This window comes from Allosphingosinicella sp. (assembly GCF_059502505.1).
The window spans coordinates 764,651-822,321 of sequence record NZ_JCACEU010000014.1 but is presented as its reverse complement, the minus strand read 5'-3'; the positions used below and the strand labels follow the sequence as shown (position 1 = coordinate 822,321).

At 67.7% G+C, this 57,671-nt stretch carries 42 protein-coding genes (2 of these 42 running past the window's edge); 20 read left to right on the top strand and 22 right to left on the bottom strand.

The annotated features are described in order from the left end of the window. Both AC5JBD_RS06320 and typA read right to left on the bottom strand, forming a co-directional pair. Positions 1-534, bottom strand: the 5' portion of a protein-coding gene (locus tag AC5JBD_RS06320) for a hypothetical protein (protein WP_495720912.1). Its footprint begins 24 nt before the window's first position; 534 of the gene's 558 nt are visible here — the first part of the coding sequence; the start codon lies at positions 532-534; the stop codon falls past the left edge of the window. Positions 535-631: 97 nt separating this feature from the next. Further along, positions 632-2,464, bottom strand: coding sequence for a translational GTPase TypA (typA, locus tag AC5JBD_RS06315; RefSeq protein WP_495720911.1), 1,833 nt, complete (start codon positions 2,462-2,464; stop codon positions 632-634). Between the two features lie 180 nt (positions 2,465-2,644). Here typA and AC5JBD_RS06310 point away from each other — a divergent pair, with 180 nt between their 5' ends. Further along, positions 2,645-2,845 (top strand): hypothetical protein, encoded by a 201-nt coding sequence (locus AC5JBD_RS06310; RefSeq protein WP_495720910.1) that lies wholly within the window; start codon positions 2,645-2,647, stop codon positions 2,843-2,845. Then, the gene (locus tag AC5JBD_RS06305; RefSeq protein ID WP_495720909.1) at positions 2,842-3,111 is read left to right on the top strand and encodes a hypothetical protein; all 270 of its coding nucleotides are present in this window, start codon (positions 2,842-2,844) and stop codon (positions 3,109-3,111) included. The genes AC5JBD_RS06310 and AC5JBD_RS06305 overlap by 4 nt, the downstream gene beginning before the upstream one ends. Positions 3,112-3,115: 4 nt before the next feature. Here AC5JBD_RS06305 and AC5JBD_RS06300 read toward each other — a convergent pair whose 3' ends face one another. Next, entirely contained in the window at positions 3,116-4,123 is a 1,008-nt protein-coding gene (locus tag AC5JBD_RS06300; RefSeq protein WP_495720908.1) for a fumarylacetoacetate hydrolase family protein, read from the bottom strand. Positions 4,124-4,226: 103 nt separating this feature from the next. On the opposite strand from AC5JBD_RS06300, the gene AC5JBD_RS06295 reads away from it, so the two are divergent. The 7 genes from AC5JBD_RS06295 (at position 4,227) to AC5JBD_RS06265 (ending at position 12,891) form a co-directional block, all read left to right on the top strand. Further along, positions 4,227-5,723, top strand: coding sequence for a CoA-acylating methylmalonate-semialdehyde dehydrogenase (locus AC5JBD_RS06295; protein WP_495720907.1), 1,497 nt, complete (start codon positions 4,227-4,229; stop codon positions 5,721-5,723). A gap of 2 nt (positions 5,724-5,725) precedes the next feature. After that, positions 5,726-6,673, top strand: coding sequence for a polysaccharide deacetylase family protein (locus AC5JBD_RS06290; protein WP_495720906.1), 948 nt, complete (start codon positions 5,726-5,728; stop codon positions 6,671-6,673). After that, on the top strand, positions 6,670-7,815 hold the full coding sequence (locus AC5JBD_RS06285; protein WP_495720905.1) for an acyl-CoA dehydrogenase family protein: 1,146 nt from the start codon (positions 6,670-6,672) through the stop codon (positions 7,813-7,815). The genes AC5JBD_RS06290 and AC5JBD_RS06285 overlap by 4 nt, the downstream gene beginning before the upstream one ends. After that, positions 7,812-8,873: an enoyl-CoA hydratase/isomerase family protein gene (locus AC5JBD_RS06280; RefSeq protein ID WP_495720904.1), complete on the top strand. Its 1,062-nt coding sequence runs from the start codon at positions 7,812-7,814 to the stop codon at positions 8,871-8,873. Before AC5JBD_RS06285 ends, AC5JBD_RS06280 begins: the two co-directional genes overlap by 4 nt. Continuing rightward, complete coding sequence (locus AC5JBD_RS06275) at positions 8,870-9,646, top strand: enoyl-CoA hydratase-related protein (RefSeq protein WP_495720903.1); 777 nt, start codon at positions 8,870-8,872, stop codon at positions 9,644-9,646. The genes AC5JBD_RS06280 and AC5JBD_RS06275 overlap by 4 nt, the downstream gene beginning before the upstream one ends. A 134-nt stretch (positions 9,647-9,780) precedes the next feature. Next, positions 9,781-10,689 carry a 3-hydroxyisobutyrate dehydrogenase gene (gene mmsB, locus AC5JBD_RS06270; RefSeq protein ID WP_495720902.1) on the top strand — a complete coding sequence of 303 codons (909 nt, stop codon included), beginning with the start codon at positions 9,781-9,783 and terminating at the stop codon, positions 10,687-10,689. 81 nt (positions 10,690-10,770) lie between these two features. Further along, positions 10,771-12,891, top strand: coding sequence for a M13 family metallopeptidase (locus tag AC5JBD_RS06265; RefSeq protein WP_495720901.1), 2,121 nt, complete (start codon positions 10,771-10,773; stop codon positions 12,889-12,891). Position 12,892: 1 nt separating this feature from the next. Here the strand turns inward: AC5JBD_RS06265 and wecB are convergent, their stop codons facing one another. Together wecB and glpK are read right to left on the bottom strand one after the other, a co-directional pair. Beyond that, a complete protein-coding gene (gene wecB / locus AC5JBD_RS06260) occupies positions 12,893-13,981 on the bottom strand; it encodes a non-hydrolyzing UDP-N-acetylglucosamine 2-epimerase (protein WP_495720900.1) in 1,089 nt (362 codons plus the stop codon). Positions 13,982-14,016: 35 nt separating this feature from the next. Next, positions 14,017-15,483, bottom strand: coding sequence for a glycerol kinase GlpK (gene glpK / locus AC5JBD_RS06255; protein ID WP_495720899.1), 1,467 nt, complete (start codon positions 15,481-15,483; stop codon positions 14,017-14,019). 38 nt (positions 15,484-15,521) lie between these two features. On the opposite strand from glpK, the gene glpD reads away from it, so the two are divergent. Next, complete coding sequence (gene glpD, locus AC5JBD_RS06250; protein WP_495720898.1) at positions 15,522-16,976, top strand: glycerol-3-phosphate dehydrogenase; 1,455 nt, start codon at positions 15,522-15,524, stop codon at positions 16,974-16,976. Here glpD and AC5JBD_RS06245 read toward each other — a convergent pair. Then, a complete protein-coding gene (locus AC5JBD_RS06245) occupies positions 16,961-17,095 on the bottom strand; it encodes a hypothetical protein (RefSeq protein WP_495720897.1) in 135 nt (44 codons plus the stop codon). The two genes, glpD and AC5JBD_RS06245, sit on opposite strands and share 16 nt — an antisense overlap. A gap of 72 nt (positions 17,096-17,167) precedes the next feature. Between AC5JBD_RS06245 and AC5JBD_RS06240 the strand changes: the two genes are divergently transcribed. Together AC5JBD_RS06240 and AC5JBD_RS06235 are read left to right on the top strand one after the other, a co-directional pair. Beyond that, a complete protein-coding gene (locus tag AC5JBD_RS06240; protein WP_495720896.1) occupies positions 17,168-17,587 on the top strand; it encodes a hypothetical protein in 420 nt (139 codons plus the stop codon). Next, positions 17,584-18,072, top strand: a complete 489-nt coding sequence (locus tag AC5JBD_RS06235; protein ID WP_495720895.1) for a hypothetical protein — start codon at positions 17,584-17,586, stop codon at positions 18,070-18,072. The genes AC5JBD_RS06240 and AC5JBD_RS06235 overlap by 4 nt, the downstream gene beginning before the upstream one ends. 62 nt (positions 18,073-18,134) lie before the next feature. Here AC5JBD_RS06235 and AC5JBD_RS06230 read toward each other — a convergent pair whose 3' ends face one another. Then, the gene (locus AC5JBD_RS06230) at positions 18,135-18,890 is read right to left on the bottom strand and encodes an OmpA family protein (protein WP_495720894.1); all 756 of its coding nucleotides are present in this window, start codon (positions 18,888-18,890) and stop codon (positions 18,135-18,137) included. 290 nt (positions 18,891-19,180) lie between these two features. Here AC5JBD_RS06230 and tagH point away from each other — a divergent pair, with 290 nt between their 5' ends. Together tagH and AC5JBD_RS06220 are read left to right on the top strand one after the other, a co-directional pair. Continuing rightward, on the top strand, positions 19,181-20,497 hold the full coding sequence (gene tagH, locus AC5JBD_RS06225; protein ID WP_495720893.1) for a type VI secretion system-associated FHA domain protein TagH: 1,317 nt from the start codon (positions 19,181-19,183) through the stop codon (positions 20,495-20,497). Between the two features lie 41 nt (positions 20,498-20,538). After that, entirely contained in the window at positions 20,539-20,877 is a 339-nt protein-coding gene (locus tag AC5JBD_RS06220; RefSeq protein WP_495720892.1) for a hypothetical protein, read from the top strand. A gap of 72 nt (positions 20,878-20,949) precedes the next feature. Here AC5JBD_RS06220 and AC5JBD_RS06215 read toward each other — a convergent pair whose 3' ends face one another. From AC5JBD_RS06215 to AC5JBD_RS06190, 6 genes are all read right to left on the bottom strand, one after another. Continuing rightward, entirely contained in the window at positions 20,950-22,890 is a 1,941-nt protein-coding gene (locus tag AC5JBD_RS06215) for a serine/threonine-protein kinase (protein WP_495720891.1), read from the bottom strand. Continuing rightward, positions 22,887-23,648, bottom strand: coding sequence for a PP2C family protein-serine/threonine phosphatase (locus AC5JBD_RS06210; protein WP_495720890.1), 762 nt, complete (start codon positions 23,646-23,648; stop codon positions 22,887-22,889). Before AC5JBD_RS06210 ends, AC5JBD_RS06215 begins: the two co-directional genes overlap by 4 nt. A gap of 194 nt (positions 23,649-23,842) precedes the next feature. Further along, entirely contained in the window at positions 23,843-24,712 is an 870-nt protein-coding gene (locus AC5JBD_RS06205; RefSeq protein ID WP_495720889.1) for a CPBP family intramembrane glutamic endopeptidase, read from the bottom strand. A 73-nt stretch (positions 24,713-24,785) separates the two neighbouring features. Then, a complete protein-coding gene (locus tag AC5JBD_RS06200) occupies positions 24,786-27,920 on the bottom strand; it encodes a CHAT domain-containing protein (RefSeq protein ID WP_495720888.1) in 3,135 nt (1,044 codons plus the stop codon). Next, complete coding sequence (locus tag AC5JBD_RS06195; RefSeq protein ID WP_495720887.1) at positions 27,917-43,969, bottom strand: filamentous hemagglutinin N-terminal domain-containing protein; 16,053 nt, start codon at positions 43,967-43,969, stop codon at positions 27,917-27,919. The genes AC5JBD_RS06200 and AC5JBD_RS06195 overlap by 4 nt, the downstream gene beginning before the upstream one ends. A 23-nt stretch (positions 43,970-43,992) precedes the next feature. After that, positions 43,993-45,750, bottom strand: coding sequence for a ShlB/FhaC/HecB family hemolysin secretion/activation protein (locus tag AC5JBD_RS06190; protein ID WP_495720886.1), 1,758 nt, complete (start codon positions 45,748-45,750; stop codon positions 43,993-43,995). A gap of 387 nt (positions 45,751-46,137) precedes the next feature. On the opposite strand from AC5JBD_RS06190, the gene AC5JBD_RS06185 reads away from it, so the two are divergent. Then, positions 46,138-47,148, top strand: a complete 1,011-nt coding sequence (locus tag AC5JBD_RS06185) for an FHA domain-containing protein (protein WP_495720885.1) — start codon at positions 46,138-46,140, stop codon at positions 47,146-47,148. Here AC5JBD_RS06185 and AC5JBD_RS06180 read toward each other — a convergent pair. The 4 genes from AC5JBD_RS06180 to AC5JBD_RS06165 all read right to left on the bottom strand — a co-directional run bounded on the left by AC5JBD_RS06180 (position 47,145) and on the right by AC5JBD_RS06165 (position 50,953). Beyond that, the gene (locus AC5JBD_RS06180) at positions 47,145-48,509 is read right to left on the bottom strand and encodes a sensor histidine kinase (RefSeq protein ID WP_495720884.1); all 1,365 of its coding nucleotides are present in this window, start codon (positions 48,507-48,509) and stop codon (positions 47,145-47,147) included. The genes AC5JBD_RS06185 and AC5JBD_RS06180 overlap by 4 nt on opposite strands. Beyond that, positions 48,506-49,225 (bottom strand): response regulator, encoded by a 720-nt coding sequence (locus tag AC5JBD_RS06175; protein ID WP_495720883.1) that lies wholly within the window; start codon positions 49,223-49,225, stop codon positions 48,506-48,508. The genes AC5JBD_RS06180 and AC5JBD_RS06175 overlap by 4 nt, the downstream gene beginning before the upstream one ends. A gap of 91 nt (positions 49,226-49,316) precedes the next feature. Continuing rightward, positions 49,317-49,940, bottom strand: coding sequence for an EF-hand domain-containing protein (locus AC5JBD_RS06170; RefSeq protein WP_495720882.1), 624 nt, complete (start codon positions 49,938-49,940; stop codon positions 49,317-49,319). A gap of 110 nt (positions 49,941-50,050) precedes the next feature. Beyond that, positions 50,051-50,953, bottom strand: coding sequence for a DUF1349 domain-containing protein (locus AC5JBD_RS06165; RefSeq protein ID WP_495720881.1), 903 nt, complete (start codon positions 50,951-50,953; stop codon positions 50,051-50,053). 186 nt (positions 50,954-51,139) lie between these two features. Between AC5JBD_RS06165 and AC5JBD_RS06160 the strand changes: the two genes are divergently transcribed. Beyond that, entirely contained in the window at positions 51,140-52,234 is a 1,095-nt protein-coding gene (locus AC5JBD_RS06160; protein WP_495720880.1) for a sensor histidine kinase, read from the top strand. After that, positions 52,231-53,064, top strand: coding sequence for a LytR/AlgR family response regulator transcription factor (locus AC5JBD_RS06155; RefSeq protein ID WP_495720879.1), 834 nt, complete (start codon positions 52,231-52,233; stop codon positions 53,062-53,064). The genes AC5JBD_RS06160 and AC5JBD_RS06155 overlap by 4 nt, the downstream gene beginning before the upstream one ends. Positions 53,065-53,067: 3 nt before the next feature. On the opposite strand, the gene AC5JBD_RS06150 is transcribed toward AC5JBD_RS06155, so the two are convergent. Then, positions 53,068-53,232 carry a hypothetical protein gene (locus AC5JBD_RS06150; protein WP_495720878.1) on the bottom strand — a complete coding sequence of 55 codons (165 nt, stop codon included), beginning with the start codon at positions 53,230-53,232 and terminating at the stop codon, positions 53,068-53,070. Between the two features lie 85 nt (positions 53,233-53,317). On the opposite strand from AC5JBD_RS06150, the gene AC5JBD_RS06145 reads away from it, so the two are divergent. Further along, positions 53,318-53,854, top strand: coding sequence for a hypothetical protein (locus tag AC5JBD_RS06145; RefSeq protein WP_495720877.1), 537 nt, complete (start codon positions 53,318-53,320; stop codon positions 53,852-53,854). A gap of 1 nt (position 53,855) precedes the next feature. Here AC5JBD_RS06145 and AC5JBD_RS06140 read toward each other — a convergent pair whose 3' ends face one another. From AC5JBD_RS06140 to AC5JBD_RS06125, 4 genes are all read right to left on the bottom strand, one after another. Beyond that, positions 53,856-54,233, bottom strand: coding sequence for a VOC family protein (locus AC5JBD_RS06140; RefSeq protein ID WP_495720876.1), 378 nt, complete (start codon positions 54,231-54,233; stop codon positions 53,856-53,858). Between the two features lie 14 nt (positions 54,234-54,247). Next, positions 54,248-55,069: an alpha/beta hydrolase gene (locus AC5JBD_RS06135; RefSeq protein WP_495720875.1), complete on the bottom strand. Its 822-nt coding sequence runs from the start codon at positions 55,067-55,069 to the stop codon at positions 54,248-54,250. 315 nt (positions 55,070-55,384) lie between these two features. Next, on the bottom strand, positions 55,385-56,149 hold the full coding sequence (locus AC5JBD_RS06130; protein ID WP_495720874.1) for a hypothetical protein: 765 nt from the start codon (positions 56,147-56,149) through the stop codon (positions 55,385-55,387). 68 nt (positions 56,150-56,217) lie between these two features. Next, on the bottom strand, positions 56,218-56,916 hold the full coding sequence (locus AC5JBD_RS06125) for an SOS response-associated peptidase family protein (RefSeq protein WP_495720873.1): 699 nt from the start codon (positions 56,914-56,916) through the stop codon (positions 56,218-56,220). A gap of 298 nt (positions 56,917-57,214) precedes the next feature. Between AC5JBD_RS06125 and AC5JBD_RS06120 the strand changes: the two genes are divergently transcribed. Together AC5JBD_RS06120 and AC5JBD_RS06115 are read left to right on the top strand one after the other, a co-directional pair. Beyond that, entirely contained in the window at positions 57,215-57,475 is a 261-nt protein-coding gene (locus AC5JBD_RS06120; RefSeq protein WP_495720872.1) for a hypothetical protein, read from the top strand. A 126-nt stretch (positions 57,476-57,601) separates the two neighbouring features. Next, a protein-coding gene (locus AC5JBD_RS06115) for a TMEM175 family protein (RefSeq protein ID WP_495720871.1) crosses the window boundary here: on the top strand, positions 57,602-57,671 show its 5' portion. 764 nt of this gene lie beyond the right edge of the window; the window shows 70 of its 834 coding nt (coding positions 1-70); the start codon lies at positions 57,602-57,604; its stop codon lies beyond the right edge, outside the window.

The window sequence follows — 57,671 nt, the reverse complement described above, 5'->3', positions numbered from 1 at the left end:
CTGCGCTCCCTTCCTGAAAAGGACGGCGGATAGCAGCCAGAGGCCGCCGAAAACGGCGCTCAGGGCCGCGCCGCGCGGGTCGGCAACGTAGCCGCCAAGGGCGATGGCGATCTGCGCAACACCCGCGATCGCCATGGTGAGCGCCATTCCCGCCGGTCGGAACCGGGCGATCGCGGCGCCTACCAGTGCGACCGCGATCACGCCGAGGAAGTAGAGATTGTAGGGATTGTCGTCATTCCCGATCATGCCGACGGCGCCGTTCGCCCCGACGATCAGGAAAGCGGCCGCGAAGGCCAGACCCGCGGCAAAGCGGCAGCTCCAGTTCCGAGCCACCGTCATCGTCCCTTCAAAAGCGAGGCCGAAAATGCCGATCAGAAGCGCAACAAAGGCGAAATCGCTCCCATCCCAGCGCAATCCGTCATTGAACTGCACAACGATAAACGGCGCGAGCAGCAGCAGCGCGGCCGCGCTCCAGAACGCGCCGCGCAGCAGCTTGTCGATCCTAGCGCCCTTGTCTCCCACCAACTCGACCATTGCCCGTCTCCGTCATTCATGAGGCTTCAGCCTCGCCTCTGACAGAGAAGGTTGCAGCCTTGATCCGGCGGATGTGCAGAAATCGTGAAGGGAGGAGTTAGGCCGCCTCGCCCTTCCGCGACTGGCGCTTGCGCTCGTGGGGATCGAGGTGCCGCTTGCGGATGCGGATCACCTTGGGCGTGACCTCAACCAGCTCGTCGTCCTGGATGTAGGCGATCGCCTGCTCCAAAGTCATGCGCTTGGGCGGCGTCAGGCGGATAGCATCGTCCTTGCCGCCCGATGCGCGGAAGTTGGTGAGCTGCTTGGACTTCAAGGGGTTGACCTCGAGATCCTGCGGCTTGGCGTTTTCACCAATCACCATGCCCTCGTAGAGCTTGTCGCCCGGCGCGATGAAGAGGATGCCGCGCTCCTCCAGCATGTTGAGGGCATAGGCGACCGCCTCGCCCTGCTCCATCGAGATAAGGACGCCGTTCTGGCGGCCCTGGATCGGGCCCTTATAGGGGCCGTATTTGTCGAATAGCCGGTTCATGATACCGGTGCCGCGCGTGTCCGACAGGAACTCGCCATGATAGCCGATCAGGCCCCGCGAGGGGGCAACGAAGGTGAGGCGCGTCTTGCCGCCACCCGATGGGCGCATGTCGGTCATCTCGCCTTTGCGCTGCGCCATCTTCTCGACGACAGTGCCGCTATGCTCGTCGTCGACGTCGACGACGACGGTCTCATAGGGCTCCTCGCGGCCGTTGGGGCCGTCGCGGAACAGCACGCGCGGGCGGCTGATCGACAGCTCGAAGCCCTCGCGGCGCATCGTTTCGATCAGCACGCCGAGCTGGAGTTCGCCGCGGCCGGCGACTTCGAAAGCATCCTTGTCGTGGCTTTCGGTGATGCGGATCGCGACATTACCTTCGGCTTCGCGGGCAAGCCGGTCGCGGATGACCCGGCTCTGCACCTTGTCGCCGTCGCGGCCGGCATAGGGGCTGTCGTTGACGGCAAAGCTCATCGCGAGCGTCGGCGGGTCGATCGGCCGCGCCCGCAGCGGCTGCGAGGCCGACGGATCGGCGATCGTGTTCGAGACGGTTGCCTTGGTGAGGCCTGCGATGGCGACGATGTCGCCCGCCTGGGCGGTCTCGACCGGCACCCGCTCGAGCCCCCGGAAGGCGAACACCTTGGTGGCGCGCCCGTCCTCGACCGGCTTGCCGTCGACGTCGATCGCCTTGATCGGCATGTTGACGTTGAGGCGCCCGCGCTCGATGCGGCCGGTCAGGATGCGGCCGAGGAAAGGATCGCGGTCGAGCAGGGTGGCGAGCATCTTGAACTCGCCTTCGGTGTCGAGGCCCGGCGCGGGCACATGGCTGACGATCGTCTCGAACATCGGCGTGAGATCGCCGGAGCGCACGTCATCGCTCAGGCCGGCATAGCCGTTGCGGCCCGATGCATAGAGAACCGGGAAGTCGAGCTGCTCGTCATTGGCGTCGAGGCTCAGGAACAGCTCGAAGCATTCGTCGAGGACCTCCGCCGGACGCGCATCGGGACGGTCGATCTTGTTGACGACGACGATCGGCTTCAGGCCGAGCGCGAGCGCCTTGCCGGTGACGAACTTCGTCTGCGGCATCGGACCCTCGGCCGCATCGACCAGCAGGATGACACCGTCCACCATCGACAGGATGCGCTCGACCTCGGCGCCGAAATCGGCGTGGCCTGGCGTGTCGACGATGTTGATGTGCGTCGTCGTCCCGTCATGTTCCCATTCGACCGAGGTGCATTTGGCGAGGATGGTGATCCCGCGCTCCTTCTCCAGGTCGTTGGAATCCATCGCGCGCTCTTCCACGCGCTGATTGTCGCGGAAGGTGCCGGACTGGCGGAACAGCTGGTCGACAAGCGTCGTCTTGCCGTGATCGACGTGCGCGATGATCGCCACGTTGCGGAGGCTCATTTCAATTTCCCGGGATGAAGAATTTCGCCGCGCCTATACGCATCATATTGCGGCGCAACAAGGGCAGGCGCGCGCACGCTCCTGTTGGAGCGGCGGCACAGCGAACCGTCTCGTGCGTTCCACAATCAAGTCCCTGCCGGGATACTCGAATTGAATTGGTGCCGCGTGTCGGAATTTCGATTGCTGTACCTCCGGGCCAATCGCTTGGAGCGCTGGGAGATCATTCAGGCGGAGAGCGCTCTCGCCGCTGTCCACGAAGCTGCGGCGCGGCCGAGCGACGACGTAACCGAATTGTGGTCCGACCAGGGGAAGATCGCCATTTTCCGACCGGTCGGGACCCAGGCCGGGTTCTGGCCCGCCGGCCACAGGGATATCGAATGAACGAAACGGATGCCGAAGCCGTCAAAGCGGAGGTGGTGGCGCTGCAGGCGGTGCTGATCGCCGTCTTCCGGCGCATGGCGGCGGATCGGCCCGAGCTGGCGCCGACCTTCTGCCGGGCGTTTGACGAAGCTGAGTCCATCCTCACCGGCGTCGCGATCAAGATGGGCCTGGCGGCGCCGCGCGAATCCACCGTCGGCGCGCTCAAGATCATCGAGGAAATGCGGTCCGCCGTCATCCGTGACGAGCAGGCGTGCGCCGACGGCTAGGGCGTCAGCCCTGCACCACCGTCTGCTCGATCGTGCCGAAGATCGGATGGTGATGATCATCCTCCATCCAGATCCGAACCGTGTCGCCGTGCTTCAGGAACGGGGTCGCGGCCTTGCCGTCCAGGATGGTCTCGACGGTGCGAACTTCGGCCAGGCAGGAATAGCCGCGGCCGCCGCGGGCGATCGGCGTGCCGGGGCCGCCGTCCTCGCCACGGTTTGAAACCGTTCCGGAGCCGACGATCGAGCCGGCGGCGAGGTTTCGCGTCTTGGCGAGATGGGCGATTAGGGTGCCGAAGTCGAAAGTCATGTCCTCGCCAGCATCGGCGCGGCCGAAGGGCTGCCCGTTGAGGTCCACCTTGAGCTCGCCGTGGAGCTTGCCGTCGCGCCAGCGGTCGCCGAGCTCGTCGGGCGTGATGAAGACCGGCGAGAGCGCCGAGGCGGGCTTCGACTGGAGGAAGCCGAAGCCCTTGGCGAGCTCGGCGGGAATCAGGTTGCGCAAGCTCACGTCGTTGACGAGGCCGACGAGGAGGATGTGCTCGCGGGCCTGCTCCGGCGTGACGCCGCGGGAAACATCGCCGGTCACCACCACCACTTCGGCTTCGAGGTCGCAACCCCAGCTCTCGTCCGCGAGCGGGATCGGGTCGCGGGGACCCAGCATCTCGTCGGAAGCGCCCTGATACATGAGCGGATCGGTCCAGAAGCTCTCCGGCACCTCGGCGCCGCGCGCCTGCCGGACGAGCTTGACGTGGTTCACATAGGCTGAGCCGTCCGCCCATTGATAGGCGCGCGGCAGCGGCGCCGCGGCCTGGCGCTCATGGAAGCGCATCATGGGGATCGCCTCGTGGGCGAGGTCGGTGGCAAGAAGCTGGAGCTGCGGCGCGACATTCGCCCAGTCGTCGAGCGCGGCCTGAAGAGTCGGCGCGATGTGGGTCGCGTCCGCGCACCAGGCGAGGTCGTGGCTGACGACGGCGAGCCGGCCGTCGCGGCCGCCTTTCAATGATCCGAGCTTCATTCTCTCTCCTCGCGCCCCACGTTCCTACGAGCAACTGGCATTTGCGGTGCGGCTTGGCTAGTGGCCTCCACCATCAGCTTCATTGCAGTCCCGAAGGACCATCATGCGGAAAATCGATCATTTCATCGGCGGCGCTTCCTATGCGTCGGGCGAGCGGCAGGGCGCCGTGTTCGACCCTAACCAGGGCGAGGTGCAGGCGCAGGTCGCCTTCGGCACCGCTTCCGATCTTGCGAAAGCGATGGACAATGCCCGCGCGGCGCAGCCGGCCTGGGCAGCGACCAATCCGCAGCGCCGAGCGCGCGTGATGTTCAAGTATAAGGAGCTGGTCGAGGCGAACATGGAAGAGCTGGCGCGCCTGCTCTCCTCCGAACATGGCAAGGTGATCGCGGACGCGAAGGGCGACGTGCAGCGCGGCCTGGAGGTGATCGAGTTCGCCTGCGGCATCCCCCATGCACTGAAGGGCGAATATACGCAGGGCGCCGGGCCCGGCATCGACGTCTATTCGATGCGCCAGCCGCTCGGCATCGTCGCCGGCATCACGCCGTTCAACTTCCCGGCGATGATTCCGATGTGGATGTTCGGCGTCGCGATCGCCTGCGGCAACGCGTTCATCCTGAAGCCCTCCGAGCGGGATCCTTCGGTGCCGGTGCGCCTCGCCGAGCTGATGAAGGAGGCGGGCCTGCCTGACGGCATCCTCCAGGTCGTGCATGGCGACAAGGAGATGGTCGACGCGATCCTCGACGAGCCGGACATCAGCGCGATCAGCTTCGTCGGTTCCTCCGACATCGCGCAATATATCTACAGCCGCGGCACCGCGAACGGGAAGCGCGTCCAGGCGTTCGGCGGCGCCAAGAATCACGGCATCGTCATGCCGGACGCCGATCTCGACATGGTGGTGAACGACCTTGCCGGCGCCGCATTCGGCTCGGCCGGCGAGCGCTGTATGGCGCTGCCCGTGGTGGTGCCGGTTGGCGAGAAAACGGCCAACGAGCTGCGCGAGGCGCTTATTCCAGCCATTCGCAAGCTGCGCGTTGGCGTCTCAACCGATGCCGAGGCCCATTACGGCCCGGTGGTGACCTCGGTCCACAAGGCGCGGATCGAGCAGTATATCCAGATGTGCGCCGACGAGGGCGGCGAGCTGGTGATCGACGGCCGCGGCTTCTCGCTTCAGGGGCACGAGAAGGGCTTCTTCATCGGCCCGACCTTCTTCGATCACGTGAAGCCGAATTTCCGCTCCTACAAGGAGGAGATTTTCGGCCCCGTGCTGCAGATGGTCCGCGCCGAGAGTTTCGAGGAGGCGCTGCGCCTCCCCTCCGAGCACGAATATGGCAACGGCGTCGCCATTTTCACCCGCAACGGCCATGCGGCGCGCGAATTCGCGGCGCGGGTCAACGTCGGCATGGTCGGCATCAACGTGCCGATCCCGGTGCCTGTCGCCTATCACACGTTCGGCGGCTGGAAGCGCTCGGGCTTCGGGGACATCGACCAGCACGGCCCGGAAGGCGTGCGCTTCTGGACCAAGAACAAGAAGGTCACCCAGCGCTGGCCCGACGGCTCGGTCACCGGCGAGAACGCCTTCGTTATCCCGACCATGGGCTGAGCGTGGCCGCACGCCTCCTCCTCGTCCTGCTGAGCCTCCTCCTCGGCCTGACCACTCCGGCTGCGGCGGAGAAACGGATCGCGCTGAGCTTCGACGACGTGCCGCGCCATGCCGGCGGCTTCTTCACGCCCGACGAGCGCACGAAGGAACTGATCGTTGCGCTGAAGCGAGGCGGCGTGCCGCAGGCTGGGTTTTTCGTCACGACGGGGCATCTGAGCAAGCCGCAGGGCGCCGACGGTGATAAGCGCATCGACGCCTATGTCGCCGCCGGCCATGTGATCGCCAACCACTCGGTCACCCATCCCTGGCTCTCGCGGACCTCGGTCGAGGATTATGTTGCCGAGATCGATCAGGCGGAGGCCTGGCTCGCATCGCGTCCCGGCCGCCGGCCCTGGTATCGGTATCCCTTCCTCGACGAAGCCGGCCGCGACACGGCCAAGCGCGATGCTGTGCGGTCGGCGCTCAAGCAGCGCGGCCTGCGCAACGCCTATGTGACGATCGACAATTTCGACTGGCACCTGGACGCGCTCGCCTCGAAGGCGAAGCGGGAAGGCACCCCGATCGACATGGATGGGCTGCGCGATCTCTATGTCGAGACGCTGGTGATGACGGCCAACTTCTACGACCGCATGGCCATCGAGACGCTCGGCCGATCGCCCGCGCACGTGCTCCTGCTCCATGAGACGGACCTCAACGCGATGTTCATCGACGATCTCGCCGCGGGCTTGCGGAAGGCGGGATGGGAGATCATCCCGATCGACGAGGCGTATCGAGATCCGATCGCCGCCACCGAGCCAGACACCTGGTTCCTCGGCGAGGGACGCGTATCTGCTCTGGCGCAGATGAAGGGGCGGCAGCCTCGCGAGCTTGTGCACGAGCGCACCGACGAAGAGGTGCTTACCAGGCTTTTCAACGAACATGTCCTGAAGCAGGCAGCGGAAACCAGATGACCAACCAGTTCGACCTCACCGACGAGCAGCGCCAGATCCAGGAGATGGCACAGCAATTCACCGCCGATGCGCTCACGCCGCATGCGGGCGAGTGGGACGAGAAGCACATCTTCCCGCGCGACACGATCAAGGCGGCGGCGGAGCTTGGGTTCGGGGCGATCTACGTCAGCGAGGAGAGCGGCGGGATCGGGCTCGGGCGGCTCGAGGCGGCGTTGATCATGGAGGCGATGGCCTATGGCGATCCGTCCACCTCCGCCTTCATCTCGATCCATAACATGGCCGCCTGGATGATCGACCGCTTCGGCGCGGCGGCGGTGAAGGAGAAGTATCTGCCGTCGATGGTGACGATGGACCGGCTCGGCTCCTATGCGCTGACCGAGCCGGGTTCCGGCTCCGATGCGGCTGCGCTGAAGACGCGGGCGATGAAGGACGGCGACCATTATGTCGTCTCCGGCTCCAAGGCCTTCATATCGGGCGGCGGCGAGAACGAGATCTATGTGACGATGGTCCGCACCGGCCAGGAAGGCCCGAAGGGGATCAGCGCGCTCGTCATCGAGAAGGACATGCCGGGCGTCAGCTTCGGCGCGCAGGAAAAGAAGCTCGGCTGGCACTCGCAGCCGACCTGCCAGGTCAATTTCGACGAAGTGCGGGTGCCGGCCGAGAACCTGGTCGGCGCCGGGGGCGAAGGCTTCCGCATCGCGATGATGGGCCTCGACGGCGGTCGCCTGAACATCGGCGCCTGCTCATTGGGCGGGGCCCAGCGCTGCCTCGACGAGGCGCTGCGCTACACCAAGGAGCGCAAGGCCTTTGGGCAGCAGATTGCCGATTTCCAGAATACCCAGTTCACGCTTGCCGACATGGAGACCGAGTTGCAGGCGGCGCGCGTCCTGCTTTACGCCGCCGCCGTGAAGGTAACCGAGAATGCGCCCGACAAGACCCGCTTTGCCGCGATGGCGAAGCGGCTGGCGACCGACACCGGCTCCTCCGTGGTCGACCGGGCGCTGCAGCTGCACGGCGGCTACGGTTACCTCCAGGACTATCCGATCGAGCGCTTTTGGCGCGACCTTCGCGTCCACTCCATCCTCGAAGGCACCAACCAGATCATGCGCCACGTCATCGCCCGGGACATGCTCCGCCAGTGAACGACGTCCTGACGGAGATTGACGGCAAGGCAGGACGCATTCGGCTGAACCGGCCGCAGGCGATCCATGCCCTGACGAGAAGCATGTGCAGCGCGATGATCGCTGCGCTGGTGGAATGGCGGCAGGATGCGGAGATCGGCGCCGTGATGATCGATCACGCCCAGGGACGCGGTTTCTGCGCCGGCGGCGACGTCCGCATGCTGGCGGAGAGCGGCGCCGGCGACGGGCGGGAAGCGCGCGCTTTCTTCCATGAGGAATATCGGCTGAACCACCTGCTGTTCACCTATGTGAAGCCGACGATTTCATTCATGGACGGGATCACGATGGGCGGGGGCGTCGGCATCTCGCAGCCCTGCCGCTTCCGGGTCGCGACCGAGAATACCCGTTTCGCGATGCCGGAAACGACGATCGGGCTGTTCCCGGACGTCGGCGGGGGCTGGTATCTGTCGCGGCTTCCGGGCCGGACCGGACAGTTCCTCGCGCTGACCGGCGCCAGGCTGGACGGCGCCGAATGCCATGCGCTCGGCCTCGCCACCCACTACGTGCCGCAGGAGGCGCTGGCGGGCGTGAAGGCGGCGATCGCCGCCAAGCCGGATCAGGTCGAGAGCATCCTCGACCGCGCAAGCGCCCCGCCGCCTGCCGCCCGGATCGTCGCCAATCGCGAGCGGATCGACCGGCTGTTCGCCTCCGACCGATATGAGGAGATACTGGCAGCCCTGGAGGCGGACGGCAGCGACTGGGCGCAGACCGAACTCGAGACGCTGCGGGGCAAGAGCCCTCAGGCCTGCAAGGTCTCGCTGCGGCTCCTCTCCGACGGCGCGAAGATGCACGACTTCGCCGATGAGATGCGCCAGGAATATGGCGTCGCCGCCCATGTCGTGCAGCGCCACGATTTCGTAGAGGGCGTGCGCGCCCTGCTGGTCGACAAGGACAATGAGCCGCGCTGGGATCCGGAGACGCCGGAGCGGGTCACGGACCACATGATCGATACGATTTTCGCGCCGTTGCTCGAAGACGAGCAGTGGACGCCGCTCTCCACCGATGGAGCCATGCCATGACGGACTATGAGAATATCCTCGTCGAGCAGCGGGGGGCGGTCACGCTCATCACGCTCAACCGGCCGAAGGCACTGAACGCGTTAAACACTGACGTGCTGCGGGAGCTGATCGCCGCCTTCGCCACCTATGATGCGGATCCGAGCCAGCGCTGTGCGGTGCTGACCGGCAGCGAGCGTGCTTTCGCGGCCGGTGCCGACATCAAGGAGATGGAGAGCCAAGGCTTTGCGTCCATGTATTCGTCCAACTTCTTCCAGGGCTGGGAGAAGGTGACGGCAACCCGCAAGCCGTGGATCGCGGCGGTGGCGGGCTATGCGCTCGGGGGCGGCTGCGAGGTGGCGATGATGGCGGACGTCATCATCGCCGCGGACACCGCTCAGTTCGGCCAGCCCGAGATCAAGCTCGGCGTTACCCCGGGCATGGGCGGGTCGCAGCGGCTCACCCATGCGGTCGGCAAGGCCAAGGCAATGGAAATGTGCCTCACCGGCCGCAACATGGGCGCGGAGGAAGCCGAGCGCGCGGGGCTGGTGGCGAAGGTGGTCCCGGCGGCGGACCTGCTCGACGAGGCGCTGAAGACGGCGGAGCTGATCGCAGGCATGGCGCCGTTGGCCGCGATCGCCACTAAGGAGCAGGTCAACGCCGCGTTCGAGATGAGCCTGGCGCAGGGCATCAACTTCGAGCGGCGGCTGTTCCACGGCCTGTTCGGCAGCGAGGATCAGAAGGAAGGGATGAGCGCCTTCGTCGCCAAGCGTAAGGCGGAGTGGACAGGAAGATGAATTCCCTCTCCCCTTCTGGGGAGAGGGTGGCTGAGCATAGCGAAGCCGGGAGAGGGGCAGTCGGATTGCCCCCTCTCCCTGCTGCTTCGCAGCGTCCCTCTCCCCTGAAGGGGAGAGGGTTGTAGGAGGATGGAATGGCACGGGTAGCATTTATCGGGCTCGGCAACATGGGCGGCGGGATGGCCGCGAACCTGGCCAAGGCGGGGCATGAGGTGCGGGCGTTCGACCTCAGCGAGGCGGCGCTGACCAAGGCGAAGGAGCGCGGCTGCAGGCGCGCCGGGTCGGCGGCTGAAGCCGTCGCCGACGCCGATGCTGTGGTGACGATGCTGCCGGCGGGCGAGCATGTGCGCGAGGTCTATGAGAGCAGCGTCATCGGCACCGCGCCGAAGAACGCGATCCTGATCGACTGCTCCACGATCGACGTGGCCACCGCGCGCGAGGAGATCGAGAAGGCGGCAGCACAAGGCTATCGGATGGTTGACGCGCCAGTCTCCGGCGGCATCGCCGCGGCGGAAGGCGGCACCCTCACCTTCATGGTCGGCGGCAGCGACGAGGCGTTCGGCCGCGCGCGCGAGTTCCTCGAGCTGATGGGCAAGGCCGTGATCCATGCCGGCGGCCCCGGCTCCGGCCAGGCGGCGAAGATTTGCAACAACATGCTGCTCGGCGCCTCGATGGTCGCGACCTGCGAGACGTTCGTCCTGGCGCAGAAGCTCGGGCTCGATCCGCAGACCTTCTTCGACATTTCCAGCCAGGCGTCGGGCCAGTGCTGGTCGATGACGAGCTATTGCCCCCTCCCTGGCGTCGGACCGGCCACCCCCGCCGATCGCGACTATGAGGGCGGCTTCGCGGCCGCCTTGATGCTGAAGGATCTGCGGCTGGCGATGGAGGCGGCGCAGAGCGTCGATTCCTACACGCCGATGGGCAGCCATGCGGAAGAGCTCTACACGCGCTTCGCCGAGAAGCTCGGCGGGGCAGGCAAGGATTTTTCCGGCATTATCAAGATGATCGACGACAGCTGGGTCGCGCCGCCACCGCCCTCATGAGTTGATTTTTCCAGCTAATTCCGTTACTTGTGACCTATTGCCCGATCCGGGTGGGCGGGCTCCCCTAAATCGAGGAAATCCATGAAATCTCTGCGCTTCACCGCATCCGTGCTCGCACTCGCCTTCGCCGCGCCCGCCGTGGCGCATGAGGATCATCAGTGCGTCGACACGCAGTGCACGATGCTGTCGCTGTTCGCGCAGCCCGCCTCCTCAGGCAGCTCGACGGTGCAGAGCATCGAGGCGCCGCGCATGGGCAGCTGGGGCATCGACACCGCCGGCATGGACAAAACGGTGAAGCCGGGCGACGACTTCTTTGGCTACGTCAACGGCACCTGGGCCAAGACCACCCAGATCCCCGCCGACCGCTCCTCTTATGGCGGTTTCGCGATTCTCCGTGATCTCTCCGAGGCGCGGGTGCGGCAGCTCGTCGAGGGCTACAAGGCCGGCAATCCGGCGACGGACGGCGACCAGGCCAAGGTCGCAGCCATCTATCGCGGCTTCATGGACGAAGCGGCAATCGAGGCGCTCGACGCCAAGCCGCTCCAGCCCAAGCTGGCGGCGATCCGCGCGGTCAAGACCAAGGACGACATGGCGCGGCTGATGGGCCAGTCCTTCGCCGGCGTCGGCCGCTCCTTCTTCAGCGCCTTCGTCAATGACGACAGCAAGAATCCGGACTTCTACACCCTCTATATGGGCCAGTCCGGCCTCGGTCTCTCCGACCGCGAGCTCTACCTCCAGGAGAAGTTCGCGCCGCAGAAGGCGCGCTATCAGCAATATGTCGCGCAGATGCTTGGCATGGCCGGCTGGGCCAATGCCGAGAAGGCGGCAGCCGACATCGTCGCGCTGGAGACCGAGATCGCCACTGCGCACTGGACCCGCGCCGAGAGCCGCAACCGCGACAAGACCTACAACCCGATGACGCTGGCACAGCTCCAGGCCAACGCGCCGGGCTTCCCCTGGGCGACCTTCATGGCGGCCGCGGGCGTCGAGAAGTCGGACAAGGCGGTCGTCTCGCAGAACACCGCCTTCCCCAAGCTTGCGCAGATCTTCGCCAAAACCGATCTGGAGACGCTGAAGGCCTGGCAGGCCTTCCACACCACCGACGAGGCCGCGCCGCTTCTTTCGAAGCGCTTCGTCGATGCGAATTTCGAGTTCCGGCAGAAGTTCCTGAACGGCCAGCCCGAGCAGCGCGAGCGCTGGAAGCGCGGCGTCGCCCTGGCCGAGGACGCGATGGGCGAGGCGATCGGCCGCGACTACGTCAAGCTCTACTATCCGCCCGAAGCCAAGGCGAAGATGGACAAACTGGTCGCCGACCTGCGCGTCGCGATGCGCAACCGCATCGAGGGCCTCCAGTGGATGGGCCCCGAGAGCAAGCAGGAGGCGCTCGCCAAGCTCGCCAATTTCGGCCTGAAGATCGGCCATCCGGACGAGTGGCGCGATTATTCGGGCCTGACGATCCGCAACGGCGATCTGTTCGGCAATGTCGAGCGGGCGGCGAAGTTCGAATGGGATTATCGCCGCAACCGGCTCGGCCAGCGCGTGGACGAGAAAGAGTGGGGCATGACCCCGCAGACGGTGAACGCTTATTATTCGCCGGTAAAGAACGAGATCGTCTTCCCGGCCGCGATCCTGCAGCCGCCCTTCTTCGATCCCAACGCCGATCCGGCCGTCAATTACGGCGCGATCGGCGGCGTGATCGGGCACGAGATCAGCCACGGCTTCGACGATCAAGGCCGCAAGTCCGACGGCAAGGGCGTGCTGCGCGACTGGTGGACCGCCGAAGATGCTGCAAAGTTCGAGGCGCAGGCGACCACGCTCGGCGGCCAGTATGAGGCCTATGCCTTCCCCACCCTGCCCGGCATGCACATCAACGGCCGCGTCGCGATGGGCGAGAATATCGGCGACCTCGGCGGCGTGCTGCTGGGCCTCGAGGCCTATCGCAACTCGCTGGGCGGCAAGCCGGCGCCGGTGATCGACGGCTTCACCGGCGAGCAAAGGCTGTTCATGGGCTGGGCGCAGGTGTGGCGCACCCTGTGGCGCGACGATGCGCTCAGGCAGCAGATCGTCAACGGCCCGCACTCACCGGGCCAGATCCGCGCCTACGCGCCGCTCAGGAACGTCGACGCCTGGTATGAGGCGTTCAACGTCCAGCCGGGCGACAAGCTCTACGTCGCCCCGGAGAACCGGGTCCGCATCTGGTAAGTTAGAGACGCGCGCGCAGGTCGGCCACACAGCGGGCGGCGGTGTTGCCGTCCCACAGTTCCGGCCTGCGCTTCGCCGCCACGCCATTGGCGAGCGCCTGCTCCAGCTCCGCCACCAGACTGTCTGCGCGGACGAGGCGGTTCGTGCCCTGGCTGATGGTGATCGGACGCTCGGTATTCTCTCGCAAAGTCAGGCAGGGGATGCCGAGATAGGTGGTCTCCTCCTGGATGCCCCCGCTGTCGGTGATGGCGGCGGCGGCCGACGTGACCAGGCTCATGAAGCGGACATAAGGCTGCGGATCGATCAGCTTGACGCCGGAGAGCCGCAGCACCTCGTGCAGGCCAGTCGCCTGCAGGCGCTGCGCGGTTCGGGGGTGGAGCGGGAAAACCAGAGGCAGGCGCTTCTGCACCGCGACGAGCGCTTCGACGAGGCGGGCGAACTGAGCCGGTTCGTCGACGTTCGAAGGGCGGTGGAGCGTGACGACGCCGTAGCCGCCGCGCTCCAGGCCGAGTTCGGCGGCGACGTTAGCGGCCTCGATTCCAGGGCGGACGAGCTCGAAGCTGTCGAGCATGATGTTGCCGACGCGGCTGATCCGTTCCGCCCCTATGCCTTCGGAAGCGAGGTTCTCGTCCGCGTCGGGCGAGGGAGTCCAGAGGACGTCCGACAGGGCGTCGGTGACGAGGCGGTTGATCTCCTCGGGCATATCGCGGTCGCGGCTGCGCAGGCCCGCCTCGAGGTGGACGACGGGGAAGCGGAGCTTGGCGCCGACCATTGCACAGGCAGCGGTGGAGTTGACGTCCCCAACGACAACCAGCCAGTCCGGCCGGTCCGCCGCTGCCACTTTCTCATAGGCGATCATCACGCCGCCGGTCTGTTCGGCATGGCTGCCCGAGCCAACGCCCAAATGATGGTCGGGCTGAGGAAGCTTCAGGTCGGCGAAGATCGCGTCCGACATGTTCGCGTCGTAATGCTGGCCGGTGTGGATCAGCACCGGATCGAAATCGTCGGCGGCGCTCAGCGCGTGCCAAAGCGGCGCCACCTTCATGAAGTTCGGGCGCGCCGCGGCGATGAGATGGATGCGCTGGGACATGGCCGGCTAAATAGCTGCCAAGATTTAAGAAGCCGCTAGCGCAACACTGCTTCTAGCGCTCTGCGCCAGCCCGCAAGGCGTGCCTCCCGGACCTCGTGCGGCATCGCTGGTTCGAAGCGCTGCACCTCGCCCCGCATGCACGCGGCCTCTTCGAGCGACGAGAACAAGCCGCAGCCGATACCCGCCAGCATCGCGGCGCCGAGCGCGGTGGTTTCGACGAAGGCGGGCCGCTCGACCGGGAGCCCGAGCATGTCGGCCAGATCCTGCGTGAGCCAGTCATTGGCGGCCATCCCGCCGTCCACCTTGAGGCATTGCCAGCGCGCGCCGTCGGAGGCGAAAGCGGTCATCAGGTCACTCGTCTGGTGCGCCATGGCTTCCAGCGCGGCCCGGGCGATATGGGCGCGTCCCGTCGCAAAGCTGAGGCCGGTGATCGAGCCGCGAGCGGAAGGCTGCCAGTGGGGCGCGCCCAAGCCGGAAAGCGCGGGCACGAGCTGAACGCCGCCGCTGTCCTCGACTGAGCGGGCAAGCTCCTCGGTCTCGACAGCGCTCTTCAGCAGGCCGAGATCGTCGCGGAGCCACTTGATCAGGCTGCCGGCGACGAACACCGAACCTTCAAGGGCATAGCTCCTCCGGCCGCCGAGCTGCCACGCGATGGTGGAGAGCAGGCGGTGCTGCGAATGCTGCAGCGTGTCGCCGGTGTTCGTGAGCACGAAGGCGCCGGTGCCGTAGGTCGCCTTGGTCTCGCCCGGTGCGAAGCAGGCCTGGCCGATCGACGCCGCCTGCTGGTCGCCAGCCATTCCGGTGATGGGGATGGAGGCACCGAACAGAGTGGTCTTCGCAAGGCGCCCGGCGCAGTCCACAATCTCAGGAAGCGCAGCGCGGGGAACGTCCCAGAGGCCGAGCAGCTCCTCATCCCAGTCGCCGGAGGAGATGTCCATCAGTGCGGTGCGGGAGGCGTTGGTGGCGTCGGTGATGTGGAGGCCGCCGGTCAGGCGGTAGACCAGCCAGCTTTCAACCGTTCCGACCATGAGATCATCGCCAGCCGCCTTGACCTCCGGCCAATGCTCCAGCGCCCAGCCGATCTTGCTGGCGCTGAAATAGGGGTCGAGGAGAAGGCCCGTGCGCTGCTGGACGAGCGGCTCATGCCGAGCCTCGCGCAGCCGCTCGCACAGGCTCTCGGTGCGCCGGTCCTGCCAGACAATGGCCGGGGCGAGCGCCCTCCCCGTCCGCCGGGACCAGAAGACGATCGTCTCGCGCTGGTTGGTGATGCCGATCGCCATGACGCGCTCGGCTCCGCCGGCCTTGGCCACCATCGCCTCGGCGCAGGCGAGGCTGAGGGTCCAGATCTCCTCCGCATCGTGCTCGACCCAGCCCGGCCGCGGATAATGCTGGGTGAGGTCGCGCTGCTCGGAGCCGAGGCAGCGTCCGTCGGATGCGAACAGCATCGCACGGGTGCTGGTCGTGCCTTCGTCGATGACGAGGATTGCGCGCTCCGTTTGCATGGCTGAACATTGCCGCCCGACCGGCTAAGCATCAAGTGATGGACAGTTACGACCTCCTCATCGTCGGCGGCGGGATCAACGGCACGGCCATCGCGCGCGACGCGGCAATGCGGGGGATGAAGCTGCTGCTCGTCGAGAAGGACGATCTGGCCCAGCATACCAGCTCGGCGTCGTCCAAGCTGATCCATGGGGGCCTCCGATATCTGGAATATCACGAGTTCCGGCTGGTCCGCGAGGCACTGAGGGAGCGGGAGATCCTGCTCGAAATGGCACCCCATATCGTCAGGCCGCTCGAATTCGTGCTGCCGCACGGCCCCGGCATGAGACCATGGTGGATGGTCCGTGCGGGCCTCAAGCTCTACGATCTGCTCGCCTGGGGAAGCCGCTTGCCGAAAGCGCGCACAACGGGTGAAATCCAGTATGCCGAGCCCCTGCGCCAAGCGGACGGCCTGCGCCTCGCCGTCTATAGCGATGCCTGGGTGGACGATGCCCGGCTGGTGGTGCTGAACGCAGTCGATGCCGCCGAGCATGGCGCCGAAATCGCCACGCGGACCGAGCTGCTCTCCGCTCGCCGTGACGCCGAAGCCTGGCAGGCGAGCCTATCCGACGGCCGCACCGTTCGAACGTCCGCGATCGTCAATGCCGCCGGCCCGTGGGTGGCGGAGGTGCTCGGCGGCAGGCTGCGGGAGAACAGCGCTAGCAAGGTGCGCCTGATCAAGGGCAGCCACATCGTCGTTCCGCGGCTTTACCAAGGCGAACACGCCTATATCCTGCAGCAGCCGGACGGCCGGGTCGTATTCGCCCTCCCCTATGGCGAGTTCAGCCTGGTCGGCACCACCGACATTCCTGTCGAGCGGCCCGACGACGCAGTGATCAGCCAGGAAGAGACCGAGTATCTCTGCGCAGCCGTGAACCCCTACTTCCGCAAGCAGACCCGGCCGGAGGATCTGGTCTGGAGCTATTCCGGCGTTCGGTCCCTCCATGACGACGGCGCAAGCAGCGCGCAGGCGGTCACACGCGACTATCATCTCGAGTTGGACGACGATCCCGGCGCCAGGCTGCTGTCGGTGTTCGGCGGTAAGATCACCACCGCGCGGGCACTGGCCGAGGAGGCGGTCGGCCTGCTCGGCATGCGGGGGAAAAGCAGCACGCGGGCCCAGTGGCTTCCGGGCGGCGAGATGAACGACATGAGGGACGACAGATACGAGGATTTGCTCAGGCGGCTCGAAGGCTGGATGCCGCGGGACCTGATCAGCCGTCTCGCAGGCCAGTATGGCGCACGCCTGGCACAGGTGGTCGGCGACGCTCGTTCACTTGACGATTTGGGGCATCATTTCGGCGCCGGCCTCTACGAAGCCGAGGTGCGCTACCTTCGACACAAGGAGTTCGCCCGCACCGCAGAAGACATTGTGTGGCGGCGCACGAAGCTCGGCCTCAGGATGGGCGAGGCTGAAATCGCGGCCTTAGCGACGGCGCTTCAGGGTCCCTCGTGAAGCGGATCGGTGCCGTGCTCGGGCACGGCGTCCATCTCCTTGCGGTTCCTCTCGCCCTCCTTGGCGATCTCCTCCCTGTCGGAAGGCAGATGCTCCTCGGTCTGCTCTTTGTGGTTCATGCCGGATCTCCTTTCGCTGGCCCAACGCGTGCACAGCCGGAACGGCTCCGCGCGTCTCGGGTTTGAACCGCCATGGGACTGACGCCGCAGCAAGCCTATGATCGCGCCCGCAAAGGCGGAGAGACTGTGCTCGGCTGGGAGGTGGACCGGGCGCAGCGCCAGGAGCTGCTGCTCCAATTCCCGCCCAGCTTCGACAACGTGGTTGCGGACCACGTTACTCTTGCGGCGAAGGTGAAGAAGGACTCCGAGCTGCCGGGCGACGTCACCGGCGAGATCGTTGGGCGCGCCGACGACGGCAAGGGCGTCGAGGCGATGGTGGTGAGCATCGAGGGCACGACCGACCGGCCGGACGGCAGCACCTATCACATCACCTGGTCGCTCGGCCCCGGCCGCCGGGCCAAAGAAAGCAACGACGTCATCAGGCAGCATGGCTGGGAGAAGCTGGAGCTGCCCATGCCGGTCAAGCTCAGTCCGAAAAGGTGGCCGCGGTGAGGCAGCTCTATCTCGATTGCGACGGCGTCCTCGCAGACTTCGACGCGGGTGCGGAGACGGTGCTTGGCCTGAAGCCGCGCGCCTTCGAGCAGCGCCACAATATCGGCAAGATGTGGGGCCGGCTCGCCTCGGCCCCAGATTTCTACGGCACGCTGCCGATAATGCCGGGCGCGCAGGAGCTGTTCGAGGCGGTGCGGCACCTCGATCCGATCATCCTCACCGGCCTGCCGCGGGGTAATTGGGCGGCGCCGCAGAAGGTGCGGTGGGCGGCGGAGCATTTCCCGGGCACGCGCATCATCACCTGTATGGCCCGGGACAAGCGCGACCATGCTAGGGAAGGTGACGTGCTGGTCGACGACACCCTGAAGCACCGGCACCTGTGGGAGGAAGCGGGCGGCATCTTCGTCCACCACCGTAATGCGGCGGAGACGCTGGAGGAACTAAGCCGCTACTTTTCGCTCAACGTCTCCCAAGCTGCGAGGTAACCGCACAAACGAAAACGCCCGGAGGCAAGCCCCGGGCGCTTCGCAATGCCGTCACGACCGGCTCAGGAGGTGAGCACGGCCTCGACGCGGCGATTGTCGCTAGCCGAGCCGGACCGCGGGCGATCGGGGCCGAAGCCCTTGACCTCGATGCGGTCGGACGAGACGCCGAGTTCGGTCAGATAGTCGGCGACGGCCTGGGCGCGGCGCTTGGACAGCTCGACGTTGAACTCGCGATTGCCCTGGGCGTCGGTATGACCCTCGATCATGACCCGCTTAGAGACGAGCTCGGGGCTCATCAGCGCCTCGGCGAATGCCTTGGCATTCTCCCGTGCGGAAGCCGTAAGCGTATCCGAGCCGAGTTCGAAGCTGAGGTTGAGATCGCCGCGCTGCTCGACAGTCTTCATCGCAGTGGCGACCTTGGCAGGCTTCCTTGCGACGGACTTGCTGGCGACCTGCTTGGCCGGCTTGCTGGCGCGGGCCGGAGCGACCTTGGCAGGGCTGTCGACCGGCTTGCTGAGGGTGAAACCCCGGCTCGCCTTCGACGTCCTGCTTGGCGCCGCCGCCGCGGGCGCATCGGCCGGCTTGGTCAGGCTGAAGCCCTTGGTGTCCGGAGCAGCCTTGGTGGCGCCGGGCCGAGTGAGGCTGAAGCCCTTGGTGTCCGGAGCGTCCTTGGTGACTTCCGCCTCCGCCGAGTCGCCGCCGCACTTGCCGGCAAAGGTGCAGAGATAATCGTCGACGCTCTTGGCCTCCTGCGCGAACGCAGCGGACGGAATCGCCACCGCAGCGGAGAGGAAAGAAGCCAATAGAATGTTGCGCATAGTGGTTCCTTTAACGAACGAATCTTGAGTCGGTCGATTTCGGAAGACCCCGTATTTAACTCAAACTTTACTTTTCGGCAAGCCGCCTCGACTTGTTCTCCCAATATTGCACATAGTTCGGGCCAATTGTATGCTTCCCAAGGGTCGCGATGGGCGGCTCAGTTGCCGCCGGGGGGACGGTGCATGGACTGGGCTTGTACTCACTCGCCTTCTGAGGCGTCCGGCGCTATTCAGTTACTTGGCGAAATGACCAGCAGCATCGGGGGTGGGCGCCGAGCCCGTGCACAGCCATGATATTGACACTCAGCATCCGCAATCCCGAGACCCTTCAGGGTGCCGGCCAGCCCGAATTCAAGCTGGCGCGACGGGACGCAATGATCGGCCGCTCCAAGACCTGCGACTGGAGCCTGCCCGACGACAAGAATTTCATCTCGACGCGGCACTGCCAGATCAGCTTCCGCGACGACGCTTATTATCTGAAGGACATCAGCACCAACGGAACGATCCTGAACGGCGCCGGCGGCCGCATGACCGAGGAACGCAGGATCGAGAATGGCGACCTGTTCACGATCGGCCAGTACGAGGTTGTGGCCTCGGTCGGCGGTGACACGGCCGAGACGACCTTGCTGGAACCGGCGAGCGCGACCCCGGCCGTAGCCGACCACGAAAATGTGACGGTGTTCGGCGGCAGCATTGCCTCTACCTGGAGCCGCGGCTCGGACGGTGCCGTGGTCGCCTCGGAGATCGCCGCCCCTGCGCCGTCGCCTCCTCCACCCCCTCCTCCTCCTCCTCCTCCGCCACCGCCGCCTCCACTTCCTGCCGCCGCGGCAGCGCCGGCTGCCCCGGCAGAGCCCGAACGCCCGCGTGCGCCCGCCGCAGCCGACGAGGACGAGCCGTCGGAAGCTTTCACCCGCTTCATCAGCCAGAACGACATCGACTGGATGCGCGGCGGCTTCGGCGGCGCTGCGCCGGCGGCGCCTGCTAGGACCGGGGAGGCCGCAGCTCCGGAGGAGCTGGTTCAGGCTTTCGTCGAGGGTGCGGGCCTCAAACGAGAGGACATCAACGCCGCCTCGCTGGACCTGATGTCGAAGGCCGGCGGGCTGTTCAGGCGCCTCGTCTCCGGCATGGTGGTTATGGTCGAGGCGCGCGCCCGCGCCAAGTCGCAAATGGGCGCGGAATCAACCAGCCTTCAGGTCGAGGGCAACAACCCGATCAAGTTCGCCCGCACGCCGGACCAGGCGATCAAGCAGCTGCTCAACCCCAAGGCGCGCGGCTTCATGGAAGCCGAAAATGCGATCGAGGATGGCTTCGTCGATCTCCAGTCGCACCAGGCGGCAACGCTCTCGGCGATCCCTGGTTCGCTCAAGATGACGCTGGAGCGCTTCTCGCCCGGATCGATCAAGCGGCGGGCGGAGAATATGGGCATTCTCTCGCGGATCATCCCGGCGGCCCGCGACGCGGCGCTGTGGAACAATTACGAGCGCGAGTTTGCCAAGGTCGCCGCGGAATCGGACGAAGCCTTTCTCGAGGTCTTCGCCAAGGAATTCCGCAAGGCGTACGACAAGCAGCTCCGCAAGATGCAGGAGCAGCAGCAGGCGAAGAAGTAATCGCGGGCGCGGGAGACGGCGCAATTCGGTCGGGGGGCACCATGCTGATTGATGCTGCGGTACGGGCGAACCGGTGGCTGGCAGCGCACCAGCGGCTCGTCAGCTTCATCACCTGGACCTCTTTCGGCATCGTCTGCGCCGATTACGCCCGGTTCATCGACCTTCCGACGATCATCGTCGTCCCCTTCTGGATCGGCGTCATTCTCAACATGCTGCGCTGGACGCTCTGGCAGAGCTGGATCAAGCCGATCGTGGACGCACGAACGGCGGAGCCAGGTGACATCTCCAAAGCTACGGGTGAGACGCCGCCGAGCCAAGCACCACATCGAAGCTCGTCTCCGCTGGCATCGAGCAAAGCCGAGACATCCAGTCGAGCCTAGCCGAAGCTCCCGACCTGCTCGGGACGAGCGGACACCTTGTGGCCCTGACTTTCCTGCCGGAGACCCGGAGCGTCAGTTCGGCTGCTTGTCGACCGACTTGAACCAGAGCATCTCCGACTTCCAGTCACGCTCGGACGCGGTGGCGACGAAGTTGTTCTGCCATTCCTCGCTGCGGGCGTCGAGCGCCGGCTGGGTCACGGCCTTGTCGAACGGCCCGTCGCCGACCAGCAGGACGAGTCCCGACCAACCGGTATGATCCATATCGATGCTGACCCGATATTCGCCCGGCCCGGTCTGCTCGATCAGCCCGTCGGCGACCGCCTGATCGAGCGCCTGGCGGCTCGGCAGCAGCTCCGACAGCGTGCCGTTCGGCTCTATGCCGAGCAGCGACAGGTCCTTGCCCTCCGGCGGCTGCAATGTGACCTGCGCCTTTGAAGCGACGGGATATTGGCTTCCGGCGGGCTGCGGCATCATTTCGAATTCCCGCTGCGGCACCGACAGATGCTTCTCCCCGGTCGTGCGGACCTTGCCGAAGGTCTGGAGGACCGAGCAGCCCTGCGGCCGGATGATCGCCACATCGTCCACATTGACCGCGGGATTGGTGACGCCCGCCGTCGTGACGGCCTGCGAGATCTGCGTCCGGGCAGCGACCGGGTTACCGGCGACGCCGGTCATCCGGATCGCGAGCGGCTCGCCAGCCTGCATGCCGGCAATGTCGAGCCAGCTGCATTCGACGCTCGGCATCGCCTGGTTGATGGCGACGCGGGCGAGTTGGACCTCTTCCTCGGGGCTCGGACCGCTGGAGCGGGTGGCGAAGAAAGCGCCCGCACCGAGGATGGCAACGCCTGCGGCAATGGCGCCGAACAAGGCGGGCTTGGACACGCCGCGTGCCTCGCCCGGAGCGAACATCGTGCCGTCGATCATGGTGCGGCCGCCCATGCCCGCGCCGTCGAGCGTGGCGAGAACCGCGTCCATCGAGCGCAGCCGATCCTTGGGATCCGCCTTCAGCATCGCCTCGAGCACCGGCTTCAGCTTCTCCGGCACGTCTGAGAGGTCCGGCCCTGCGCGGCGCTTGTCGACCGCATCGACCAGCGAGCCACCCATCTGGACATTCTTGCCCTTGATCACGGCGAGGATCACGAGCGCCAGGCTGTAGACGTCCGTCCAGGGGCCGATGTCGCGGCCGAAGTCGCCGAGCTGCTCGGGCGCGACATAATTGAGCTTGCCGGCAAAGCCTTCGCCCACGATCGTCTTGGAACTGGGATCGAGATCCTTGGCGATGCCGAAATCGATCACCTTCGCCTTGTGCAGCAGCCCCTCTTCGAGCAGCACGTTGTCGGGCGAGATGTCGCGGTGGATCGCCCCGAACGAGTGCGCGACCGACAGGCCGGAGGCGAGACGGCGGAGGAGGCCCGCCAGTTCGTCGGTATCGGGCTTGATCGTGCCGAGCACGTCGGAGAGGTTGGTCCCGTCAATATATTCGGTGACGATGTAGAGGACGCCGAGCTGCGGCTCCTGTGCCAGCGTCCGGTATTTGACCAGCGCGTCGTGGCTGAACTTGGTCAGCGTCTTGGCTTCCTTGCGGAACAAGGCGATGACGTTTGCGTCGGCAGCCAGCGCCGGCAGCATCACCTTGATCGCGACGCGCTCGTCGGAATTGACGTTGATGCCTTCGAACACCTCGCCCATGCCGCCGCGGGCGATGAAGCGCTTCACCTCGAAGATGTGATTGAGGACGTCGCCGATCTGGATGCCCTGCCCGTCCGTCCGCGGTGCGAAGTTGCTGAAGGTCGGCATCGACGTCGCGCCCGCCGGCATCGCTGCCTGGGGGGCAGCCGGCGACGGGGCGACGACCGTGCGTTCCTCCTCCGGCGCCGGGGCGGGAGCGATGACCGTGCGCTCCTCCTCCGTGCCCGCCGCGTCGGCAGGGGTGGACGCATCCGGGCCGGGGTTGATCACCGTCCGGGGCTCTTCCTCGGGAGGCGTGCTGCCGGTGCCCTTGTCCTCGTTCATGCTGTTACGCTTTCCGGTAGCGAGAGAAGAGTGGGCTCGGTGAAGCTCACGGTGATGACGGTGACATTGTCGGGCGCGCCGCGCTCGAGCGTCATCGATACGAGTTGCTCAACCGCCTGGTCCGGCGTGCCGCGGGCGAGGAGGCGGGCGATCTCGCTCTCGCCGACATAGCCGTGGAGGCCGTCGCTGCAGAGCAGGAACACATCGCCCGGCTGGATCTCGTCCTCGACGGAATCGAGCTCGAGCGTCTCGCGAACGCCGACGGCACGGGCGAGGACATGGCCCATCGGATGACCTTCAGCATCCTTGGGATCGATCAGGCCCCGGTCGATCATCTCCTGGACCTGGCTGTGGTCGCGGCTGACGCGGTGGAGCGTGCCGTCGCGCAGCAGATAAGCGCGGCTGTCGCCGCACCAGAAGACGACGAAGCGACGATCCTCGGCATATAGAGCGACGACGGTCGAGCCCATCTGCTTCCCGCGCCGTAGCGACTGCCGATAGATGATCGTGTTGGCGGTATGGATGGCATTGGCGATGGAGGTGCAGGCGTCGTCGAACGACTTGGGAAAGCGGATCTGCTCCATCTCCTCGACGATCTTCGCCGAAGCCCAGTCGCCGCCCTCGTGACCGCCCATGCCGTCGGCGACCGCCCAGAGGCCGTGTCTTTCGAGCGCGAAGAAGCTGTCTTCGTTGCGCTGGCGGACCTTGCCCTCATGGCTTTTGGCGCCGCTTTCCACGCGCAGCGGCAGCGAGGTCATGCCTCCTCCCCCTGCAAGACACGCATCGGCCGCGCCTCCGGCACTTGCCCGCAATTTCGCCGCATCTGGCCGCTTGTCCCCCAAAACTCGCCCTTATCTAAGCACAGCTTCCGCCCGGCATAAAGCCTTTTGCACACATGCTCAGTCCGTTACTGGGGCGTAACTGGCCGCAGTAGGCGGACAATCCCCCCGGATCAGGCCTTGACGGTTCCGGCCGAGCGTGTCTTGGCAGCGGTGCGGCGCGTTCGACGAGGCGCAGTACTCGACAGGATGAGCAGCGGCACCACGAGCGCGAACAGCGTCAGCGTCATCGCGAGGCTTGCATTCAGCCCCTCGTCCGACCCGCCCCAGAGAGCGGATCCCGCGAGGTCCAGGTCGAGCCAGGCGCCGAAACTGCCGACGCCCGGATTGGGATCGAGGCCGAGCACGATCTGTTCCGACCAGTTCCAGGTGAAATGGGCTGCGATGGCGCCTGCGAGCCCGCCCGCGCGGACGGCGAGCAGGCCGAACAGGAGCCCACCCAAGAACAGGTTGACGAGCGTTGTCGGGCTGCGCGCGCCGCCCATTACATGAAGCGTCGCGAAGGCGAGCGCAGAGAGAAGGACGGCGATCGGCACGCCGAACTGCTGGACGAGGATCGGCTGCAGCCAGCCACGGAAATAGATCTCCTCGACCGCCGCTCCGAACAGGATGACGAGCGTCCCCCAAAAAAGCACACCGACATTGCCGCTCGAGCCCGGCCCGTAGGTGAGCGTTCCGGCGAGCCAGGCGTAGGTCGCTGAGGCGACGACACCGATCAGGCCGATGAGAGCGCCGATCGGCAGCATCAAGGCAGGCTTACGCCCCATCCGCAGCGGGTTGACCTTCGAAATTCTGGCGCCGACCAGCGCGAAGACCAGCAGCGACCCGAAGATGACGAACGAGAAGAGCGTCTCGATCGCGGGGTAATTTTCCTGCTGCGACGAGCCGAGCAATGGCAGAAGCCGCTCCGCCGCCCCCGGCCCGAAGAAGACGACCAGCGCGCAGAGCAGGATCGACGCCGCCAGAACCAACAAAGCTGCCATAAAGCGCTCAGCTCCCCCAGCCGCGGAAGATCAGGACGCTATACCTGTTCGCCGCTTCTGTCCATTTGACCCTTTACCTGCTCGCGGTGCGAACCGTCCCGCTGCTGGGCGACAGCATCATCTTGCTGCTGTCGCCGACCACGAAATAGGCGCCCCAGTAGAAGGGATGCGAATATTCGGCCGTGGTCATCAGCCGGCGCTGCGCCGTCTGCAGCGAGGCACCGATCGTCTGCTGCCGCGCCGTGGTGTAGAGCGTGCGGACCAGCTCGTTCGTCTCCTCATCGGCCGAGACCTGCCAGTAGGTGGCGAGCACGGCGCGGGCGTTGGCCGTGAGGAAGGCGCGAACCAGTCCTTCCAGCGTCGACCCCGCTTCCTCCTGCCCCGATTGGCGCGCGAGCGCCTCGTCCTTGACGCCGCTGGCAGTCTCGCAGGCGGAGAGAACGACGAGGTTGGCGTCGAGCCGCAACCGCGCAATCTCGTCAAAACTCAGGAGACCGTCGGAATTCGCATCTTGGATCGAGGTGATCAACGCGGGTGGCGACTTGGCGCAACCCCACACGCCCTCCTCCAGGCCGTGGGTAGCGAAGTGGAGGACCTGATACTGGTCGAGATCGTCGCGGCCCTGCACCGCCTCATCGGTGAAGTCCTGCCCGGCGACCATCGGCGCATCGGGGAAGCCGAGGGCGGCCGAAGCAAGTTTGACCTCGGCGCGCGAAATCGGCTTGGCCTGGATGAGATAGTCGCGGATCGTCGCCACGTTCGCGGAGCAGGCGTTGCCGACCTGGACCTGGCCGGTCGCCGCGAGCCGGTCGCCGCTCCCCGGGCTGTGCTCGGCAAAGCCGATGAACGGCTTGGCGGCAGTGGACGGCGGCAGGCTGCGTGCAACCAGGAAGGAACGCGGCGACACCGCGGTCGAAAGCTCCGCCTTCGAGGCGAGGAAGGAGATGTCCGAATAATCGAACAGCTCGTCCGTATCCCGGCTCCGCCGACGCGGCTTGTAGCGCTCGACGCTCGCAGCGTCGGTCACGAGCACGCCGGCGGGGAGGCGTTCGAGCGGCCCCGAAGGCTCCACCACGAGCGAGTTGGAGGCGAGGATCGCCTCCTGCGCGGGGCCGGTGATGAGAGTGAAGAGGCCATGCGCGGCCTGCACTTCGAACGGCACCAGCTTGCGTTCTGTCTCGAGCTTGCCGTCGATCGAGTTGCGCACGATCGACGCTAGCCCGTTCAGCGCGTCCGACGGTGCCTCGATGGCGTAGATGAAGGTTCGATCTTTGGTCACAGCCATGGCGAAGGCGCGACGGCCGACCTCGGTGATCTTGAGGTAGGTCTCGCCCGGACGGAGGGCAGTGCGGATCTCGGCCACGGTGGCGGCGCGGTCGTCGATGCTGCTGGCGCGACGGTCGGACGAGAGCGCGTTCTCGATCGCCTGCAGCTTGGTCTGCGCCTCGTCGCGGCGGGTCTCCAGCGCCGTTCGGGCCGAGGCGTCGGCGGCGGCGTCGATCTGGTAGCGCAGCCGGGTGATCTCGCGTTCGAGGTCGGCACGATCCCGGAACTTGGCGCCCAATGCCGGATCGGCGGTGACTACGGTTTGGAGCTTGTTGAGTTGACGTGCCACGGCGGGTTCGCCGACGGCTTGCAGGGCGCGGAAATAGAGTTCGTAGGTGTCCTCGCGCGGGCTCGCCTCGCCTTCCTGGATGAGCAGGTCGAGATAGCGGTCGAGGCCGCTCGAGCCGATGCTGCCGGCGGCGCTGGAGGCGACCATCGTGTCGACCGCCGCCGCGAATTCGCGGCGGACCAAGTCCGGCTGCGTCCCCTGTTGCGCAAGGATGCTGGCCCTTTCCAGCTTCACGTCGGCAATGGCCGGTTCCTTGCCGGTCCATTCATTCTCGACCGCAGCCTGCTCGAGCGCGGCCACGGCCCGGTCGAACGCGCCGGTCGCCATTGCCCAATCGCCCTTGCTGGCCGCGAGGCGGCCGCGCTGGCGCTCGATCCGGGCCTTCAGCCACAAGATCTGGGCCTGGTCGGCGCGGCCGAGGCTGAGCGGCTCGAACGAGGCTTCGGCCGCGGTAAGTGCACGCTCGGCTCCTGCCGGATCGCCAAGTGTGCGAAGCGCGATGCTGCGCGCCCAATTGGCCTGGGCATCGAGCAGGAGCTGGGTCTGCACCTCGACATCCCCGGCAGCGAGGGCATTCGACGCATCGCGGTCGCTAGCACCCCCCTGGTTGAGGGCGCGGATGACGGCGATGTTCTGAAGCGGCTGATCGGCCTTGGTCGGAGCGATCAGCAGGCGCTCGAGTGCAGTGAGCGCGTTGCGGAACTGGCGGCGGTTGAGCAGGTCGAGCGCGCGATAGGTATCGCGCTTGCGGATCAGCAGGGCGGTGTCGGCGCCCTCCCCGGCGTTGATCAACGCATCGGCGCGGCTGAAGTGCGCCGCGGCGGAATCGCGGAAGCGGATGTTGGAATCGGCCAGGCCCGCTTCGAGAAATAATTCGGCACGGGTGGCAGCGGACACGTCCGGCGTGACTCGGCTGAGAGCGTCGTTGAGCAGGCGCGACGCCTCCGAGTGCAGGCCGCGGTGGTTGAGGGAAATGCCTCCCTGAAGTGCAATCGCGGGGTCGAACTCGCCATTGCTTCGTGCCGGCGCCGCATCAGGCGGGGCGGCGAGGGAGGCGAACTGGATCATCGGCTCGGTGGCGCGGTCGCTGCCGCCCTCGATGCTTTGGCCGGCGAGCTGCCGAAGGCCGTCCTCGAACGGGCCCAGGATCGACGGGACGGCGGTGCCGATCACCGTCCGGTCACCGCGCTCGAAGCGGACCGCCACCACTTCCTCGCCGACCGACTTGCCGAAGCAGCGGCGGATCTCCGCCTGGCCGATTCCCTGCAGCCGGGTGCGCGTCGCGGCGCCGCACGCCAGGGTCTCCTCTATTCTGGCCACCGTCTCCCTGTCGGGCGTCGAGCGAAGAAAGCCGATCGCGCGGCTGGCGGATACGTTGCGGCAGGCGATGGCGAAGCTGAAGTCGAACGGACTGGTGAGCGCCGAATCCTTGGTGGTCCGGGTGGCGGTGCAGGGATCGCCGGCGGCGTTGCGCCCGAGCGCGAGACGGTCGATCCGTCCCACCTCCCCAGCCTTGTTGGCGCAGGCCGAAAGCAGGGAAGCGGTGCCGAGCAGCGCCAGCAGAGCGGGCTTCATGGGATGGCCGTATGTCATTGCTCGTCCTCACTCACCATTTCGGTCTCGACGTCGGCCTGGACTTCGTCCGTCGACACGTCACCTTCGGAAGGCTGAGCCGAGGCCACGCCCGCGGCCGGAGCGCCCTGATCGTCGCGGCAGGCCGGGGAGTCGGGCTGCGCAGAGCAGTCCGATTCCGGCTCCTCGGTCTCGTCCATCACCTCGTCGATCGAGCTGATGCCGGTGAACAGGGCCTCGTTGTTGGTGCCGACGATCGGGTCGAACGGCAGCTCGAGATCGTCGGCAGTGTTGAGGATGCTGGCCTGCCGCTCGTCGAACACCGCGACGTTCGGCGTGCCCACGGCGGTGATGATGCAGCCGCCGCCGCCCGAACCCACCGCGCAGCCGTTGATGCGGGTGTTGTTGCGGTTGGTTTCGTTCAGGCGGATCACCGCCGGGCCGAGCAAGGCTGCCTCATTGCCCTGACGGCCGTTGATCACGCCGAAGAGGGCGAAGCCGTTCGGCGCGTTGTTGCCTGACGAGAAGAGATCGAGCGTGCCGTTGGTGCCGAGACTGGCGATGGTGACGCCGCTCGGCGGCACGAACGGAATGCCGGTATTCTGGAACAAGGCATAGTCGCTGTAGGTGACCGACAGGTTGTTTGCGGTCAGGATGGTCGTGTCGCTGTAGGGCACGGCCGGACTGTAGAGCGACGAATTGGGGTTGGAGATATAGGCCTGCGCGACCGCTTCGAGACCGAGTGCGGAGCCGCCGGGGTTGAGCCCGATCGCCTCGAGGAAATTCTGGTCCTGGCCGGCGCCGATCTTGGCCCCGCGCAGGTCGAGATTGGCATCGCCCATCAGCAGCCGTCCGCCCGCATCGGGAGTGGCGGCGATGCGGATGATCGTCGCCTGGCGGATGCCGGCATCGGTCAGCTCGTCGCCCGCATGGCCGCCGATCTGGACCGTGCGGGTGTCCGCCGAGCCTTCGGTCGACACGACGCCGGTCACGTCGAAGCGGGAAATGCCCTGGATGTTGAGCCGCGTGGAGCCGACGCCGGTGGCGAGGGCGAGATCGCCGATCGCCACGTCCTGGGTGCCGGATTCGATCGTGACGGTCGCCGCGCCGATGCGGTTGACCTCGGCCTGGCTCATCGCGAAGCCGCCACTGCCGTCGGCGTCGTCGCCGAGGCGCGTGATCGCCGACACATCGGCACGGTTGGTGATCGTCACCGTCGTCGCGGTCACGCGCGGCGATAGGTCGGAGGCCGAGGCACCCTGCAGCTCGATATCATTGCTGCTGATGGCGATCGTGCGGCCCGCCGCCGTCACCTGGCCAAGCGTCGCCCGGCCGACCGTGTCGATAGTGACGTTGCTGCCCGCATTGGCGGTGCCGCCGAGGATACGGTTGTCCGCCGCGAAGGTGACGTTGCCGGCGGCGCCATTGGCGGTGATCGCCACCGCCTCGGTGCCGCTGCCGTCGCTGTTCGACTGGAGCGTCAGGCCTGCCCCGCCCGTGACGGCGCCGCTGAGCGCCGTCAGATCGACCGCGCCCCCCGCCGCCTGCGTCTCCGCGCCCGCGTCGCCGCCGAGCGTGATGGAGCCTGCCAGGATCTTGTAGCCGGTCCGCGCCGAGACGTTGTCGAGGACCTGGACCTGGCTGGTCGCGCTGGAGGCGGTGCCGGCCTGGATGTCGATATCGGCCCTGGTCGCGCTCACGTCGCTCAGGCGCACCAGCCCTGCCGACCCGGCACGTACCTGCACGTGGCCATCGGCCTTGAGGTCCGCGCCGGCGAAGTCGCCACCCGCGGCGAGGCCGGTGACCGTTGTCGTGGCGGTGACGAGCGTGTCGCCGCCGCGGCTCTCGACGGTGCCGAGCCGCTGGTTGGTGGAGGAGGTCAGCGTAGCGGTGCCACCGGAGCTCAGGCTGGTCACCTGAAGCTCGCCGGCGCTGCCCTGCTTGGTCAGCGTGGCCGTCGATCCGGCAGTGCCGGTGCCGAGCGTCAGCTGGCCGGTGGCCGCGGTCATGGCCAGGGTCGTGCCTGCTCCCGCGGTGCCGGTCGCGATGCTGTTCGCCGTCGCCGCAATCGAACCGGCCGCGGTGAACGTGCCGGCCTCGATGGCATTCACCGCCGTGATCGCCACATCGCCGCCGGTGCTCTGGATGAGCGTAAGCGTCGCATCGTCGGCGGAGCCGAGCGTGACGTTGCCGCCGGAGGTCAGCGACGTGACGACGCTGATGCTGCCGGAGCCGCTGGTCGTCAGATCGCTCGTCCCCGCGGCCGCGGCGGTATCGATGACGATGTCGCCATTGGTGGCGCTGAGGGCGAGATGGCCGGTGCGCGCGGCGGCGCTGGTGATGTCGATCGTGCCGTTGGCGGCAGTGACGCGCAGGTCGTTGCCCGCATTCGCTTCATTCACGAGGACGTTGGTGCCGGCGGTGACGGTGACGTCCTTGGCATCCGCTTCCGCGGTGAGGTTGGCGCGGGCGCCTTCGCCCACGCCGGTCAGCTCGCCACCCGCGGTGACGGCGATGTCGCCGCCGCGGCTTACGACCGTCGGCACGCGCACGTTCGTCGCCGACGAGAGCGTGGCGTCGCCGCCGGCGTTCAGCAAATTGGTGACTTGGAGCTCGCCCGCCGTGCCCTGCTTGGTCAGCGTGGCGCTGCCGCCCGCCGAGCCCGTGCCGAGCTTGAGCTGGTCCGAACGCGCCGTCATGGCGAGATTGGCACCCGAGGTGGCGGTGCCGACATTCGCGGTCGCCGAGCCGGTGGTGATATTCGCCCCGGCCGTCATCGTCCCTGCATCGATGAGGCCTGTCGCCTCCACGGCGATGCTGCCGCCGCTGGTGACCGTGCCGAGTACGGCGTTGGTGCTGGAGGTGATCGTCGCGTCGCCGCCGGAGGTGAGGGTCGTTGCCTCGATCTGACCGTCCGCGCCTTGTTTGATGAGGCTCGCGGTCGTTCCCGCCGTGCCGGTGCCGAGCGTCAGCGGACCCGAGCGGGCGAGCATGGCAAGGCTCGTGCCCGCCGCGGCGGTGTCGACGTCGGCCGTGGCGGAATCGATGCCGATCGCGGCCGCGGCTTCCAGAGTCTCAGCGTCGAGCGCATCGGCCGTCGTGATCGCAATGCTGCCGCCGGTGCTGCGTACCAGTTTCAGCGTGGCATCGTCGACCGAGCCGATCGTCGCATCGCCGCCGGAGACGAGCGAGGTGATCACGGTCACGTCGCCGCCGCCTCCGGTCGTGCTCAAGGTCGCCGCCGCGCCGGCCGAGCCGGTGTCGAGCGTCAGATTGCCCGCCTTGGCCGTCATCGTCAGCATGCCGTTGGCGGCGGCGACGGTGATCGCATCGATGCTGGCGGCGGTGACGCTGATGCTGTCGTTCGCGGTGACGGTGCCGAGCAGCGCCAGCGCACCGCTGTCGATCGTCACGTCCGCGCCGGCGCCGTCGGCGGCAAAGTCGCTGCGCTCGCCGGTGCCGATGCCGGTCACTTCGCCCGCAGCAGTCACCAAGATACTGCCCGCTGCGCTTTCGACCGTGTCGAGCCGCGCGTTCGTGCTGGAAGTGATATTGATGTCGCCGCCAGCATTGAGCGTCGTCGCCTGGAGCTCGCCCGCGCTGCCTTGCTTGGTCAGGCTCATCGTCGTGCCGGCGGTGCCGGTGTCGAGCGTCAGCTGACCGGCGCGGGCAAGCAGGGTGAGGCCGCTGCCGGCGGTGGCAGTGTCGATGTCGATGGTCGCGCCGTCGCCGTCGATCAGCCCGCTTGCTTCGAGCGTGACCGCGCCGATCGCATCGATGGCGTCGATGACGATGTTGCCGCCGGTGCTGCGGGCGAGGTCGATCGTGACGTCGTCCGCCGAGCCGATCGTGATCGTGCCGCCGGAGATCAGGGAGGTGGCGATATCGATGCTGCCGCTGCCGGTCGTCGTCAGGTCGGAGGTCGTGGCCGCGCTGCCGGTATCGACGAGGATGTTGCCGTTGGTCGCGCTGAGTGCCAGCAAGCCGGTGCGCGCTGTGACGGAGGTGGTGTCGATCGTGCCGTTACTTGCCGTTACTCGAACGTCGTTGCCGCCATTGACCTGGTTTAGACGGGCGAGCGTGCCGGTGCTGACGGTGAGGTCGCTGCCGTCGGCCTGCGCGGTCGGATTGGCACGCGCGCCGTCGCCGATGCCGGTCACCTGATCGGAAGCAGTGACGGAGAGGTTGCCGCCGCTGATCACGTCGCCGAGGCGTGCGCTGGTGCTGGAGGCGAGAGTGGCCGCGCCGCCCGCGGTGAGGGTGGTGGCCTGAAGCTCACCCGTGCCGCCCTGCTTGGCGATGCTCATGTCGGTGCCGGACGTGCCGGTGCCGACGGTGAGCTGGCCCGAGCGGGCGAGCAGAGCGAAGCTGGTGCCGGCAGTGCCGGTGCCGAGGCCGATCGTCTCCGCCTCGCCATCGATCAGGCCGCCCGCCTCGAGAGTGGTCGCCTGGAGCGCATCGGCTGCATCGATGACGATGTTGCCGCCGGTGCTCCGCGCGAGGGCGATCGCCACGTCGTTGGCCGAGCCGATCGTGATCGTGCCGCCGGAGATGAGGGAGGTCGCAACGGTCACGTCGCCGCTGCCGCTGGTCGTCAGGTTGGACGTGGCGGCGGCGCTGCCGGCGTCGATCAGGATGCTGCCGTTCGTCGCGCTGAGCGCGAGCAGGCCGGTGCGTGCGACGACGTTGGTGATGTCGATGGCGCCGTTGCTGGCCGTCACCCGAACATCGTTGCCGCCATTCACCTGGTCGAACCGTGCGAGGGTGCCGGTGCTGACTGTGATGTCGCTGGCATTGGCCTGCGCGGTGAGGTTGGCGCGGGCGCCGTCGCCGATGCCGGTCACCTGCTGGGCGGCGGTGATGGCGAGGTTGCCGCCGCTGGTCACGTCGCCGAGGCGGGCGCTGGTGCTCGAGGTGAGCGTCGCGTTGCCGCCGGCCGTGAGGGTGGTTCCCTGAAGCTCGCCGGTAGCGCCCTGCTTGGTCATGCTCATGTCGGTGCCGGACGTGCCGGTGCCGATCGTGAGCTGACCCGCGCGAGCCAGCAAAGTGAGGCTGGTGCCGGCGGTGGCGGTGCCGATGCCGATCGTCGCGGCCTCGCCGTCGATCAGGCCACCGGCCTCCAGCGTCGTCGCCTGCAGCGCATGGGCCGCATCGATGACCATGTTGCCGCCGGTGCTGCGCGCCAGCGCGATCGTCACGTCGTCGGCCGCGCCGATCGTCATGTTGCCGCCGGAGACGAGCGAGGTCACGACGTCGATGTGGCCGCTGCCGCTGGTGCTGAGGTTTGCAGTCGTTGCGGCGCTGCCGGTATCGACCAGGATGTTGCCGTTGGTCGCGCTGAGCGCCAGCAGGCCGGTGCGGGCGGTCGCTTCGGTGATGTCGATCGTGCCGTTGCTCGTCGTGACGCGGAGATCGTTGCCCGCCGTCGCCTCGTTCAGCCGCGCAAGCGTGCCGGCGCTGACGGTGATGTCGCGTGCGTCCGCCTCGGCGACGAGGTTCGCTCGCGCGTCATCGCCGATGCCGGTGACTTCGCCTGCGGCAGTGACGGCGATATCGCCGCCGCTGCTGGTCACGTCGCCGAGCCGCGCATTGGTGCTCGAGCCGATGGTGACGGTGGCGCCGGCATCCAGCGTTGTTGCCTGGAGTTCCCCTGCCATGCCCTGCTTGGTGAGGCTGGCGGTGGTGCCGGACGTGCCGGTCTCGAGGGTGAGCTGGCCGGACCGTGCGAGCAGAGTGAGGCTGGTGCCGCTCGTGGCGGTGGTGACGCCGATGCTCGCCGCGTCGGCATCGATGAGGCCGCCGGCCTCGATCGTCGTGGCCTGGAGCGCATCCACGGCGTCGATGGTGACGTCGCCGCCGGTGCTGCGGGCGAGGGCGATCGTCACGTCGTCGGCCGAGGCGATGGTGACGTCATCGCCCGAGATGAGCGAAGTCGAGACCGTCACGTCGCCGCTGCCGGAGGTGGTGAGGCTCGACGTGCCGGCGACGCTGCCGGTGCCGAGCAGGATGTCGCCGTTGGTCGCGCTCAACGCGAGCAGGCCCGTGCGTGCGGTCGCGGCGTTGATGTCGATCCCGCCGTTCGTCGTGGTGACGCGCAGGTCATTGCCGGCATTTGCCTGGTCGAGCAGCGCCAGCGTGCCGGCGCTCACCGTAATATCGCTTCCGTCCGCCTGTGCAGTGAGGTTGGCGCGCGCGCCGTCGCCGATGCCGGTCACCTGCTGAGCGGCGGTGACGGAGAGGTTGTCGCCGCTGGTCACGTCGCCGAGGCGCGCGCTGGTGCTGGAATTCAGAGTTGCCGCGCCGCCCGCGGTCAGCGTCGTCGCCTGAAGCTCGCCCGTGCCACCCTCTTTGGTCAGGGTGGCGCCGGTGCTCGCAGTGCCCGTGTCGAGGGTGAGCTGGCCGGAACGCGCGCGCAGCGTCAGGCTGGTTCCCGCATCCGCGGTCGTGATGCCGATGCTGGCGGCGTCGGCGTCGATCAGGCCGTTCGCCTCCAGCGTCGCCGCCTGGAGGGCGTCGACGGCGTCGATAACGATGTTGCCGCCGGTGCTGCGGGCGAGGTCGATCGTGACGTCGTCCGCCGAGCCGATCGTGATCGTGCCGCCGGAGATCAGGGAGGTGGCGATATCGATGCTGCCGCTGCCGGTCGTCGTCAGGTCGGAGGTCGTGGCCGCGCTGCCGGTATCGACGAGGATGTTGCCGTTGGTCGCGCTGAGTGCCAGCAAGCCGGTGCGCGCTGTGACGGAGGTGGTGTCGATCGTGCCGTTACTTGCCGTTACTCGAACGTCGTTGCCGCCATTGACCTGGTTTAGACGGGCGAGCGTGCCGGTGCTGACGGTGAGGTCGCTGCCGTCGGCCTGCGCGGTGAGATTGGCACGCGCGCCGTCGCCGATGCCGGTCACTTGATCGGCGGCGGTGACGGAGAGGTTGCCGCCGCTGGTGATGTCGCCGAGGCGAGCGCTGGTGCTTGAACCGATCGTGCCGTCGCCGACCGAAGTCAGCGTCGTCGCCTGCAGTTCCCCGAGCATCCCTTGCTTGCTCAGCGTCAGGGTCGTTCCGGCGTCGCCCGTTCCGACGGTGAGGGCGCCGGTGAGGGCACGAACGTCCAAACTCGTCCCTGCGTCCGCGCTGGTGATGGCGACGCTCGCGCCTTCCGCGTCGATCAGGCCGGCGGCCTCAAGCGTCGTGGCGGTCACCAGGTCGGCTGCATCGACGCGAACCGAGCCGCCGTTGCTGTCGATGGTGGTGAGCGTCGCATCGCTGACGGACAGGATTGTGGCGTCGCCGCCCGACGTCAGCATGTTCACCGTGACGCTTCCCGCGCCGCCGGTGGTGGACAGACTGGCGGTGGTTCCGACCGTGCCGGTGTCGAGCGTCAGGTTGCCGTTGTCGGCGGTGAGCATGAGCGCTCCGCCGGTCGCCGTGGCGGAAGTGACGTCGATCGCATCCGCCGTGACGGTGACGCCGTCGGCGGCGCTGACCGTGCCGAGGCGCGCCAGCGTGCCGCCGGTGACGGAGACGTCATTGCCGGCGCCGCCGGCGCTGAGGTTCGCCCGGCCGTCCGGGAGAAGGCCGGTCACCTCGCCCGCAGTCGCGATCACCACGACATTGCCGTTGCTGGCGCTCACCGAAGCGAGCCGCGCGTCGCTGACGGAGCTGATCGTCGCATCGCCTCCAGAGCTCAGCGAGTTCGTCACCTGGACGTCGCCGGCCCCGCCCGTGGTCGACAGGCTGGCAGTGGTGCTGGCGCTGCCGGTGCCGAGCGTCAAATTGCCGTTGCTTGCGGTGAGCGCGAGCGCTCCGCCCTGAGCCTCGGCGGTCGCGGCATCGATCGTGCCGGCATTTACGGTCACGCCGGAGCCGGTGCTCCGCACGAGGTTGAGGTCGGCGAGACCGCCGGCGTCGATCGTGATTGCGCTGCCTGCGATCAGGCTTGTGGTCACCTCTGCGTCGCCGGACGCGTCGAGATCCGCGGTCGTGCCGGCCTCCCCGGTGCCGAGGACCAGATTGCCGGCGCTCGCGCTCAGATCCAGCGCGCCCAACGCCTCGGCACTGCCCACGTTGACCGAGGCGCCGCTGACGAGCACGTCGCCGCCCTCGCCGACGAGCGAACCGGCGGAGGCGATGTCGCCCGCGGTCAGGGTGACGGTGCCGCCGGCAGTGAGGCCGGACGTCACGGTCACGTCGTCGCTGGCGCCGAGAGTGGCGGTGCCGCCGATGTCGCCGGCGCCGAGCGTCACGCTTCCCGCGTCCGCGGTGAGCGCGAGCAGGCCGCTGACCGTCGCGGCGCTGTCCACGGAATTGCTGTCCGCGGTGACGCTGATCGAATCGTTGGCGCTGACCGTCCCCAGCCGAGCAAGCGTGCCGCCCGTGACGAGCACGTCGGCATCGGTGCCGTTGGCGCTGAGGTTCGCATTGCCGGCGCCGATGCCGGTCACTTCGCCCGAGGTGGCCGTGACGACGACGTTACCGGTCGTCGCACTGACCGAGGCAAGGCGCGCATTGCCGACGGAGCTAACGGTCGAGCCCGTGCCCGACGTCAGCGAGGACGAGACGGTCACATCCCCTGCCCCGCCGGTCGTGGACAGGTCGGCGGTCGTGCTGGCGCTGCCGGTGCCGAGCGTCAGATTGCCGTTGCTTGCGGTCAGCGCCAGGGCGCCACCCTGCGCCTGGGCCGTTGCCGCATCGATGGCGGCGGCGTTGATCGTGACGCTCGAACCGGTGCTGCGAACGAGCCCGAGATCGGCCAGGCCGCCTGCATCGATAGTGGCGGCGCCACCGGCGATCAGGCTGGTGGTGACGCTGAGGTCGCCGGTCGCGTCTAGATCCGCGGCCGCGCCGGCCGTGCCGGTGCCGAGGGTCAGATTGCCGGCGGTCGCGTCCACATCTAGCGCGCCGGAGGCATCGGCATTGGTGACGGTCACGGCGGCGCCGCTGATGGTCACGTCTGCCTCTTCGCTGACGACGGAGCCGGCAGTGACCAGGTCGCCCGCGGTCAGCGTCACCGTTCCATCCGCGGTGAGGCTGGTCGTCACCGTCACGTCGTCGGTGGCGATCAGGGTTGCCGTGTCGCCGATATTGCCGCTGCCGAGCGTCACGCTGCCCGCATCGGCAGTCAGGGCAAGAAGTCCGTTGGCAGTGGTCGCGCTGTCGACCGAGATCATGTCCGCGGCGACGTTGATCGCGTCGTTGGCGCTGACATTGCCCAGCCGCGCGAGTGAGCCGGCGGTAACGGTCACGTTGCCACCGGCGCCGTTCGCAGCGAGGTTCGCGTTGCCGGCACCAATGCCGGTCACCTCGCCCGCGGCGGCGTTTACGATCGCATCGCCACCGCTCGCACTGACCGAGGCGAGCCGCGCATTGCCGACCGAGTTGATCGTTGCGCCGGTGCCCGATGTCAGCGACGTGGAGACCGTCACGTCGCCGGCCGCGCCGGTTGTCGACAAGCTCGCGGTGGTGCTGGCGCTGCCGGTGCCGAGCGTGAGGCTGCCGTCGTCGGCGGTCATCGCCAAGGCGCCGCCCTGGGCCTGAACCGTCGCCGCACTGATCGTGTCGGCATTGACGGTAACGCCCGCCCCGGTGCTGCGAATGAGCCCAAGGTTGGCCGCGCCGCCGGCGTCAATGGTGACCGCGCCGCCGGCGATCAGGCTGGTGGTGACGCTGACGCCGCCGGTCGCGTCCAGATCCGCCGCCATCCCTGCCGTGCCGGTGCCGAGGCTCAGGTCGCCGTTGCTTGCCGTGAGGATGAGCGTGCCGCCGGTCGCGTTCGCAGTAGCGATATCGATCGAGCCGGCTGTGCCGGTGATGTTGCCGCCGGCCGTGACGGTGCCGCCGGTGAGCGCGTTCGTGTTGGTGACGCTGAGCGTGGCGTCGGTGCCTGCCGTCAGCGTCTGGCCGCTGAAGTCCAGGCCGCCATTGACGTCGGTAACAGTGATGCTGAGTGCCTCTGTACCGGCATTGACGGCGCCGGTTACGTCGAGCTGAAGGGAATCGACGAGGCTGAACCCGCCCGAGCCGCTGTTGGTGAAGCCGGCGAGCGTATCGATCGCGTTCGTCGCGGAATTGAAAGTCGCGCCGCCGACCGACTGACCGGTCAGCGTGGTGGCGAGGATCGAGCCGCTATTCTGCGTGATCGCGCCGTTCAGCGCATCGAGATCGACGGTGCCGTCGGCGTCGAGATTGGCCGCGAGCGTGAGCGCGCCATTATCGACCCGCAGCGACAGGTTGCCGGTGCCGGCGTTGACCGCGTCGGTGACCATCAGGCCGCCCGCGCCGTCGCGCAGCGCGAAACCGTCGGCAACGAAGCCGTTGAGGTTGCCGATCTGGTTGACGGCGACGCCAAGGTTGGTCGCGCCGCCCGAAGCGCCGGTCAGGGTCGCGGCCGTGACGATACCAGCGCTCGACTGGCTGATCGCGCCCGCCGCGACGAGCCCGGCGGTGCCGCCGGCTGCATTGACGGCCGCGTTGAGAGTGAGATCGCCGCCCACGACGAGGCTGACGCCGGCCGCGCCGCCGGTCACCGGGCCGGTGACGGTGAGCGAGTCCAGATCGGCGAAGCTCAATCCTGCTGCGGAGACGGCGCCGAGATTGGTGACCTGATTGTCGCCGGTGAGCGAAGCCGCGCCCGCGGCCGAGCCGCTGAGCGTATTCGTGGTGATGCCGGTCGCCGCCGCCTGACTGATCGCGCCGGCTGACGTGAGCGAGACGTTCTGCCCGGCGCCGGTGCCCGTGACCAGGTTTGCGTTGAGCGCGATGTCGCCGCTGCCCGTCGTGGCCAGCGCGATGCTCTCGTTAGTGGAGCTGAGGGCGCCGTTGACAGTAAGCGAGCCGTTCTGAGCCGTAACCGTCAGAGTGCCGGGCGCAGTCAGCGGATCGCTGAGAGTAAGCCCGCCAAGCGTGTCTGTGATCGTGAGATCGTCGCCCACGCCGGGGCCGGTGAGCGCCACGCCCGTGAAATTGGCGGCGGTCAGCGACAGGTCGTCCGCAATGGAGACCGGGCTGACCAGGTTGAGCGTCCCACCTGCGGTCAGGGTGCCGTCGTCGCCGGCGACTAGGTTACGGACGATGAGGTCGTTGCTGGCATTCAGAATGATGTCGGCACCGGCCGTGACAGTGGCTGCCGGATCGATCGTCAGGTCGCCGGTGACGGTGATGGCGACGTCGCCGGTGCCGCCGTTCACGTCGTCATCCACAGTCAGCGAATTGCCGTTGAGGAGGGCAAAGCCGGTGCCGGTGGTGAAGGCGCCGAGCGTGGTGATCGCGTTGGTTGCGGTCGCTAGATTCGTCGAGCCGCCTGAAGAACCCGTCAGCCGGGCCGCAGTGACGATGCCCGCCGCGCTCTGGCTAATATTGCCGTCCGCGTTCAGGGTGGCGGTGCCGCCAGCGGCACCGATCGCCGCGTTGATGACCAGGTCGGCCGACGTGTCGAGGCTGACGCCGTTCGTGCCGCCGGTGACGGCGCCGGTGACGGTGAGGCCGCCCGCGTCGAGCAGCTGGAAGCCGTCCGAGGTGAAGGTGCCGAGGTTGCTGATCTGGTTGGTCGCATCGGCGAGATCGGTCGCGCCGCCCGAGCTGCCGGTGAGGGTGCCGGCTGTGATCACGCCCGCCGAGCTCTGGCCGATCGTGCCGCCAGTCGCCTGAAGGTTGACCGTTCCGGCGCCCGCGTCGGCGGCGGCGTTGAGGACGATATCGGATCCGGCGCCGCTGGCCGTGAGAGCGATAGTCCCGCCCGCCGAGGTAAGGCCGGCGTCGACCGCGAGGTCGCCCGACGTGGTGATGACGACGTCGTTGCTGCCGCCGCTGACCGCGCCCGAGACGGTAAGGCCGTCGGCGTGGTTGAGCGCGAAGCCGCCGGTCGCGGTGAAGGCGCCGAGGCTGGCGATCTGGTTGGCGGCCGCAGTGAGATCGGTGGCGCCCGCCGACGAACCGGTAAGAGTGCCGGCGGTGACTACGCCCGCGGCATCCTGACCGATGCTGCCCGCAGAGCTGAAGGTCACGGTGCCGGCGCCGGCATTCACCGCTCCGCCCAGCAGGATACCGTCGTCGGTGCCGCCATCGCCGTCGCTGGTCGTCGTCAGGTTGATCCCGGAATTGGTGGTCGCGAGCGAGCCGCCATTATTCACGGTCAGCGCGCCCGAGGTGGCGATGGCGACGCCGTTGGTGCCGGTCACCGCCGCGGTGACGGCGAGGCCGCCGACATCGCTGAGCGCGAAGTTGCTCGCCCCGAACGTGTCGAGATTTGTGATGGCATTCGCCGCCGCCGTCAGGGTGGTCGAGCCGCCCGACGTGCCGGTCAGCGTCGCCGCCGTAATGACGCCCGACGCGTCCTGGCCGATGTCGCCGCCCGCCGTGAGGCTGACCGTCCCGGTGCGGGCGTTCACCGCCGCGTTGAGAGAGATGTCGGAGCCCGCACCGGCCGCCCGCAGGGTAACCGCCGCATCCGTCGCCGAAACCGCGGCGCCGACGCTGAGGTCTCCGCCGGTGACGATCGAGGCTCCGCCCGCGCCGCCGGCGACTGCGCCGGTGACGGTCAGGCCGTCCGCATCGCCGAGCGTGAAGCCGTTGGCGGTGAATGCGCCGAGGTTCGTGATCGCGTTTGTGGCGCCGTCGAGATCGGTGCTGCCGTTCGAGCTGCCGGTGAGCGTGCCGGCAGTGACGATGCCCGCCGCATCCTGGCTGATCGTGCCGCCGCTGCCGTCGGCCTGGAGGTCGACCGTGCCCGCGCCGCCTGCATTTACCGCAGCATTGAGGGTGATGTCGGAATTGTCGCCGGTCGCGGCGAGCGCGATGGTGCCGTCGGCCGAAGTCAGACCGCTGCCGACATTCAGGTCGCCCGAGGTGGTGAGCGTGATGTTGCCGGCGCCGCCGTTCACGGCGCCGGTCACGTTCAGACCATCGGCATCCGTCAGGGCGAAGCCGACGGCGGTGAACGCCCCGAGGTTGGTGATCTGGTTGGCGTTGGTGAGCGTGACCGCGCCGCCGGCATTGCCGGTCAGGGTGCCGGTGGTGATCACCGTCCCTGCGGTCTGGCCGATCGTGCCGTCGATCGCATCGCCGGCGGCCTCGCCGAATGTGACCGTGCCGGCCGCGCCCGTGGTGATGTTGCCGAGCGTGGCGCTGCTCGCGTCGATGATCCGGACCGCCGTCGCGGTCGCGTTGGTGGTGGTCAGCGCGCCGGCAAGGTCGATCGCGCCGCCATTGCCGTCGAGCAGGATGGTGCCGGCGCCCGCATCGACGCTGCTGCCGCTGCCTTGGCTGATGCCCGTCGCTACGAGATCGACCTGGCTGCCGCTGAGGTTTGCGTTAACGGTGAGCGAGGCGCCGTCGACCTGCAGGGACAGCGGGCTGGAGCCGGCCGAAACCGCGCCTGCGACCGTGAGCGCGACCGTGTCGCGGAACGAGAAGCCGTCCGCCGTGAAGGTGCCGAGGCTCGCCACCGCATTCTCGGCGGCAGTCAGGGTCGTGGCGCCCCCGGAGCTGCCGGTCAGCGTGCCGGCGGTGATGATCCCCGCGGCATCCTGGCCGATCGTGCTGCCCGCGCCGTCGGCGGTCAGCGTCACCGTGCCGGTGCCGGCATTCACTGCCGCGGTGAGGTTGATGTTCGAGCCGTCGCCGGTGGCGGCAAGAGAGATCGGCCCGTCGGTGGCGCTGATGCCTGCGTTGACCTGAAGGTCGCCGAAGGTGGTGATCGAAGCGCCGCCCGCGCTGCCGTCCACTGCGCCCGCGACAGTCAGGCCCTCGGCGTCGTTGAGCGTGAAGCCATTCGCCGTGAAGGCGCCGAGGCTGGTGACCGCGTTGGTCGCGGTGCCGAGGTTCGTCGTGCCGCTCGAGCTGCCGGTCAGCGTCGCCGCCGTGACGATCCCCGCCGAAGACTGGCTGATCGTGCCGTTCGCGTCTGCCGCCTCCAGGTCCACCGTCCCGGCGCCCGCATTCACCGCGGCATTGAGGGCGATGTCGGAATCGGTGCCGGTCGCAGTCAGCGCGATCGTGCCGCCGGTGGAGGTGAGGTCCGCGCCGACCGAAAGATCGCCGGACGTGGTGAGGGTGATGTCGCCGGTGCCGCCGCTGACGGCGCCGGTGACGGCGAGATCGCCGGCATCATTGAGCGCGAAACCGGCCGCGCTGAACGCGCCCAGGTTGTCGATCTGGTTCGTCGCCGTGTCGAGCGTGGTCGCACCGTCGGAGCTGCCGGTGAGCGTGCCCGCGGTGACGATCCCGTCCGCGGTCTGGCTGATGGTTCCGCCGGTGCCGTCGGCGTTCAGGGTCACCGTGCCGGTGCCGGCATTCACCGCCGCGGCCAGGCCGATATCGGCTCCTGCGCCGGTAGCGGCGAGAGCGATCGGACCGTCGGTCGCCGAAACGGCCGCGTTGACAGCCAGGTCGCCGGCTGTGCTCAGCGAGACGCCGGTGGCGCCGCCGCTGACCGCGCCGGTAACGGTGAGGCCGCCCTGATCGACCAGCGTCAGCCCGTCGGCGCTGAATGCGTTAAGGTTGGTGATCTGGTTGCCGCTGCCGGAGAGGTCGGCCGTGCCGACCGCAGAGCCGCTGAGCGTGTTCGTCGTAATTCCTGCGGCCGCATCCTGCGTGATCGCGTCGCTCGATGTGAGCGTGACGTTCTGACCCGCGCCGGTGCCGGTGGTGACGTTCGCGTTGAGCTGGATGTCCCCGCCCCCGCCGGTCGTCAGGACGACGCTTTCGCTGGCGGAGGACAAGGTGTCCGTGACGATCAGGTCGCCGTTGAGGACATTGATGGTGAGGGTGCCGGGAGCGCTCCGCGCGCCGGTGGAGAATGCGCCGACCGTGTCGGTGATGGTGAAGTCGTTGTCGGTGCCGGCGCCGAAAGCGGGTGTGAGCACGCTCGCGCCAAAATCCCCCGCCGTGATCGAATAATCGCCGCCGACCGTCAGCGCGCCCGTCGCCGCCGTTCCGGCCGCGGCCGAAATCGACATGTCGTCGCCGGACTGGATCGTGCCGGTGGTGTTGATGTCTCCACGGGTGCTCGCGACGGTGATCTGATCGGATGCGCTGATCGCGCCCACGCCGCTGATTGTGTCGAGCGCCCTGATTTCGACATTGGCGACGTTCGCGGGCGTGTCGTCTTCGCTGGCGGACAGCGTGTTGGCGATGGCAATCTTCGCATTGCCGCCGGTGTCGTTGATGCCCCCGGTCGCCACGGAAATGCCGGTCGCGCTCGTCCCCGCGGCGAGCACGATACCGCGATCGGTGGCGGTCGCGGTCGTGGCCGTGACGACGCCGCTGATGCTGAGCACCGCGTCGGTGACGGCGGCCTTGGTCGCCATGCCGACATAGACGTTCTGGCCGTTGACGGTGCCGCCCACCACGATCGGCGCCGCGACTTCGGTGCCCTGGTTGATCGTCAGCGCGAGCGGCGATCCGGGATCGTTCGCCATCGTGACGTCGCTCGCCGCGACGAAAGCGACGTCGCCGCCGGTCACCGTCGTGCCGGTCGCCTGATTGACGAAGTGGCCAAGGAAGGTCACCGCGCTGGCGCCGTTGATGGTGCCGCCGAGGATATCGATGCCGGCCCCACCCGTGCCGGTGAAATTGTAGGGGGCGCCGTCGAGGAAATCCGCGTCGGTGAGGTCAAGCGTGCTCGCGATCAGCGCGCCGACATTGACGTTGGCGCCGTCGCCAAGGGTGATGCCGCTGGTGTTGAGCAGGTAGACGGCAATGTTCGTGTCGGACGATAGCGACCCGTCGATCTGCGACATGTTGCCGCTGAGATCGCGGTTGAGAACCGCCGTCAGCGTCGTGGCGGCGTCGGTGAAGTTGACGCTCTGATCACCGCCGATGTCGAAATTGGACCAGTTGATGATCGTGCGCGTGTCGTTGAGCGTCACCTTCAGGTTGGAGCCGCTGCCGTTGACGTTTTCCGGCGTCGTGACCACCCCGTCGACCTCGAAGGTGGGCGTGCCGCCGCCAGGCGGCACCGACGGCCCGTTCGGCAGGCTCGTTTGGGCAGCAGCGGGGTAGGCCAGCAACATCCCCCCTGCCAGTGCGGTCGTCACACAAAGGCGGCGGCGGAGTTCGGTCTTCGAGAGGGGCGTCGTCATCGTCACACTCCTCCCGGCGGCAATCAGCGGCCGGGCGAAAATTGCAAAGTCAGCGACAGGAGCAGCCGGTCCGGTGCACGTTTGGCATCGGGCACGAGCAGCGCCTTGTCTTCGGGACGCGCGTACATCGCTTCGAACAGGGCAAGCCGGGGGATGAGGATGCGGACGCCGGCGCCATAGGAGCGCAGCGTCCGGTTATCCTCGACCGCGTTGGGATCGAGGTTCCAGATCCAGACACTGTCGTGAAAGCCGAACAACTCGGCCCTCACCTTCTCATTCTCGAAGACCTTCGCGCGCGGCTCGATGCGGACGCCGACGGCGCGGTCGGCGCTGTTCGCACCCGGATCGTAGCCGCGGCCGATGGTAAGGTTGCCGAGCGAGAACTCCTCGAAGTTGAGGAGGGGATTGTTGGTCCACTGCCCGACTGCCTCGGCGGCCAGGCTAAGGAAGGAGCCGAAGCTGAACACGCCGTCCAGTTCGCCCCGGATCACGGTGGCGGTCGGATCGCCCTCGATGCGCGAGGGCGTGAAGCCGCCGGGCGAGATCTCACGGCGCTTGGTGGCGTTGAAGATGTCGAGTCCGCGGCGGACCTCGAGAGCGGCGCCGATCGAATAGAGGTCGGTGCCGATCGGGGTGGGCTGACGGACGCCGCCTTCCAGCCGCAGGAAGGCCACGCGCAGCTTGTCGCGATTGAGCGGCAGGCCGCCGGCATCGGAAAAGACGCGCGTGCGCTGCTCGATGAACTCGACGCCGGTGCGGACGGTGAAGTTGTGCCGCAGCGAACGGATCAGGGGCTGCGCGATCTCGACCCGGCCGATCAGCGATTCCGAGCGCAGGTCGAGCAGTCCCACCTCCGGCTGCGACCAGGCATAGAGGAAGCTTCCGCCGAGACTGAGGCCGCTACGCCCGAGGCCGGCGATATGGCCGACCTGGACGACCTGCTGCTCGTCGATATCGATGGTGGAGGAGACGCCGGCATAGGTGACGCCGGGCGAGCCGGTGAGGCCGTAGACCTCGCCGCGCACGTAGGCGGTCTCGCGGCCGAGTTGGCGGGAGCCGTAGTTCTGAATGTTGGCGAGGAACTGAGCGCGCGTGTAGCGGACCTCCAGATCGCCGATCACCTCACCCGGAACGGTGCCGGCGGGGCGGAGCTGGAGCTGCACGTCGAGGCCGGGAACATCGCCGGCGAGGAGCAGGATGCGCTCGGCGTCGCGCTCGTTGAGCGGATCGAGCGCGCGCAATTGTTCGATCCGGCTGGACAGCGTGTCGCGATAGGGGGCGGCATCGCCGCGGACGCGAACCTCGATTACCTTGGCCGTGATCACCTCGAGCCTCAGCTCGCCTGTCTCGATGGTCTGGGGCGGGATCTGGACCGAGGCGACATAGCCTTCGCGGCGGAGCAGCTCGGTCGCGCGGTCGCGCACGTCGCAGACCACGCGGATCGCCTGCTGGCCGCCGGGGGGCGGACCGATCCTGTTGAGCAGGGGCGCGATGGCGGGGCTGAGCGGCGCCCCACCGAGGCCGGTGAAGCGAACCGAGGTGATGTTGACCTGCAGGTCGTAGCGTTCGAGCGGACAGGGGGCAGTTTGAACGGCGCCTTCGGCGTCTACGCGGACGCGGCCACGGGCGCGGGTATCGTCGGGCTCGGGAAGCTCGACCTGCTCCCGAGTGGGTAAAGTAGGGGTTTGCTGAGCATGAGCGGCCGTCGGAAGAGTCGAAGCCGCCGCCAGCAGTGCCGTGGCGACAGCCTTTTTAGACACACCCCGATTGCCTGCAGCCATGCGCGCCCCCAGCCCCGGCTCCCCGCATCACGCGCTCCGCAATTCCCTGCCCCTGGTTGCGGACGGTGACAAACGACTCGGAAGAGCTTGATTAACAAACTCTTGCTAGTCAGATAGTTGGGACAGAGTCAACTTTGGCGGACTTGCGTCGTGCCAACTTGGCGCGTCGATAAACACATGGATCAGTATGTTTGCCAGATTGGGTCAGAACCGGCTTGATTCCGCACCTTCCATGGTTTCAACCTAGAGAATACTTGTCGGAGAGGCCGCGCGGTTGTAGTCCGAAAATACAGGATTTAGAGTTGCCTCACCGCGCACAGAGTTCCACGTTGCGCGCCAAGAGTATCCGATGCACGCTCGATGATCTGAACGGGGGGTCGGCAGCGCATGGAAGTCGATGAGGCTTACGTCACTGTTACGGTGAACGGCGAGACTCGTCGGTTTGACATCGCTCCGGCGGATCTGTGCGGAATCGGGCGCAGCGACCATAACCGGATCCATATCATCGATCCGCTCGCCTCCCGCGACCATGCGATGATTCGGCGGGATTCCAACGGCCGCTGCTTCCTCGCGGATGCAGGCAGCAGCAACGGCACAACGCTGAACGGGCGGCCGGTCACCGTGCAGACGGCGCTCTCCGACGGCGACATGATCGCGATCGGCCAGCACCGCCTCAGCTTCCATCAGCCGAGCGCGGCCGCGGCCGCTGCGGCGGCGGAAGCGCAGCGCACCCAGATCTCCTTCCTGCAGAGCCTGGTCACCGTGCTGGTTATGGACGTGCGCAACTATACCGTGCTGTCGCGCGAGCTCGGCGAGACTCAGATCTCGGCGCTGATGGCCGAGATCTTCCGCGCCGCCGGCGAGCTGCTGACGGCCAAGCGGAGCTGGTCCCAGAAATATATCGGCGATGCGATCATGAGCGTCTGGGTTCACGACAAGCCGAATGTCGAACCGCAGGAGCTCGCCGGCATCATCGACATCATCCTCGAGCTCCGCCGCCTCTTCACCAGCCTGGAGGCTCGCTTCAATTTGTCGCGGCCATTGAGCTTCGGCGCGGCGATCAACACCGGCTACGCCTCGATCGGCAACATGGGCAGCGCCGCGCTGGCGGACTTCACCGCGCTCGGCGACACCGTCAACAAGGCGTTCCGGCTGGAGAGCGCAACCCGCAGCCTCAATTGCGACCTCATCATCGGGCGCAGCGTGATCGAGTTCCTGTCGCCGCCGATCCCGCTCGGCAAGCGGCCGGCGCTGATCGAGACCAACCTCAAAGGCTATGACGCGCCCGAGAAGCTCGCCGCTTTCCAGTTCGACGAGATCGAATATCTGCGCGCCCTCGTGGTGGCCGACCGCCCCGAGACGACCATCGTCCCAGGCGAGCATAGCGAAGCGGGCTAGGCGCCCTTCCCGAGCGGGAGCAGGATGGCGGCGCTGAGACCGCCTTCCGTCTGATTTGCGAGCTCGAGCCGACCGCCGTGGCTTTCGGCGATCGTGCGGGCGATGGCGAGGCCGAGGCCGCTGCCGCCGGTGGCACGATTGCGCGACGGCTCCAGCCGATAGAAAGCATCGGTCACCCGCTCCAGCTCGGCGGGCGCAATGCCGGGGCCGCGATCGTCGACGCTGATCCGCGCCTCGGCGCCGGCGGCGGAAACGGCGACCTCGGCAGTCTCGCCATATTTGACCGCATTCTCGATCAGGTTGCGGACCGCCCGCCGAAGCGAATTGGGGCGAACGCTCGCCACGACCCGCTCGCCGGGCTCGAAGCTCACTTCCTTGCCGAGATCGAGGAACTCTTCCGCGACGGCCTCCACCAGCGCGCCAAGGTCGACGGTGCGCTCGGCTTCGCTCGGCTGGCCGGCACGAGCCAGTGCGAGGATGTCGTCGAGCGTCTGATCCAGAGTCTCGATGGTGGCGATCATGCGGGTGCGCTCCGCATCGTCGGCGACCGCTTCGGCGCGGATGCGGAGCGAGGCGAGCGGCGTCCGCAAATCATGGCCGATCGCCCCGATCATCCGGTCCTTTTCGGCGATCAGCCCGACCACCCGCCCCCGCATGTCGTTGAACGCGCTGGCCAGGCGGCGCAGGTCGGCGGGGCCGTGGGGGCGAATTTGAAAGCCGGCGTCGCGGCCGCCGAATGCCTCGGCGGCCGCCGTCATCTCCCTCAGCGGCCGGGCGATGCGCCGCGCAATCAGCAGGACCGCTCCCAGCACGATGGCATAAAGAGCGAGGGTCGCAGCCAGCATCCGCCAGGCGAAGCCGGTATCCGGACGGCGAAGCGCGAAGCGGCCGTTGAGCCATGCGCCGTCGGCAAGCTGCACCGAAACCAGCAGCAGGCGGCGCCCGCCGCGCGAGCCGCCCTCCCCTGCATCAGGGTCGCGACGGCGCGACTGCGCCTCCCCGGCCTGCACCTGCCGCGCCGCCAGCGCCGCCTCCTCCAACTCCTGCCGGAGCCGCTGCTCCAGCCGCGCATCGCGGCTCAGGGCACGGCGCTCCACCGTGCTGCGGTCGGCAATCGTGAAGCGGGTTCCGCCCCCGGAGAGGCGGCGCGCCAAGCTCTGCCGCTGAATCGGCCCCGCGGCCGACACCGCCTGGACCGCCCCCGCCACCCGCGACAGTGCGGGGTTCTCGCTCTGCGCCAGCCGCGCGCGCTGGCCCTCGTTGAGCAGGAAGGCCAGGTTCACCGCCTGGGCGATCAGCAGGGCAGCCGCCATCAGCAGGGCGACCTGCCCGACGAGGCTGTTCGGCAGCAGTCGCCTCACAGGCGCGTCACTTCGGCGGCGAGCGTATATCCGCCGCCCCACACCGTCTTGATGAACTTGGGCTCGCGCGGGTTGGGCTCGACCTTCTTCCTGAGGCGGCTGATCTGGTTGTCGATGCTGCGGTCGAACGCCCCCATGTCGCGGCCCTGGGCGAGATCGAGCAGTTGGTCCCGGGTCAGCACCTGGCGCGGCCGCGTCACCAGCGCGAGCAGGAGATTATACTCGCCGGTCGAGAGCGGCACCGCCACTCCGTCCTCTCCGACCAGCTCGCGCTCGCCGGTCTTCAGCACCCACGGACCGAAGGCGTAGGCGCCGCTGTCGGGTGCCCGAACCTTGGGGGCGCCGCCGGCACTGCGGCGGAGCACGGCCTTGATCCGGGCGACGAGCTCGCGCGGGTTGAACGGCTTCACCAGATAATCGTCCGCGCCCATCTCCAGACCGACGATGCGGTCGGTATCGTCGCTCATCGCGGTGAGCAGGATGACCGGCACCTCGCTGTTGGCGCGGATGTGGCGGCAGAGGCTGAGGCCGTCCTCGCCCGGCATCATGACGTCAAGGACGACGAGGTCGATCCCATATGCCGAGAGGATCCGCCGGGCAGCCGCGGCATCCTCCGCCCGGCTGGTGCGAAAGCCGTTCTTGCCGAGGTAGGCGGCAAGCGGCTCGCGGATGTCGCGGGCGTCGTCGACGATCAGGATGTGCGGTTCTTCGGCCATGACAATCCCGCGTTAGTCGGTCCGGCCCCGACGTGAAAGCCGCGCGGGAAGCGAGTCCCGCGCGGCTCCACGACCGGGTTCGGCTCGGTCGTTACTGGCGGTTGCCGCGGCGGGCGGCACGCGCCTGGTCGAACTCGGCACGGGTGATCCGGCCGTCCTTGTCGGCGTCGAGCCGGGCGATGCGCTGCGCGTCGCGGGCGCTGAACTCGGCCAGGGTGATCGCGCCGTTGCTGTCAGTGTCGAGCCTGGCGAGGCGGTTGCCGCGGCGCTCGCCGCGTTCGCCCCGGCGCTCGGCGCGGGCGGCGCGCTTCGCCTGGAGCTCAGCCTGGGTGAGGCTGCCATCCTTGTTGGCGTCGAGCCGCTGGAAGCGGGCGGCGGCGCGCTGCTGGGTATGCGCCGTCAGCTCGGCCAGGGTGATGGCGCCGTTGCGGTCGGCGTCGGCCTGGACAAGGCGCTCACCGCCACCGCGGCGGCCGCCCCGCTGACCGCGCTCGCCGCGCTGCGCCTGCAGCTCGGCCTGGGTCAGGCTGCCGTCCTTGTTGGCATCCAGCTTCTGGAAGCGCGCGACCGCCCGCTGCTGCAGCTCGGCCGTAGTGACCGCACCGTCGCTGTTCGCGTCGAGGCGGTCGAAAGGGCCGCCTTGGAGCGCGAGCGCGGTGCCACCGCCTGCAAGCAGGGCCATCGCGAAACCGGCGCCGATAATCTTCTTCTTCATGATTGCTCCTTTGGAAATCCGAAGAGGACGTTCGCGTCCTCATAAGACCCATCTGGAGCCTCATTGTCGCGCAACTTTGCCGCGGGGGCGGCAAATTGTCGCAATTTGTATCAGCCGAGCGCCTCCAGGAGCTCCGTCTCACTAAGGTTCGGGTCGGTCAGCCGATTGGTGCCGTTCACCTGCGCATACCAGTCGCGGATCGGCTGCGGCTTCGGCCGCGAGAAGCGGATCCAGTCCACCTCCAGTGCCATGTCGACCCGCGCCTCCTTGGGCACGCTGCGGTTGATGCGCTCCGGCTCCTCCGGCCCGCGGTCGGGCACGTCTGGGCTCGACGTATAGGCGATCAGGCCGACCTGGACCGGCGGCGGCGTCTCCATGCGGTAGAAGCGGTCGCGCACCTGCCAGGGTGAGTCCTCGTCCTCGCGGGCCAGTGCGAACATCGCCATGCCGCTGCGCACCAGCCGGAGCTCGACCCAGCCGCTGCGCCACGGCCTGAGCTTCAGCGACGAGGTGCTGTTGAACGTCGCCTTCGTCTCCGTCATCACCTTGCCGGCCTCGTGGCCGACGCCGGTGGTGATGAAGTTCCAATTCTCCGCGCGCGGCTGCCAGGTGGCGGCGGCGAGACCGTTCGGGACGCGCGCCATCAGCCCGCCCAGCGACCAGGTGCCGCCCGGCACCTCGCCCTCGAGGCCGCGCACCCGCACCCGCGCCCTCACGTCGAAATCACCTTCCAGCGTCTTGAACAGGAAGGGCGCGTTGAGATCGCGCACCCATGCCGAGTCATAAGGCTGGAGGTGGAGCGCACCCTTGGTGGTGCGGCCGACGTCCATCACCTTGATCTTGTCGGGCCAGCCGTAGCGAGCGTGGAAGAGCGTCCAGTCGGGCGAGAGCGTGCCGCCCTCGAACTCGTCGTTCAACGCCGACAGGTCGGTCGCCGACCCCACCTGCGCGGCGGCCGGGCCGACGTCAGCCGATACCATCGCCATGGCGGCGATCGCCCAATTCAGTTTCATGTTCCCTCCCCGACTTCTACGCAGGCCGTGCGGCGTAGCGATCGACTCGCGCCCTCAGCCATGCTCGAGGCGACGAGCGTCCAGCTCGGATCGACCAAGCGGCGCACCGCTCGACGAACGGCATGTTTGCGCGACGAAAGCCAATCGACTTAATCTGGCGTTCATGGGAGAAATCCGCCCATGTTGATGAAGACGACCCGGGGCGACGAGCTCGGCCAGCACCTTGCGCTGCCGAGCGTGCGGCGGATGTTCGCGCTCGGCATCCCCTTCTGGATCGTGATCCTTGCGGCGAGCATGCTGAGCCACATCCTGAAGGGCTATGACTACAAGATCGAATGGGCCGCGGTCGACATCTTCATGGTCTTCCTGGGCGCGGCGGTCGGCGCCGGCATCTATGCCTTCCTGAAGAGCATCACCCATTGGGAGTTCAACCGGCAGATCGCCGCGGCCTTGCTGCTGCTGCTCGTGATCGCGGTGCCGGTGGAAGCGACCTTGCGGCTGTTCAAGCTCGTCTTCCCGCTGCTGCCGGAGAGCCACAGCGCCGCCGAACTGTTCGAATATAAGCTGCTGCTGCGCGGCGGCATCTTCTGGCTGGCAATCTTCTCGCTCTGGGGCGCGGTCTGCCTGGCCCTGCTCCACGACCGCGAAGCACGGCAGCGCGAGCGGCGGGTCTCGGCGCTTCAGGTCGAGGCGCACGACGCCCAGGTGCGGGCGTTGCGCTACCAGGTCAATCCGCACTTCCTCTACAATACGCTGAGCTCGATCTCGACCTTGATCCTCGAGGGCCGGGCCGAGATCGCCGAGCGGATGACGATGTGCCTGTCCGCGTTCTTCCGGGCGAGCCTCGCACAGGATCCGTTCCAGGACGTGCGGCTCGCCGACGAGCTCGAGCTGCAGCGCCTCTATCTGGCGATCGAGCAGATGCGCTTCTGCGACAGCCTGCGCGTGGAATATGACGTGCCCAAGGGGCTGGAGAATGCGCTCGTGCCGAGCCTGATCCTCCAGCCCTTGATCGAAAATTCGATCAAGCACGGGCTGCAGGAAGCTGGTAAGCTCACTGTGCTTTCCATCTCCGCCCGAGGGGTCAACGACCGCCTCGTGCTGGAGGTGGCGGACGATGGTCGCGGGCCGGGGGATGGGCACGGGACCGGGGTAGGATTGGGCAATGTCCGACGCCGGCTGTCGACCCGTTTCGGGGCCGCCTGCCGCTTCGTCGCCGGCGCCCGCAGGGAGGGGGGATTTCAGGTGCGCCTGGAGATGCCTTTACAATTCGCGTCATGAGCAGGCTGCGCATCGTCGCGGTCGACGACGAGGCGCTGGCGCTGCGTCGCGTCGAGATCGCGCTGAGCCAGGTGCCCGACGTGGAGCTGGTCGGAACCGCCCGCGGCGGCCGCGACGGCCTGGAGCTGATCGAGAAGCTCCAGCCGGACGTGCTGCTTCTCGACATCAACATGGCAGGCTTCGGCGGCTTCGATGTGGTCGAGGGGCTGACGGCGGAGAATGCGCCGCTGATCATCTTCGTCACCGCCTTCGACGAATATGCGGTCCGCGCCTTCCAGGTGAGCGCGATCGACTATCTGCTGAAGCCGCTCGAGTTCGACCGCCTGCGCGCCGCGCTCGACAAGGCGCGGACGACGATCCGCATGATCGATGCCGAGGAGCGGGCGGCGGAGCTCAAGGAGCTGATCGCGACGCTGCGCCGGGACCGCCAGCCGGTCGAGCAGCCGCGCTACGAGGCTGAGCTCTGGGCGCCGCGCGGCAGCGGGTTCGAGCGGGTGCTGGTCTCGCAGATCGACTGGGTCGAGGCGGAGCGCGACTATGTCCATCTCCACACGCCCGGCCGCTCCTACCTGCTGCGCGAGACGATGAACGGCATCCAGTCGCGGCTCGACCCCGACATGTTCATTCGCGTCCACCGCTCGGCTCTCGTGCGGATCGACCGGATCGGCGTGATCTGCCGCCCCGGCTACGGCCGCTTCTCGGTGCAGATGACCACCGGGCAGGAAGTGCCGGTCGGCCGGACCTATGTGAAGAAGATCAGGAAGCTGATCGCCGCGGTTCCCACCGCCGCGATGGCGCCGGACCAGGCTTCACCGATGCTCAGCGCCTGAGCCTCAGTTGACGCCGCCGCCGGGCGGATGGGCGTTGTCGTCGCTGCCGGCGCGGCCCTGGCCGTGGCCGCCGCCTGATTTCTTGTTGTCGTCGACCGACTTGTGGCCACGGCCGTGCTCGGGGCCGCCGCGTGTGCCGTCATTGCTGTCGCGCCTTGGTCCGCTCATCGTGCTTCTCCGTTCCAGGTGGGGCGACAACGATCCCGGCGAGCGGCGGTTGCCGCACGGGCGGGCTCGGCGCTATCCCTGCCGCATGGCGCGCTCGCCCCAGCTCAAGGTGTTCAGGACCGCGATCGGTTTCCACGACGCCTATGTCGCCGCGCCGAGCCAGAAGGCGGCGATCGAGGCGTGGGGAACCGCCAAGTACGTGTTCACCCGCGGCGAGGCGGAGATCGTCACCGATCCCGAGCTGACCAAGGAGCCGCTCGCCAATCCGGGCAAGATCATCAAGCGGCTGCGCGGGACTGAGGCGGAGCAGCTTGCCGCGCTGGGCCAAGATGAAGCGCCGACGGAGCGGCGAGGCAAGACCGACGCCAGTCCGAAGAAGCGTGCCAAGCCGAAGCCGCGGCCCAGCCGCGCCGCCCTGGGGGAAGCGGAAGCCGCGCTGGCGGAGGCGGAGGCGCGGCATGGCGCGGCGCTGAAGGAGATTGCCGAGCGCGAGGCCGCGCTGGCCCGGGAGCGGGCGGCGGTGGAGGCGAAGCTCGCCGCCGAGCGGGAGAAGCTTGAGGCGAAACGTGACAAGGCCGAGGCGGCATACGACGCGGCGATGGCGCGGTGGCGGGCCGCTTAGCTCACATATTGTTGAGGTGCAGGATGTTGCCGTCGGGGTCCTTCAGCCAGACGAGCTTGGCGTCGCCGATGCGGTGAACGTTGCCGTCGAGGCGGCCGATGCCGGGATAATGTTCGAAAGCCGCGCCCTTCCCTTCCAGCGCCGCGACGATCGCGTCGATGTCGTCGCCGACGCCCCAGACGACGGCATTGGCCTGGTTGGTGCCGGCATGCTCGGATTGGTAGACGACGAGGCGGGTGGCGCCGGTCTTGTAGGCAAGCACCCCCTCCTCCGCGCCTTGGCCGTCCAGCTCCAGGCCGAGCAGGTCGCCGTAGAAAGCGCGGGCCCGATGGAGGTCGCGCACGGCGACGATGGCGGAGCTGTCATGGTCTTTCAGCATGGCGTCTCCCGTGCTTAGGTGGCGAGGATGGTGGGCGCCTCCGCCTGCGCCGTCTGGCGGGGCGGGCGGGCGTTGGCGACTGCCCAGTCGAGGGCGTAGTCGGCGACCTCTTCCCAGCCCGGATCGAGCAGGGTCCAGTGGGAGCGGCCGGGGAAGATCTTGAGCTCGGTGAGCGCGGGGGCCTGGCGCTGCTTCTCGTAGATCGCGCGGGTCATGCTGGCATCGGCGATGAGGTCGAGCTCGCCGCCGATCAGCAGCAAAGGCGCGCGGTCCGGATTGGACCAGTCGATCGGGGTCTTGTGGACGATGCCGTCCCAGTAAACCTTGCCGGGCGTCGGCACGATGTAACGGTCATATGCCGCGTCCGCCTGGTCCTCGGGGACGAGCTGGGCGAAGCGGGTGCGGAAGAACTTGCGCGACATCGTCTCGGCCTTCTTCCAGCTGCCCCAGTCGAAGAAGACCGGCAGCGCCGACACGATCGCGGACGGGCCGAGCCCCACGCCCGGCGTCGGCGCCGGATCGATCGCGACGCCGGCGACGCCGAGGCCGCGGTCGAGGAGGTGCTGGACGAACACGCCGCCGGCCGAGTGGCCGATCAGGATCGGCTCCTCCGGGCACTGGCCGATGATGCGGTGATAATGGTCGAGGATTTCGGCGATGCCGAGGCCGGCGAGCTTGTCGTCCGGCATCTCGCGCAGCTCCGCGGGCGAGCGGTCGTCATAGGGCCAATCGGGCGCGACGACGGTGAAGCCGCGCGCCTCGTAGCGCGCCTTGACCGCTTCCCAACTCGCGGAATTCAGCCAGGCGCCGTGGATCAGCAGGATTGTGTTCGACATTCAGGTCCCCCCTTGGTCCGGATGCGGGACACGGCGGGAGCGATACGCGGCGGCTCCCGTCGAAGCCACCATAGGCTTGATCCAGATCAGACGCAGCAGGAAAAGTCGCGCTCAGTCCTTCACCGTGGCCGGAACCTTACCGCCATTCTTCTCCAGTTCACGCATCACCGCATCGTGGTGCCAGATGTTCATCCCGGCAGGACGCGCCGTTGGTTGCGGAGCGGCGCCGGTGGATGCGGCGAGGTGAGCGCGGGGGCGGCGAAGTTGGCGAAGTTGCAACCAAAACACTAAAATTTCCCGCGTTCACTCCCGCCTTCACGAGTCCGGCGCGCGGGGCACCGAGCGCCAGAAAACGGCCGGTTCGTCAGGAGCGGCCGGCGGATCCTCCGGACTTGGGCCCGGATCGGCCGCGCCAGGGTCGGCCGCGGCGCGGCCTTCGCGGAACAGATCCTCCAGCGCGCTTCCGGGCGGCGGAACGTAGCGGCCCTGCTCGTCGATATGGCCGCCCTCTTCCCGCACCATGCGTATGCGCAGGCGCTCGATGCGCTGGGCGAGGCGCTCGCGCACCTCCTCGATGTCGACCCCCTCGGCGGCCTTCCGCTCGTCCTCCATCTCCTTGCGGATCTTGCGTTCGATCTGCTTGCGGGTGCCGACGCCGTTGCCGCCATATTTGTGCGGGTTGGAACCTTGGAGGAGCATCCGGAACAGGCGGGCGTCGCGGCGGCGGCGCGTGCCGACGCGCTTGCCATAGGCCCAGACCTCTTCCTCCTCGCCTTCGACCGCAAACGTCCAGGCGAGCAGTTCCATATCGGCGCCGGCGGCGACCACGGCCGCGTCCCAGAGCCTGGCGAACATCGCGTCGCGATCGCGCAGATTATAGGCAGCCGTGTCGGAGATGCGGGCACGGCGGCAGGCGTCCTGGGCGCAGCCGGTCTTGCGCAGCGTCTTCAGGAAGATGCGGCGGCGGTGGGGGGTGAAGCCGTCGCGGCGGCCGCGATGCGCGCCGTCGGGATAGGCCTGGTCGACTTCGCTCCAATTTTCTTCGTCGCCGGAGCCGGGCGAATCGGAGATGTTTTCCATCCCGATTGTGAACCATAATGGTTCGTGTGTAGGAAAGGGAAATTTCTCGGGAGGCGTAAGCGCCGCGCTCAGGAGACTTTCGCAACGGCAAGGCTGCCGGCTGGGAGCGGCTTGCAAATTTCCCGCGCAGGGACGGAAGGATCGAGCCAGCGGCCCCAGTCGGTGCGGTCGACGACTACGACCTGTCGATTGTGATAGGGCGCGACGTCGGGGCCGGGTTCGGTCGTGAGCATGGTGAAAGCCTCGCCGACGTCCGGCGTCGCGCGCCACAGTCCGGCGATGAGGATCATCTCCTCGCCCGGCCGGGTGAACAGCCATTTGTCCTTGCGCTTCTGTTTGGGGTCCGCCGGCGCGGTGAACTCGTAGAAGCCGTCGGCGACGATCAGGCACCGGCCGCGGGTGAACTCGCGGCCGTCCGAGCGATAATTGTAGACGGGCTTGCCGCCGGGGCCGGGCCAGGACCAGCGGCGCACGACAAGGTCCGCCTCAAAGGGGTCAGGGCGGCCTGACCCCGTCGGTCCGGTCGACAGAGCCGCCGGCCGTCCGGCTTGCAGCGACTCCGAGCGCTGCTCAGGCGGCGCGGCCGCGCCGGCTTCGCTGCGCTGGGGCGCTGCTGCGCGGATGATCGCGCTCCGGTCAGTGATGCGGATCGACTCCAGCGGGGCGAGATTGGGCAGCCCTTCGGGGAAGCGCAGCGGGATCATGGTCTGGCTCCACTGCTCGCGGATCGTCTGCATCGGCGGCGTGCGGCGATAGTCGTTGCACATCCCGGCGCCTTAGCGGGAGACGGGGGCAGTGTGGAGCCTGCCGCTATAGGTGGCTGAGACGCTTGCCTATGTTCCTTGTTTGTTCCAGATGGTCGCATGGTGGATGAAGAGTCGGAGCGGGAGGCGGCGCGAGGGTTTGACGAGCCGCCGAGCACTAAGAGTATCTTCGAGGCCGCGCGGCCAAAGGCGGTCAGGGCGGCCTGACCGCCGTCGATCCAGTCAGCCAAGCTGCCGGTCGGCCGGCCTGCGCCGACTCCTCGAATAGCTCCGCTATTCGGGGGCGGCTTGGCTGTGGAACGTGCGGCTGACCTGCTGGAATTGCGGCCATGTCCGCGTGCTGCACGCGGCGGCGCTGTGGCTGAAGCTGTCGATGAAGGGGTGCCCGGACCATCTCCAGGAAATCACCCGCTACGCCAAATGCGTGCCCTGCCTCACCGACCGCAACGTGAAGATCGGCGGCCCCAAGCTGGAGCTCACCCGCGACCCGCCCAATGGCGACCCGCTGCCCCTGCCGACCGAGCGGCAGTGGAAGGACGGGATGAAGTGGCAGCGGCGGTGACGGGGCGCATCCATCCGTTCCCCTGCACCGGGTCCGGAAAAGCCTGATCGGAGGCCGGCAGCCGCCGGCGGTTGCCTTCGCCGACGCCTCCACCGATAACGGCGGCGCATCAAGAGGGGGTGATGAATGGCGGGCGAGCCTACCGAGCACGCGCTGGAGCGGATGGTCTTCTTTTCCGACGCGGTGTTCGCGATCG

Excerpts from the sequence above, each read along its gene's own strand:
- AC5JBD_RS06170 (WP_495720882.1), bottom strand. The coding sequence starts at position 49,940 with ATGAAGAAGAAGATTATCGGCGCCGGTTTCGCGATGGCCCTGCTTGCA.
- AC5JBD_RS06165 (WP_495720881.1), bottom strand. The coding sequence starts at position 50,953 with ATGAAACTGAATTGGGCGATCGCCGCCATGGCGATGGTATCGGCTGAC.
- AC5JBD_RS06210 (WP_495720890.1), bottom strand. The coding sequence starts at position 23,648 with ATGACCTCGCTGCCGCTGCGCGTGGAAAGCGGCGCCAAAAGCCATGAG.
- glpK (WP_495720899.1), bottom strand. The coding sequence starts at position 15,483 with ATGCAAACGGAGCGCGCAATCCTCGTCATCGACGAAGGCACGACCAGC.
- AC5JBD_RS06215 (WP_495720891.1), bottom strand. The coding sequence starts at position 22,890 with ATGAACGAGGACAAGGGCACCGGCAGCACGCCTCCCGAGGAAGAGCCC.
- AC5JBD_RS06305 (WP_495720909.1), top strand. The coding sequence starts at position 2,842 with ATGAACGAAACGGATGCCGAAGCCGTCAAAGCGGAGGTGGTGGCGCTG.
- AC5JBD_RS06125 (WP_495720873.1), bottom strand. The coding sequence starts at position 56,916 with ATGTGCAACGACTATCGCCGCACGCCGCCGATGCAGACGATCCGCGAG.
- AC5JBD_RS06220 (WP_495720892.1), top strand. The coding sequence starts at position 20,539 with ATGCTGATTGATGCTGCGGTACGGGCGAACCGGTGGCTGGCAGCGCAC.
- AC5JBD_RS06205 (WP_495720889.1), bottom strand. The coding sequence starts at position 24,712 with ATGGCAGCTTTGTTGGTTCTGGCGGCGTCGATCCTGCTCTGCGCGCTG.
- AC5JBD_RS06185 (WP_495720885.1), top strand. The coding sequence starts at position 46,138 with ATGGAAGTCGATGAGGCTTACGTCACTGTTACGGTGAACGGCGAGACT.
- glpD (WP_495720898.1), top strand. The coding sequence starts at position 15,522 with ATGGACAGTTACGACCTCCTCATCGTCGGCGGCGGGATCAACGGCACG.
- AC5JBD_RS06200 (WP_495720888.1), bottom strand. The coding sequence starts at position 27,920 with ATGACATACGGCCATCCCATGAAGCCCGCTCTGCTGGCGCTGCTCGGC.
- AC5JBD_RS06275 (WP_495720903.1), top strand. The coding sequence starts at position 8,870 with ATGACGGACTATGAGAATATCCTCGTCGAGCAGCGGGGGGCGGTCACG.
- AC5JBD_RS06245 (WP_495720897.1), bottom strand. The coding sequence starts at position 17,095 with ATGAACCACAAAGAGCAGACCGAGGAGCATCTGCCTTCCGACAGGGAG.
- AC5JBD_RS06190 (WP_495720886.1), bottom strand. The coding sequence starts at position 45,750 with ATGGCTGCAGGCAATCGGGGTGTGTCTAAAAAGGCTGTCGCCACGGCA.
- tagH (WP_495720893.1), top strand. The coding sequence starts at position 19,181 with ATGATATTGACACTCAGCATCCGCAATCCCGAGACCCTTCAGGGTGCC.
- AC5JBD_RS06135 (WP_495720875.1), bottom strand. The coding sequence starts at position 55,069 with ATGTCGAACACAATCCTGCTGATCCACGGCGCCTGGCTGAATTCCGCG.
- AC5JBD_RS06155 (WP_495720879.1), top strand. The coding sequence starts at position 52,231 with ATGAGCAGGCTGCGCATCGTCGCGGTCGACGACGAGGCGCTGGCGCTG.
- AC5JBD_RS06285 (WP_495720905.1), top strand. The coding sequence starts at position 6,670 with ATGACCAACCAGTTCGACCTCACCGACGAGCAGCGCCAGATCCAGGAG.
- AC5JBD_RS06300 (WP_495720908.1), bottom strand. The coding sequence starts at position 4,123 with ATGAAGCTCGGATCATTGAAAGGCGGCCGCGACGGCCGGCTCGCCGTC.
- AC5JBD_RS06195 (WP_495720887.1), bottom strand. The coding sequence starts at position 43,969 with ATGACGACGCCCCTCTCGAAGACCGAACTCCGCCGCCGCCTTTGTGTG.
- AC5JBD_RS06160 (WP_495720880.1), top strand. The coding sequence starts at position 51,140 with ATGAAGACGACCCGGGGCGACGAGCTCGGCCAGCACCTTGCGCTGCCG.
- AC5JBD_RS06145 (WP_495720877.1), top strand. The coding sequence starts at position 53,318 with ATGGCGCGCTCGCCCCAGCTCAAGGTGTTCAGGACCGCGATCGGTTTC.
- AC5JBD_RS06265 (WP_495720901.1), top strand. The coding sequence starts at position 10,771 with ATGAAATCTCTGCGCTTCACCGCATCCGTGCTCGCACTCGCCTTCGCC.
- AC5JBD_RS06130 (WP_495720874.1), bottom strand. The coding sequence starts at position 56,149 with ATGGAAAACATCTCCGATTCGCCCGGCTCCGGCGACGAAGAAAATTGG.
- AC5JBD_RS06295 (WP_495720907.1), top strand. The coding sequence starts at position 4,227 with ATGCGGAAAATCGATCATTTCATCGGCGGCGCTTCCTATGCGTCGGGC.
- mmsB (WP_495720902.1), top strand. The coding sequence starts at position 9,781 with ATGGCACGGGTAGCATTTATCGGGCTCGGCAACATGGGCGGCGGGATG.
- AC5JBD_RS06230 (WP_495720894.1), bottom strand. The coding sequence starts at position 18,890 with ATGCGCAACATTCTATTGGCTTCTTTCCTCTCCGCTGCGGTGGCGATT.
- AC5JBD_RS06150 (WP_495720878.1), bottom strand. The coding sequence starts at position 53,232 with ATGAGCGGACCAAGGCGCGACAGCAATGACGGCACACGCGGCGGCCCC.
- AC5JBD_RS06175 (WP_495720883.1), bottom strand. The coding sequence starts at position 49,225 with ATGGCCGAAGAACCGCACATCCTGATCGTCGACGACGCCCGCGACATC.
- wecB (WP_495720900.1), bottom strand. The coding sequence starts at position 13,981 with ATGTCCCAGCGCATCCATCTCATCGCCGCGGCGCGCCCGAACTTCATG.
- AC5JBD_RS06240 (WP_495720896.1), top strand. The coding sequence starts at position 17,168 with ATGGGACTGACGCCGCAGCAAGCCTATGATCGCGCCCGCAAAGGCGGA.
- typA (WP_495720911.1), bottom strand. The coding sequence starts at position 2,464 with ATGAGCCTCCGCAACGTGGCGATCATCGCGCACGTCGATCACGGCAAG.
- AC5JBD_RS06140 (WP_495720876.1), bottom strand. The coding sequence starts at position 54,233 with ATGCTGAAAGACCATGACAGCTCCGCCATCGTCGCCGTGCGCGACCTC.